We start from the raw sequence: 55,769 nt of genomic DNA, 5'->3' as shown, positions 1-55,769 counted from the left end.
GGCCTGGATGCGTTCCAGGTACGCGATGACGTCGGTGTGGTGACGGCGGCTGCGGAGATGGGCGAAGCCATAAGCGGTCACGGTCGGCTCCTTCGTTCCGTTGGTCGCGGGACGGGGCGATGACCGGAACGTAGCCGGGAGGAAGGGGGGTTGCGATTACCTGCCGGGTAATCGCCGCTGCCGGCCCGGGTGCCCGGCCTTCCGGTCCCGCGAGCGTCCGCCCGCGTCCGCGGGGCGGACGGGGCGGTCGACCCCTCCCCCTGTTCGCACGGGGAGGCAGGCGAGCCGCCCCGCGGGCAGCGACGCCGCCTGCACAATCAACTTAACTACTTACAAAGTAACTTGACGATCAGTCACCTCAGGCGGGCGCAGGAGGTCACGGCGGACGGGAGCCGGCAGGTCACCCCATGTCGGGAAAGACCCTCACCGGGACGGATAAAACCTTTTGCCGACGCTGGGGGGACGTGCGACTGTTCCGCCTGGATCGGCAGTGGACCACTGCCGACGGGTCGGCCCCTCCGGGCTCCCGCACACGACGTGAAAGAGACATGAGGTTCGGCGTCTTGAACGAACAGTACGCAGACGAGTGCCGCCGGTCGTTGGCCAGGGAGCAGGCCCGAAGCCTCTCCGAGACCAACGACTGGGAGCACGTGGACAGGGGGCAGGTCCACCAGGACTGGGACCTCCTCTACAAGGAGATCGCGGCCCGGCTGGACGACTCGCGGCCGGGAGACCCGCACATCCAGGACCTCGTCCGCAGGCACTTCGAGATCGCCTGCCGCTTCTACACCCCCACCAAGGAGGCGTACCTCGGCATGGCGCTCCTCTACGCGGAGGACGCGCCCATGAGGGAGTTCCACAATTCCTACCACCCGGGGATGGTCGAGTTCCTGGGTGAGGCGATGAAGATCCACGCCGAGCAGGGGACCGGTTTCTCCTCGTAGGCCCCGGCACGCTGCCACTGTTGCGGGCCGTCCCGCAACGGCCGGCCACGGACGGACGACCTCGGGGCATCCGGCGGGATCACCGCGCCCCTGCCGTCCTGGACGCGGCCGTTCAGCGGGCCGGCGGGTGCGGGTCCCGGGGCCCGGGACGGGGGGGGTTCGGAGAACCACGTGATCACCGCGTGGGACGAACCGCCCCCGTCCGCCGGGTTCTCCGGCGCCGCCCCACGACTTGACTGCGCGCCCGACGGTGTTCCGTTCCTTGCAGAACTCGCACCTTCTTCAGGACGGGGGTGAACTGCGGGCTGTCCGTCACCTGGCCCGCCGTCGCCCCGAACTGGACAGGCACCCTAGCCCCACCTCGAGCGGAGCTCGTCACGCAGGCACCGGGCCACCTGGCCCATGAGGGCGTCGGCGCCCGGCTGCCTGCCGGCGGCCACTCGTGACTCGGTCAGGACGGCCACGGCATAGGTTTGGCCGTCGGCGTGTTCGACGACGCCTACCTCGTGGCGCAGGTTGAGCAGCATGCCTGTCTTGGACGACCACGTAGAAGCGTCGGAATCGAAGTCCGGGGCGAGGCGGTTGCGCACGAGGTTGTTGGCCATGAAGCCGCGCACCCGTGCCGCGACGTCGGGGTGGATCGCCGAGGGCTCGGCGCCCTCGGTACCGGGCCGCGACTGCCAGAGTGCCTGCAGGAGGTCGACGAAGGCCCGCGCCGTCCCGGTGTTGGCGCGTGAGATGTCGAGTTGCGGCACCCGGTGGCCGCGCCCGGGGGTGCCGGCGCCGATGGCGAGGGCGTGCGCGAGGTGTACGTCCGCCGGGTCGAAACGCTCCACCGGGGTTTCCATCAACTCGCGCATGGTGTGCCGGACGGTGATGCCGCGCAGCCCGAACTCGTGCAGGACCGCCCCGACCCGGTCGGGCGGGGTGAGTGCGAAGAGGGCGTCGGCGGCGCTGTTGTCGCTGATGCAGGTGCTGAGGTAGAGCAGGTCCTCCACGGCGATGTGGGCGGCGTGCCGGAACCGGCTGAGGCCGGTCGGGCCGGGGGTCGTGATCCGCCCGGGCGGCACCACGATCACCGCGGCGCCGTCGAGTTCCCCGCGCCGGATGCGTTCCAATGTCACCAGGGCGAGCGGGATCTTCACGAGGGATGCGACGGGTAACTCGATGTCGGGGTCGATACCGATCTCGTCACCCGTCTCCAGGTCCCGGACAAGGAACGAGCCGTACAGCCCTCCGTCGCGCAGCGTCCGGCGAAGCTCCCCGAGCAGCCTCTCGGTACCCGTGGTCATGCGGCTGCCTCCGAGTGCTCCGTGGCGCCGAGGCACCGGGCGATGCCGTACGCGCAGGCCTGGCACAGGCGGATCGCATCGGCGTCCGACTCGTCCGCCACGGCCAGGGAGAAACCTCGTGCGAAGCCCGGGCCGAGTTCACCGACGGGCCGCCAGTGGAGGCGGAGTTCGCGGGCCTGTGCGGCCGAGCACAGCAGCGCGTCGCCCCTGCTCAGCACGTCCGCCGCAGCGGCGGCCACGGCGGGTGCGACGGCCAGTTGGGCCGGGCGCAGCCCGACGGCGTCGCGCAGGCGGACGAGACGGTCCCGGACGTGCGGCACGTCGTCCTCCGGCTGAAGCAACACGCGCCGCGGCCGCCGGTCGCGGTCGGCCCGGCCGGGGCGCAGGGTGTCCAGGTAGATCGGCCCTTGCGGATCGTCCGCGACCGCCAGTCCCAGCGGCACCGTCCAGGCCGCCTCGGTGGGAGCCACCGCGAGCAGCGCCGCACGCACATGCCGGGACGTGACGAGGTCGGACCGCTCCGCGGGCCCTGCGGGACACGGGTCGAGGAGAACTCCGTGGCCGTGCGCCTCCGCGATGAGGCGGGCGAGGGCTCCGGTGGGACAGATGGCGGGAACGGCGAGCCGCAGTGGTCGGCGCCGCGCGGCCTCCGCCTCGTTCTCGAACCGATCGGCCGACTGCACGAGTCGCCTCGCCGACGGCAGCATGTCCCGGCCGAACGGCGTCAGCGTCACCGCCCGCGACGACCGGTCCAGCAGCCGCTCGCCCAGGCGCTGCTCCAACGCGGCGATGCGGCGATGCGGCGACTCACGACGGACTGGGCCGTCCGGGTCGCTGCCGCGCCCACCGTGAAACTGCCGTGCTCGCTCACACTGACGAACGCCCGGCATGCCGCAACAAGATCCACGCGCCCTACTATGCCAAAACAGCATGGAGTTGAACCTCCGCGTCTTGGACCTCGGTGACCCATGGGCCGGAGAGTGGTCGCCGCCCAGGGCTTTTCCCGGGCTCGCACGGTCCACTTGTCCTTCGACGGCTTGGAGGTCCATTCCATGACGTACCCGCTTCGCATCCGCCGGGGCGCCGCCTGGGCGGCGGCCGGCTTACTCGCGCTCGCCGCCCTTCCGGCGTGCGGTCAGCAGACCGAGTCCGGGCCCGGCTCACCGGCCGCCTCGAAGCGGTCGACATCGTCGGCTGCGGCCACCGAACCCACCGCTCCCAAGTTCCGGGCACTGGAGCGGGAGTTCGACGCGCGGCTCGGCGTCTACGCCCTGGACACCGGCACGGGCCGGTCGGTCGGCTACCAGGCGGACGGCCGGTTCGCGTACGCCTCCACGTTCAAGGCGCTGGCGGCGGGCGCCATCCTCCGGAAGTACGGGACGGACGGCATCGACAAGGTGGTCACGTACTCGCGGGACGACGTGGTCGCGGACTCGCCGGTGTCCGAGAACTTCGTCGAGACCGGCATGAGTCTGCGGGGGCTGTGCGCCGCCACTCTCTGGTACAGCGACAACACGGCGGTCAACCTGCTCCTCGACGAGCTCGGCGGCCCCGACGGCCTGGAGGAGGTGCTGGAGGAGTTCGGCGACGACGTCACCGAGATGGACCGGTACGAGCCGGAGATGAGCGACGGCACACCGGGCGACATCCGCGACACGAGCACACCACGTGCGATGGCAGAGAGCCTGCGGGCGTTCCTGCTCGGCGACGCCCTGAAACGGGACGAACGCGAGCTTCTCCGGCAGTGGATGACGACGAACATGACCGGTCGGACGCTCATCAGGGCGGGTGTTCCCGATGGCTGGGATGTAGCCGACAAGAGCGGCTCCGCCGGATACGGGGGCCGCAACAACATCGCCGTGGTGTGGCCGGAGGACGGTGGCAACCCCATCGTCATGGCGGTCATGTCCACCCGCGGCAAGCAGGGCGCCGACCGCCGCGACGCTCTTATCGCCAAGGCCGCCACCGTGGCGGCCGACGCCTTGAGCCGTTAGGGCGCATATCGAGTCTGGTCAATCTGCGGGATGCGCCCTCTCGGCGGGGCCTGGACCGGTAGATCTTCTCACGTGACGCGAGTGCAACTGACGGACGAGTAGTGGGAGTTCATCGGGCCGTACCCGCCGATCGGCGAGTACGGCCCGTACCCCGGGCAACTGCGGCGGCAGTTCGAGGGCGTGATCTGGCGGTTCAAGACGGGCGGGCAGTGGCGGGAGATGCCGACGGATTTCGGAGGCTGGTCGACCGTCCACAACCGCTTCCGGCAGTGGCGTGATGCCGGGGTCCTCCTCTTCTCCCGCGCGGTGCGGGTGTCGCCGGCCCGCCTCCGTCGCGGTGGCTGGTCACGGGCCGGAGGGGAGCGGACGTGCCGGACCGCCCGGCGCCACGCGGGGAGGCCGGAGCCGTGGGGTCCGGAACCGTCGGGCAGCGTCGTGCCTGCTGCTCTTCGAGATCGGTCGGACTTCCGGACCATCTACCCACCAGGCTCCCACGGGGGCTTCCGCGGTGCATCCGGAGCGGTGGCCCGGCGGTCCGGGCACCGCAGGGCGGCTCCGGGCCCGCCCGGAGCCGCTTCGTACCGCGCACCGGGCTCTCCGGTGTGCCGCGCCGTGCGGGGCCGGCCCCGCGCGCGAGGTGCACCGCCGCCGAAGTGGCCCAGGCGCAAGGCGCCTTGTTGTCCTACGCGAGGGGGCCGGAACGTGCGTAGCGTCGCGGCCATGTCCTCCCTGCTCCCGCCCACCGGTCCGCAACGCACCCTCACGCTCGCGCAGTTGGGCAATTCCGTGGGCGACGGCGCGTACTACGTCACCTCGGCCCTCTACTTCACCCATGTCGTCGGCCTCGCACCCGCCCGGATCGGCCTCGGCCTCACCGTGGCCTGGGCCGTCGGCTCGGTCGTCGGGGTGCCGCTCGGGCGGGTCGCGGACCGCCGGGGTCCACGCGGCACGGCGGTGCTCCTCGCCCTGGCGACCGGTGCGGCGGTGGCGTCCTTCCTGGTCGTACGGGGCTTCCTGCCGTTCCTCGCGGCCGCCTGCCTCTACGCCACCGCCCAGTCGGGTCTCGCCGCCGCCCGGCAGGCGCTGCTCGCGGGCCTGGTGGCCGAGGAGGAGCGCACCGGTGCCCTGGCCCACCTGCAGTCGGCACTCAACGCGGGCCTCGCCGTGGGCGCCGCACTCGGTGGGCTCGCGCTGTCCGCCGGGACCAGGGCCGCGTACCTCGCGGTCTTCGCGGTCGACGCCCTGGGCTTCCTGCTCTGCGCGCTCGTCCTGCTGCGGCTGCCGGCCGTCGCGCCGGTGCGCGCCGTCCGGGACACGCGGTCCGCAGTGCTGCGGGACCGGCCGTACGCCGTCGTGACGCTCCTCAACACCGTGCTGCTGCTGCGCATGCCGCTGCTCAGTCTCGCCCTGCCCCTGTGGATCACCGAGCGCACCGACGCCCCCGAGTGGCTCGTCTCCGCGCTCTTCGTCCTCAACACCGGCGCGGTGACGCTCTTCCAGGTCCGTGCCGCCCGCTCGGTCACCGGGCTCGGCACAGCCTCCCGCGCCCTCCGCCGATCCGGCGTGCTCATGCTCCTCGCCTGCGCGGTCTTCGCCCTCTCGGCGGGGACCCCGCCCTGGTTCGCGATCACCGCCCTGGTCGGCGGATCGGTCCTCCTGGTCGCCGCCGAGATGCTCCAGTCGGCCGGGTCCTGGCAGATCGGCTTCGACCTGGCACCCGTGGGGCGCGTGGGCGAGTACCAGGGCTTCTTCGGCACCGGCGTCACCGTCGCCCGCACGCTCGGGCCGCTGGTGCTCACCGCGCTGCTGACGGGGACGGGGACGACGGGCTGGCTGCTGCTGGGGGCGCTGTTCCTCCTGGCGTCGTACGCGCTGGGACCGGTGGCCCGGTGGGCGGCGGAGACCCGCCGGGAACCGGCCTCCGCGCCCGCCGCCGCGCGGACCGCCTGAGCCCGGGGCACCGGCACGCGGGACGCGGCCGCGCGGCGGCGGGAGAGCGGCGGACCGTACGCCGGGACGGGAGAGCGGCGGTCCCGGCACCGTCCGCCGATGCGGCGTTCGGCACCTGTGGGACGCCACCCGGATCGGGAGCCGCAGCCCCCACGGCCTCAGGTGTCGAACTCGTACAGGTCGTGGGCGACCATGACCAGGCGGCCCGGCGCGTCGTTCCATCCGAGGGCGGATCCCAGCGGGCTGGTCACCTCCTGGTAGCCCAGGACGTCGATCCCGGTGTCCGCGGTGCCCATCCACAGGGCCCCCTCCTCGGTGGAGGCGAACCAGCACGGGCCGCCCGAGTAGGCCCCCCAGACGGTGTTGAAGTTGAAGACCTGCGGCCGGTCGGCGTCCGCGACGAGACGGGCCCTGTCCCGCAGGACGATCCCCCACGTGCCGCGATCGACGGTGTAGTACCAGAGGTTGTGGTCGTCGGCACCCACCGAGCAGTTGGCCACCAGGAGCGAGTCGCCCCGCACGTCGAGGTCGTTGATGCCGCGCTGCGCGTCGGGGTTGTAGACCGTCCGGGACAGGACCTCGCCCGAGGGCACCTCGACGACGCAGACGTAGCCGTCCTCCGAGCCCGTGATCACCCGGTCGGTCCCGTCCCGGCCGTCCAGTACCTCGACCGCGTGGATGTCGTGCAGCCCCCAGGGGTTCACGGGTTCGGGATTGCGCAGATCGACCGAGCGGACGAACTCGAGCCGGTTCGGTCCGGCGAGGTGGCGCCAGACGGACAGGTGGCCGCTGGTGTGGCCGATCACGACCGTCCGGTTCCCGGTGGTGACCGTACGCCCGCCGGTGGCGGCCCCGAGGGACGGGGGGTAGGCGAAGGTCCCGGTCAGTCGCAGGTCGGACCACGTGCCGCCGGGGGAGCTCCACAGCGCGAGGGACCGGTCGTCGTTGGACGTGGCGAACGACCGGTCCGACACGGGCACCACCGTGCGCACTCCCTGGAACGCGGGGCTGTTGGCGGCCTTGGTGATGAGCGATCCGGCGTACGGCTGCGAGGACGTGTACGCGAAGACGCTCAGCGAGCCGTCCCACCGGCCCACCGCGAAGTGCCGGTCGTCCAGCCAGGCCAGGGACTGCGCCATCTGGTACGTGGCGCCGCCGGGGGTGATCGGCAGCCGGGTGGGCGCGACGTCGACCGCCGGGAAGGCCACCCCCCGTTCGGCCAGCTCCCGGCGGGAACGGATCACCGGCGGGACCGGGAGTGCCCGTTCCGCCCTTCCCTCCGAACGTCCGGTCATACCGACACCTCCATGGCTCTGCGGTCGGGCGTGGTCCTCCGAAGGCGCGGGCCGACCGCCTCACGACGAACGGAGCGGCCCCGGGCCGGGGCCGCGACAGCTTATCGGCGGTCGTCCGCGCCCCTGGGGCGATTCCCCGCGGGAACGAGGCCGGGTCACCCGGACGGTGCGGAGCCGAGCGGTGCGCACGGTGTCGGGTACGGGCGGGGCCCGGACCGGGGCCGCGTCCGGCGAAGCGCCGGCGCACGGCCGGCCGCGGCGGGGCGGGGGCCGTCGGCGCCGTACGGCCACTCCCCTCGTCTTCGGGAGGGTGTGCGGGCCCTGTCCCATGGGCGGCGGCGGCGCGTGAAAGCCTGAGCCACATGATCAGTGAACCCGACGAACCACGTCGCGACCTGTTCCTCCGGGACGGGTTGGAGGCGGCGGACGTGGTGCGCGCTCACCACGAGGCGCTCCGCGTCCTGCGCGACGACATCGAGAGCGCCCACGTCGATGCCTACAGCGACGCCGCCTGGCCCCGGGAGGCGGTACCCGCGTACGAGCACGCGCTGGCGATGGCGCGGAACGGGGTGGCGGAGGGCGTGCGGTCGGAGAGGGACGACCCCGGCATGGGGATCGACGTCGACGTCCGCGACGACACGCAGTTCGACGTGCTCCTGACCCTGGCGCCCTTCACGATCCACGCCGAGGCGTGGCGGCGGGGGCGGCAGGTCTTCGGCGCCGGCGACACGGGGACGGCCCTGTGGGTCTCCGTCACCGCGCGGCAGGAGGCCGTACTCGTGTCACGGCTCGACGCGCCGGGCGCCTCGTCCACGGCGTTCACGCCTCGGCCCCGCCGGCGGAGGGGCCCGCTCTCCCGGTTCCGTGGGACCGGGCCGTGGGGATGAGCCCGGGGCTCCGCACCCCGCGTCGGGCCGATGTGGGGCTGCCGGGGGCCATGACCGCGTGAGCGGCCGCCTCCGCGCCGGGCGGGCGGCGCGACCGGGAGGCCGCCGGGGTGCCGGCGCCCGCCCGCCCCCGGGCCGGGCGGCCTGCCCGGGAGGCCGGTGGGGGCAGGGGTTGACCCCCGGGCGAAAGGTGAGGACCGCCCCAGTGCGGTCCGCCCCCGGCACCCGCGAAGATCATTTCGTCGGCTTGCGGAATCACCGGGTTGAGGAGTGATCAGGATGACCAGGCTCAGGAAGACGACCGGCCGGCGGGGGCTGCCGGTGCTGACGGCGGTGGTCGCGGCCACGGCCCTGCTGGCCCCGGTGGCCTCCGCGGCACCGGCGGCCTCCGCCGCGCCGACGGCGGCGACCGCTCCGGCGGGGTCCGCCGAGGGACGGGACGCGGCCGTCGTACGGGCGCTGGAGCGGGCCGCGCATCCGCTGCGGTCGACGGAGCCCGGTGGCCGGACCGCCGACCTGCGGGCGCTGGGCGCCATGGTCGGCGACGCGAAGGTGGTGGGCCTGGGCGAGGCCACGCACGGTTCGCACGAGTTCTTCGCCATGAAGGAGCGGGTCTTCCGGTACCTCGTCGAGGAGCGGGGCTTCACCACTTTCGCCCTGGAGATGAGCTGGTCGGCGGGGCTCAGGATCGACGAGTACCTCCAGGGCGGCGAGGGCGACGCCCGGCGGATCGCGGCGGAGACCCTGGCCGGGTCCCCGTGGGAGCGCGAGGAGTTCGTGAGCCTGATCTCCTGGATGCGCGAGCACAACCGCCGGCACCCGGACCGTCGCGTCCACTTCATGGGCGACGACCTCGGGGCCCCCGGGCTCGGCGACCACATCTTCGAGCGGGTGACCTCCTCCGTACGGAAGACCCGGCCGGAGGCGCTGCCGCGGCTCACCGGGCTGTACGCCGGGCTGCGGCCGTTCGACGACGTCTTCGCCTACCTGCGCAAGCCGGTCGCGGAGCGGAAGCAGAACGCCGCCCGGGCCCAGGAGGCCCTGGACCTGGTCGCCGCGCACCAGGACGCCGGCGGCGAGGAGTACGCGTGGACGGTGCAGCACGCCCGGAACATCGCGCAGACCTTCGCCTTCGCCGCCCTCGACCTCGCCGACCCGGCCTCGGTGACCGCCGCGGAGCGGCTGCGCGACCAGGTCATGGCCGACAACGTCCTGTGGTGGCAGCGCCGTACCGGCCACAGGATCCTGCTGTCCGCCCACAACGGCCACGTCGGGTACCTGTCCACCGACCCGGCCATGTACCCGCGGACCCAGGGCGCCGTCCTGCGCGACCTCCTCGGACGGGACTACGCGGCGATCGGCTTCGGCTTCGCCGGCGGTTCCTTCCTCACCAAGGACACCTCCCTCGACGGGGAGTGGAAGCCGGTCAGCGTGCCTCCGGCGGCCCCCGGCATGAACGAGCACACCCTCGACCGGGTCCGCCACCGGGACTTCTACCTCGACCTGCGGACCGTGCCGGCTTCGGCCCGCACCTGGCTGGACCGGGCCCGGCCGGTCTACGACGCCGGTTCGGTGTTCACGCCCGACCCCCTGCCCACCCTCGCCCTCGGTCGCGCCTACGACGTCCTGGTCCACCTGCACCGGGTGCGCGAGGCGGAGAAGCTCTGAGCCGTACCCGCCCGTGGAGGCGTACGGCCACCGGGCGGAACGGGGCGGGCGCCCGCTCCCGCGGGCACGGGGGCGCGGTGGGGCGGCGGGCAGGCCGCGTGCCGGGCGGGGCGCCCCGGTGTGCCGCCCGGCCGGTCGCGGCGGGAGGGGCCTGCCGTCCCGGGCCCCGGCTCTCAGAGCTCGAAGACCCGCAGCAGGAAGTAGCCCGCCACCATGACGCAGCCGATGAGGACGAGGGTCAGCCACACACGGGGGTGTTCCCAGATCCCGCCGTCGGGCTTCTCGACGTGGGCCTCGGCGGTGGAACCCTCGACCGGGGGTGTCTCACCGGGAGGGCGCAGGGGCTCGGTCATGGCGTCCACCTTTCACGTCCGTCTGCGGTCCGCCGGTGCCCGGCGGCGGCGCGTTCCGCCCTGGGGCTTCGGCGGTGTGCCCCGGGCCGGATGCGGGTGGGCCCGTACGCCTCCGGAGGGGCACGGCGCGGATGCGGGCCCGGGCGTCCTGCCCGAACCTGGAAGCGGGCCGGTGCACCCGTACCGGCTGCCGGGCCACGTCCGGCCGGGTACCCATCGTCCGAGGTCCATGCCCGAGGCGCGGACCGGGCCGGACGGCGGCCCGGCGGACGCCGTCCGGCCCCGTACCGAAGCAGCACGTCCCGCGGAGGGAAGCGTCGTGGCGGAGAAGGACGACTTCAGCAAGGGCGACACGGTCTCCTGGAAGAGCCGTGGACACCGCGTGACCGGAAAGGTGAAGAGGAAGATCACCGACCGTACCGAGGCCGCCGGGAGGACGGTGGACGCATCGGAGGACGATCCGCAGTACGAGGTGGAGAGCGACCGGTCCGGCCGGTCCGCCGTGCACAGGCCCGGAGCCCTGCGCAGGAAGGGCGAGGGCTCCTGATGGCCTCCGGGGACCGGGGACGGGACCGGGACGAGACGCGGAACGCGTTCGGGGAGGCGGTGAACATGACCGCCCGCGAGCTGGAGGAGTGGCTGGGCACCGAGGAGTCGCTGAGCGTCGGGCAGAGCGACGGGGGCGAGAGCGTGGGGCACTCCTCCGGGCGGCGCATCGTGGAACTGCTCCGCACGAAGAAGGACGACCTCACGGACGACGACGTCGCGCACATGCGGAAGGTCGTCGGCTACGTCCACCGCCACATCGAGCAGCGTCCGAGCGGTGACGTCACCCGTACGAGGTGGCGCTACTCCCTCATGAACTGGGGGCACGACCCGCTGAAGTGACCGGGGGCGCCGGCCGGGGCGCGGGCGGCCCTCAGAAGGCGTAGCGGACGTCCAGCCAGGGCGCCCGGGCGTCGATCAGCCCTCGCAGGGTGGCGAGGGAGGCGGACTTGACGGTGTTGCGGTAGCGGACGTTGAGGTCCCCGTTCTGGGAGCGCTTGGGCTGCTGGAGGCCGGGGCGCCACAGCAGTTCCTCGGCGCGCGGGTGCCAGTCGAGGTTCACCTCGTGGAGGCGTTCGTTGTGGGTCAGCATGATGATCTCGGCCCGCGCCTGGTCCTTGACCCGCCGCGGCAGCACGTCGTCCAGCTGCCGCAGCAGGTCGGCCCAGTCCTGTTCCCAGCCCGGCCGGACCACCACGGGCGAGAGGTTGAAGTGGACCTCGTACCCGGCGTCGAGGAAGTCCGCCGCCGCCGCGATGCGCCGCTCCACGGGGCTGGTGCGGATGTCGAGCGTCCGGGAGTCGGCGTGCGGCATCAGCGAGAACCTGATCCGGGTGCGGCCCCGGGGATCCAGCTCCAGCAGGTCCGGGTTGACGAACTTGGTCGCGAAGGACGCCTTGGCCGTGGGCCAGCGGCGGAACGCGTCGATCAGGTCCGCCGTGTTGTCGCAGATCAGGTCGTCCACCGAGCAGTCGCCGTTCTCCCCGATGTCGTAGACCCACGCCTGCGGGTCGCACTGGTTCGGCTCGGGCTTCGCGCCCTGGGCGGCGACGTGCCGGGCGAGGTGGTGGACGACCCGCTCGACGTTGGTGAAGACGGTGATGGGGTTGGCGTACCCCTTGCGGCGCGGTACGTAGCAGTACGCGCACGCCATCGCGCACCCGTTGCTGAGGCCGGGGGCGATCCAGTCCGCCGACCGGCCGTTGGGCCGCGTGGTGAGCGAGGAGCGCTCGCCGAGCACGAGCGTCTGGCGCTTGACCCGCACCCAGCGCTCCGCGTTCCCCTCGTTGCCGTGCAGGCGGGGGATGCGCCAGTGCGAGTCCGTCTCCAGCACGCGGGCCTCGGGGAAGCGGGCGATGATCTGCCGGCCCCGGTGGGAGGCGGCCGCCGCGGGCTCCGCGTGGATCTCGGTGACGTCCAGCATCCTGCGGGCCTCCGGTGAGTCCCGGAAGGCGCGGCGGCGCGCCGCCGGCGCGTCACCGGACCGGGCCGCCAGGTCGTCGACGGAGAACAGCCCCTCCTGGCCGTCGTCCGTGCCGCTGGGGCGATGCCGCATGACCACCTGGGAGCTCCGATGCCGGACGGGGAGGGACAGGACGCACGGTCGCCGCCGGAGCGGCCCGCCCGTGCTCGCGCCCCGACGGGCGCGCCTCCTCTATGGTACGAAATCGGCCACGGTGTCCGGCATGGTGCCCCGGGTGGGGCGGTCCGCCTGGGTGGGGAGGTCCGTCTGGGTGCTCCGGCGCCCCCGGCGGCCGTCCCCGCACGTGGCCCGCCGGCGGACGGCCCGCGCGGCGGTCGTCCGTCCGGCCGGTGGCCGGGCCCCGGCCGGACGGACGACCGCCGCGCGCCTCCGTCCGTCGCGCCTCGGTCCGTCGCGCTTCCGTCCGTCGCGGGTCGGCCCGCCGTAGCGCCGGGGTGGACGGACGCGGCGGGGGGAGGGAGCGCGGGAGCCGTTGCGGCCGTACCGGAGCGGCGCGGACATACGTCGCCGGTACCGGGGCACAAGGGAGCGCGCATGGCAGCCCGTTGCGACGGAACAGAGAAGAGTGTGATGGCATGTCCCTCTCCAACCAGCCTCAGACGCCGGACGATTACGCGCGACCGCACACGGACACGGAGGTGAAGCGGAGCAACGGACCGGCGATCGCCGCGCTCGTCCTCGGCATCGCGGCGCTGCTCCTCTTCTGGACCGTCTTCGGCGGCATCGCGCTGGGCCTGGCGGCCGTGGTCCTCGGCGTCGTCGGCGCGCGCAAGGCACGCGGGGGCCGGGCGCCGCACGGGAAGATGTCGGTCATCGGCGCGGTACTCGGCGCGCTGGGGCTGATCGCGTCCGTCGTGATCCTCGCGATCGGTGCGTCGCTCGTCAACTCGAGCGAGTTCAAGGACTTCAACGACTGCGTCGAGCACGCCAAGACGCAGAGCGCGCGCGAGGCGTGCGAGGACGACTTCGACAAGGAGACGAACGACTGACCCGTCGACGCCGGCACGACCGCACCACGACGGACGGGACGGTCGTCGGCAGCGTCGGAACGGCGACCACGCACGCGGGCTCCCTCCCCACGGACGGAGGGAGCCCGCGCTCGTCCGGGCCCACCGCCGCCCTGCGTGCGCCCGCCGTCCGCTTCCGCTTCGGGCCCGCTCCCTACCGCGAGCGGGCCGAGGACGGCAGGGTCCCCACCACCTCGTACGACCCGATCGGCGCGACGCGCGCGCGGCGCGACACGCACCTCGCGACGCCGGCCTTGCGGGCGGCACACCGAGTCCGTGACGGCTCGTCAAAACCCCTACGTACGACGGCAGAAGAGGCCACCCGTCACCTGCGGCGGCAGGCGGGGCTCCCGGTCGGCGGTGCGGCGGGCACCCGCGTCGTGGGCGCCCGCCGCACCGTGCGCGTCAGGCCGACGCCTTGGCGGCCGGGCCCGTCCGGGCCGCCTCCCGTACGACGCGGCGGCGCCGGGCCGGCAGGCCGAGGAGCGGGTTGGCGACGCCCCAGGCCGCGCCCTTGCAGACCAGTTCCTTGTAGGCGGCGGCGAGCCGGCCGGTCAGGGCCGCGCTGACGGCCCGGTCGTCGGCGGTGACGTACTGGATCAGGCCCTCCCGGCGGCCCAGCGAGATGCACTGGTTGAAGTAGCGGATCGGTGTGTTCGGGAGCTTCCCGCCGGTCAGGCGCGCCGCGATGGCGTCGGCGGCCTGCCATGCGGTGGGGACGCCCGAGGCGCACGACATCCGCAGCGGCTTGCCGCCGGGGCCCGTCGCCGAGGCCGCGTCCCCGACGGCGTACACGTCCGGGTGCGAGACCGAGCGCATGGTCCCGTCGACCACGATCCGGCCCGTTCCGGTGGTCTCCAGGGTGGTGTTCCGCGCGATCGGGTGGACCGCGAAGCCGGTGGTCCACACGGTGACCGCGGCCGGGAGGGTCCTGCCGTCGGCAGTGGTGACGCGGTCGGCCCCGACGCCGGTGACGGCGGTGTGCTCGTGCACGGTGACGCCGAGCTTGCCGAGGACCCTCCGCAGGTGCCCGCGGCCCCTGTCCGAGAGCCAGTCGCCGAGGCCGTCGCGGGCGGCGAGGGTGACGGCGAGGTCCGGGCGGGCCTCGGCGATCTCGGTCGCGGCCTCCAGACCGGTGAGGCCGCCGCCCACGACGACCACGGACTGTCCGGCCCCCAGCTCCGCCAGACGCCCGCGCAGCCGGAGCGCTCCGGGCCGGCTCGCGATCTCGTGGGCGTGCTCGGCGGTGCCGGGGACGCCCTGGTCGTCCCAGCCGCTGCCGAGGGCGTAGACGAGGGTGTCGTAACCGCACTCCCCGGCGTCGCCGTCCGCGTCGACGACGGTGACGGTCCTGCGGTCCGCGTCGACTCCGGTGACCTTCCCGAGCCTCAGCTCGACGCCGGTGCCCGCGAACATCTCGCCGAAGGGCCGGGGCCTCAGGTCCCGGCCGACCGCGAGTTCGTGCATCCGGACGCGCTCGACGAAGTCGGGCTCGGCGTTGACGAGGGTGACGGCGACGTCGTCGCGGTGCAGCCGCCTGGCGAGGCGGCCGGCCGCGACGGCTCCGGTGTATCCGGCGCCGAGGACGATGATGCGATGCTGCATTTCCCTGCTCCTGTCTGCGCGGTTCCACCCCTTGAACCGGGCAGCCCGCCGTTTCCTGACGGGAACACGATGTGAAGCGGCTCACAGTACGGCCGGAAGCGCTCACGCCCTGGTCAGAAGGCGTGGAACAGGGGCTCTCCGTGCTCGGTGGCCGCCCACGCCTCGGTCGCGCGTCCGAGCTTGTCGGGGTTGACCTGGCTGCGCACCGCGGCGACGCCCTCGGCGGTGATCTCCAGGCACATGACGCCGATGACCCGGCCGTCGAGGACCGCCACGACGGCGGGTCCGCCGTTGGCGGTCGTGACGTGGATGCCGGGCGAGCCGCCGGCCAGGGCACGCTTGGACCGAGCGGGTTTGAACAGACCCCGCAGGAACTTCGCGACCGCGAGGGCGCCCTCGAACGGCTTGGTGCGGGCCGGGACCTTCCCTCCGCCGTCACCGACCGAGGTGACGTCGACGGTGAGCAGCCGCACGAGCGGCTCGGTCCTCCCGCTGGTGGCGGCCGCCAGGAACTCCTCGACGATCCGCCGGGTGGCGGCCTCGTCGATCTCGGTGCGGGTCTTGCCGTCCGTGATGTGCTTCTTGGCGCGGTGGAGGATCTGCTGGCTGGCGGCCTCGGTGACGCCGAGGATCTCGGCGATCTCCCGGTGCGGGTAGTCGAACGCCTCCCGCAGCACGTACACCGCCCGCTCGTTGGGGGTCAGCCGCTCCATGAGGGTGAGGACCGCGTACGACACCGACTCGCGCTGCTCGGCGGTGTCGGCCGGGCCGAGCATGGGGTCCCCGCCGAGCAGCGGTTCGGGGAGCCACTGGCCCACGTAGGTCTCGCGCCGCGCGCGGGCCGAGGTGAGCTGGTTGAGGCACAGGTTGGTGAGCACCTTCGTCAGCCAGGCCCCGGGTACCTCGACGTGCTCGACGTCGGCGGCCTGCCAGCGCAGGAAGGTCTCCTGTACGGCGTCCTCGGCCTCGCTCGCGGAGCCGAGGAGGCGATAGGCGATGGCCTCCAGGCGGGGCCTCTCGGCCTCGAACCGGTCCACGTCCTTCATGGTCAGCGGCATGGCCAGGATCCTAGCCGGGCAGCGCGGGAGACTCGGGGCGCTCCCGTGCTTCACGGGGCGTGCGCCCGGCGGGGCCCGGACCGGTGGCGCTTCGAGCCGTACCCGAAGGCCCTCCCCCGGTGCGGGGGCTCCCGGTGACCGCCCCATGGGGCCCGTCCGGCGGCTCCGGCGCATCGGCCGCAGGCCGCGGGCGTCCTGTGGCGGCGGGTCACGGCGGCCGGCCGTTCCCGTCCGGATCCTGACATCCGGTTCCGTGGGCGGCGCCTCACCGACCATGATGACCAACCGAGCCGGGCGGGGGCGATCGCGGACCCCCGTGGCCGGCGACGACCGATGTCCTGGGGAGGACGAATGACGCGCATAGGGGTCTACCTCGCGCACCCGCGGCCCGGCAGCTTCAACCACGCGCTGTCCGATGCCGTCGTGCGGCACCTGCGCGACCTGGGGTGCGAGGTCCTCGCGCACGACCTGTGCGCCGAGGGGTTCGCGCCCGGGCTGTCCGCCGACGAGACGGGGACGGTCGGGGCCGTCGCGGGCGCCCACGACCCGCAGGTGGAACTGCACCGGGCGGAGGTGGCCTCCCTCGACGCCATGGTGTTCGTCCACCCGAACTGGTGGGGCATGCCACCGGCCGTCCTGGCGGGCTGGGTGCAGCGTGTGATGGTGCCCGGCGTCGCCTACAAGCTGGGAACCGCGGAGGGAGAGCCCGAGGGGCTGCTGAAGGCCGGCCGGGCCCTCGTCCTGAACACCTCCGACACCCCCGCCGACCGCGAGGAGGCCGAGTTCGGGGACCCCCTGCACCGCATCTGGTCGGCGTGCGTCCTGCCGTACGTGGGGGTCACCGACGTCCGCCGGGTCGTCTTCCGCACGGTCACCGACTCCTCCGACGAGACCCGCGCCTCCTGGCTGGACCAGGCACGTCAGCACGCCGCCGCGCTGCTGGCCTGACGCGGAGGGGGTACCGCGCCGGGGCGGAGGAGGCCCCCGCGCCGCGCGGCGTACCCCCTGTCCGTCCTGCGGGAAGGGGAGCGCGCAGGGGGCGGGGCTCGGCGGGCCCCGGCCACCCGTCCGGCGGGCCTCCCCTCACGCGGTGGTTCGGCGGCCGCCGCTCACGCGGGGTCCGGCAGCCGCAGCCACTCCTCCCACGTCAGGTCCCGTCCGATGAACCGGGGCCGTTCGAACGGCCAGTCCTCGGCGATCCAGCGCGGTACGAACGCGTCCAGCGCCCGTTCCAGCGCACCGCCCACCTCCTCGTCCACCACCCACCAGGAGATCTCGGCGTCGGCTCCCCGCTTCTCCGGCGGGTCGATGTAGACGCAGCCGCGCAGGGCGGTGCGGTCGGCGTTCTCGACGGTGTAGTTGAACGACTGGTGCGCCTCGATCTCCCTGGCGTGCCGTTCCAGGTCCGCACGGTTCGCCTCGTACGACATCGTGGCCGACGGCCAGCCCCAGGCGGCACCGAAGATCGACCACAGCCGCTCCCGTGAGCCCATCACCGCGGGGTAGTCGAGCGGCGCGTCCGCGCCGCTGATCGGACGCAGCCGGTGGTCCACGCCGGGTATGTCGACGTGGAGGGGGTGGACGAAGTCATGTGGCAGCCAAGTCATGGGCGCGAGCCAACCACGGCGGAGTCCGCCGCACCAAAGGGTTTGATCCCCGGCGCCCGCGCGGCCGGGGACGGTCGATCTCGCGCGTCGGCACGACGGACCGGCCCGGACCGTGCGGAGGGGGAGCCGGTGGCCCTCCCGGCCGTGGCGCGGCGTCCCGTACGCGGGACGGACGGGGTTCCGGCGCCGCGTCCGCGCCGGCCTCAGGTGCGTGGGCCCAGGCGGGCGGTCGTGCGGGTCGTCGAGTCGTAGGTGCGGGCGCCGACCCACCGGCCCACCAGGACGCCCGGTGGCGCGCCGGGCGCCGCGGGGAGCAGCCCGTCGTCCGCGACGGGCCAGACGACGTCGCGGCCACGGCCGAGGGTGATGTGCGGGCTCCACCGCGCGGGGTCGTGGAGCGGATTGAGGCCTCCGCCCGTCGGTGTGTCCCCCAGTGCCCGCCACACCGCCTCGTGCAGGCGCAGCAGGGCGTCGTCCCGCCGGACGGCCCAGGCCAGTACCCGCGTGCGGCCGGTGAACCGCACGGTTCCCCGGAGGACCAGCGGGATCGGCAGGACCGCGAGCGCCTCGTCCAGCCGTGCGCGGACCCCGGGGGTCAGCGTGTCCGACGTGGCGAGGGTGAGGTGCGGGCGGTTCGTCGGGTGCCGGTGGGTCGCCTGGCTGGGCAGGCCCGCCCGCATCAGGCGGGACCACACGTCGCGGACGGCCCGCTCGGTCGCCTCGTCGGGCAGCAGCTCCACACTGTGCACCCGGCCAGCGTACGACCGCGCGGCGGAGGCGGTCGGCCGCCGCGCTCGGCGGCCGACGCGGACCGGGCGGGCGCCGTGAGAGCGGGCGCGCCGCCGGGAGCGGTGACGGGAGCCGTGACGGCGCGCGGGGGTGGCAGGGAGCCGAACCGGTGGCGACGGCCCCGGGTCGGGCCGGAACGGCTGCGGGGTCCGGGCGTCGGCTCATCGCATCGGCCGGGGGCCGTTCCCGCCCCGCGCGGTGTACGAGGCGCGACGCGACCGGCCGCCGGAAGCCGGTGGCCGTCGCGACGACCGGTACGCGGACACCGCGCGACGGTCCCAGCCGTCCGGGACGCGGCCGAGCCGCGGTCCGGCGCCGTCCACGGGAGCAGACGCCACGGGCAGGAGCCCGTGGCGTCAGGCGCCGGACACCGCCCGAGGGGTTCGGACCGGTCCGAGGGCGTGGCCGGTGGCGGCCGACCGTCAAATGCTCACGCAGGTGCTGGGGTAGCCCACCTCGCACAGGAAGATCCGGACGTCGGCGACGTTGGATCCGTTCCCCGCAGAGGCGATCTTGTGGTACTTGCCGTCGCTGACCCAGGAGGACCCGTTCCACTTGGTGTACTTGGTGTAGAGGCTCACGGCCCGGCCGTTGGTGCTGCAGAGGTCCCTGAGGTTGAAGTCCCAGTCCGTCTTGTAAGCCTGCTTGCCGTCGTAGACACCGGTCGCGTACCAGTGGTAGGTGCCGGACGCGGAGCCGCAGCCGTTGGCGAGCTTGACGCTGTAGCTGCCGCCGGCGGCCTGCGCGGGAACGGCGAGGGAAAGGGCGAGGCCGGCCCCTGCGGCGGTGACGGCGAGCGTGCGAGCGATGTTGAAGGCCACGGCGGACTCCTTTGCCGATCGGGATGCGGGAACGAAACGAGTATGTCGAGGGAGCGCGCCGTTCCCTGGTACGGCAGCGCACGGGCCTTGGAGATCAGCGCACGGCGCGGCTCCCGAGGACTCGGCGGCGGTGCTCGGAGGGGGTGAGTCCGAACGTGGCGCGGAACGCCTTGCTCGCGTAGGTCGGATCCGTCAGGCCCCAGCGGGCAGCGACCCGGTAGACGGGACGGGCGGCCAGAGCGGGGTCGGAGAGGTCGTGACGGATCATGCGGAGCCTGAGGGTGCGGATCCGGTCGGCGACCGTGTGGTCCTCGTCCTCGAAGAGCTTGTGCAGGTAGCGGAGGGATATGTGGTGGGCCGCCGCTATGCGCGCCGGTGTCAGCTCCGGATCGCCGAGATGGTTTCCGATGAACCGTTTGACGCACTCCCGCAGCACCGACTGTCGTGCCGGCTCCGGCAGCCGCCGCGTCTCGACTCCTCGGGTCCGGGCCAGCGCGCCGGTGACGAGCGAAAGCGTCGCGTCGCCGAGGAAGGGGGATCCGGATCCGGCGAACTCCTCCGTACGGGAGGCCAGTTCTCGCACGTGCGAACCGAGGAGGGCGCCGACCCCTGTGCGACCGCAGATGCGGGTGGGACGGGCGGGGCCCAGGGCGGCGGGAGGCAGGGGGAGCTCGGCCCGGGGTACCTGGATCATCAGGGAGGCACCCGCCTGCTCGCTCGGTGTGTGTCTGCCCCGCAGGGGGCCGGAGGAGTCGTACACGACGAAGTCCCCTTCCGCGGCCGTCAGTTCCTCCCGGCCCTGGCTGATGCTCAGGCCGCCCCCGGCCGTGAGCCACAGGTGGAGGACCTCCGGATCGCTCTGCCGCACCATGGTCGCGCTCCGGTGCGCGGACAGTGCGGGGTAGCTCTGGACGAAGACCTGGAGGCGCCCCAGATCGAGGATCCTGCAGTGGGCCGTGAGGCCGTCCCCGGCCACGGGCGTGAGCCGAGCGGCCATCGCCGATCGCGCCCCGACGTCTTCCCAGTAGGCGATCTGGTCGTCACCCGTCAGGTGACCACTCGAGAACTCGGAAATGATCATCTGTCCTTCTCCGGTGTGCGATCCATGGGGCGCGGCCCGGTCGACGGGCGTCGGAGTCCGTGGCCCCGGAGGCGGCGGCGCGCGGTGTCCACGGCCCGCGGGAGGCCCACCCGCCCGACGCGTCGACGGCCCGCATCCACCGGGGACGGGAGCCGCGGCCGGGATTCACGGATGCCCCACCCGGGCCGGGCGGTCGATCGGCCGACGCGCCCGTACGGCTGCGGTGCCGACGGCCGCGGTCGCGACGGCACGACGGGTACGCGGGAACCCGCCTCCCGGCAGGAGGGTGAAGTCCCCTCCCTCGCCCCGCGTACGAGCACGCGACGGCACTCTCCCCGCTCCGACGGCCGGTCGCGACGCTCACCACCCGGCTCGCGCACGAGGTGCCCCCGGCTCCGCCCGGCGACGCCGCACCAGACCCGGGCCGGGCCGGCCGGCACCGCCGGTTCGGGGCTCGCCGACGTACGTCACCCGGAGCCGGACACCACCCGGTCCCGGCCCGGACCCCTGCCGCATCGAGCGTGCCGACATCGGTCGAGCCGGAGCAACGGTTTGCGGCTGTCCCGGACAGTGGCCGCTTGTCCGGCCTGGTCAGCGCCTTGTCCGGGACGCCGTCCGGGCCCGCCGGGGCGCGACGCGCCGGCCCTCGCGCCCCGGCGGGCCGGTCCGCCCAGTGACCGCCCGCTGCCCGGTGGCAGCGAACCCGCCCACGCCATCGCGGTCCCGGCCCTTCCGGTTCGGCCCCGTGGGCCCGGCCGGCACACGCGAGACGCGGCCTCGGACGATCGGGGCGCCGGAACCCGCCGATCCCCCTGGGCCCGTCCCCTTCCCGCTCGGTCCGATCCGGCCGGGACCGGCGCGTCCGGCCCGCCCGGGCGGCGGACCGGAAAACGCTCTTCGACCGGTGCGCCTCGCGGCAGGGCACCGGCCGCCGGAGACGGGAAGCGAGCCTCCGGATCCGACCGGACCGGAGCCCGCAAAACCGAAATAATTAGTCATCACATATCACTACCGAAGGAGCCCTTGACGCCCCACTTAGGGACTCCTAACTTCGAAATAGGGGGAATCGGCCAGCTATTCGAAAAGGGGGAATTCCGTGCCGGAATGGCCTGCCACCATCACCCGAAGAGAAGTGATCTCACTGGAGAAGGAGGATCGCCCGGACGGCTACAGCTGGACCGCCCACGTCCGTTTCACCTACAGCAACGACGTCGTCGGGAACTGGCGCATGGCGGGAGATCTGGTCCACCGCGGCCAGAGAACCGAGTACGAAATGCACTTCACCGTCGACAACGTCCCGCCGACGACGACACCGGACCGGCTGGTCACAGGGGTCAGGGTGAGCATCGACTACGGCGACGGGGAGGACGCGGCGAACCTCCGGCCGGCCCACTCGCGAACGGTGCTCCTCGACCAGGTGACGACGTTCGCCGACGGACACGCGGACAGCGTCGTGCGACAGCCGCTCCTGCTGCAGAAGCCGGTCCGCGACCTCTCCCTCGACGAGACGATGGCGCAGGTCAGCCGAATCGTCGAAAAAGCCGGGTAGGGGCCGGCCGGGAAAAAGCCACCCCTGGAACGGAACGAAAGGAGGTGACACGTGCCGAACACCCCGATCTTCTGCGCCGTACTGTGCCAGCCGCTGATCGCGACCCCCGTTCTCTACGGGGCCTGCCTGTTCGCGTGCCTCGCGGCGGATCCGTGATGTTCCACGCCGCTGCCGCCCCCCGTCGCCACGCCGAAGTGCGCCCGGTCCCCACCCCGGTGACGGCGTCGGGCGGGCGGGCCGACGGGCGGCGGAACGAAGGGGAATCCCCTTCGGCAGGTCACAGGAATGCCACACGAAATCATTGACCGGTGAGCCTTTTCCCACCTCGATCGGTGACGGTGAAGTGGGGGGCGGAAACCGCAAGGTCGGACCGGTCCGGTCCTGACAGGTGGACGACCGCGCGAAGCTCCCGGTGGGCGGGCCGATCCCGATCGGCAACCGGTCCACCGGGAGCCTTTCCCTTTTCTTCCGAGAGGGCCGCCCACCGACCCGCTTCCCACCGGCCGGGCAGGAAGAGGCACACCGAGGCGGCGTCCGCGCGCCGGTTCCCGCGGGCGGATTCCCCCTCCCGCCACCGTGACCGCACCGCGGCCCGCAAGGGCGAGCCGTCCGGTGGTTCCTCCCGGCGGCCCGGCCTCGGGTGGGCCACCGGAGGGCCGCGCGTGGGGCCGGCTCAGCGGCGGATGAGGCCCAGCTCGGTCGCGGTCGCCACGGCGGCGGTACGGGAGTCGACCCCGAGTTTGGCGTAGATCCGCGCCAGGTGGGACTTGACGGTGCCCTCGGTGAGGTGGAGCCTCCTGCCGATCGCCTGGTTGGACAGGCCCTCGGCCACCAGCGCGAGGACCTCGGTCTCGCGCCGGGTCAGAGCCGTGGCGGGGGTGCGGAGCCGGTTCACGAGGCGGTCCGCGACGGCGGGGGCCAGGGTGGTGCGTCCGGCCGCGGCGGTGCGCACGGCGGCGACCAGGTCCTCGGGCGGGGCGTCCTTGAGGAGGTAGCCGGTGGCGCCGGCCTCGATGGCGGGCAGGGTGTCGGCGTCGGAGTCGTAGGTGGTGACGACCAGGACGCGGGGGGCGCCCGGCCGGGCGGTGATCCGGGCGGTGGCCTCGGCGCCGCCCATCCCCTTGCCGAACTGCAGGTCCATCAGGACGACGTCGATGTCACCCCCGGTGGCACGGGCGACGGCGTCCTCGGCGGTGGCCGCCTCGGCCACCACGGCGAGGCCGGGCTCGGTCTCCAGCACGGCGCGGAGCCCGGCCCGTACCACCGGGTGGTCGTCGGCCAGGAGCAGTCGGATGGAGCGGTCGGTCACCGGTGGGCCTCGGATTCGCGGTCGGCGGGCGGGGTGAGGGGGAGCTGGGCGGCCAGGGCGGCGCCGTGGCCGGGGGTGGACTCGACGGTGAGGGTGCCGCCGAGGGCGTGCACACGGGCCCGCATGGCGGCCAGGCCGAAGCCGCCGCTCTCGGGGTCGGGTGCGGGCAGCCGGTCGGGGGCGAAGCCGGTGCCGTCGTCGACGACGTCGACGGCGACGTGGTCGACGAGGTAGCTGAGGGTGACGTCGGCGGTGGTGGCGCGGGCGTGGCGGACGGTGTTCGCGAGGGCGGACTGGGCGATGCGCAGCAGGGCGACCTCGTACGCGGTGGGCAGCGGGGCCGGGTCGCCGGTGAGGTGGAAGCGTGCGGTGAGCCGGTGGCGGGCGGAGGTGGTGGCGCACAGCCGTTCCAGCGCGTCGGCCAGGGTGGTGCCCTCCAGGGTGGGCGGGATGAGGGCGGCGACGAACCGGCGGGCCTCGGCGAGGTTGTCCACGGCGGCCTGCCGTGCCTGGTCGACGTAGCGGGCGGCGTTCTCCGGCGCGTGCGGCAGGGTCCGTTCGGCCGCGCGCAGCAGCAGCTGGATGCTGGAGAGCCCCTGGGCGAGGGTGTCGTGGATCTCGCGGGCCAGGCGCTCGCGCTCCGCCAGTACGCCCGCGGTGTGCTGGGCGGCGGCGAGGTCGGCGCGGGTGGCGGTGAGTTCCTCGATCAGTCTCCGGCGCTGTTCGCTCTCCCGGTACAGGGCCTGGTAGCCCCACACCACCGCGACCGCCACCGCGGCGCCGAGGGCCGGGCCGATCGCCATGGCCGTGTTGAAGGAGCCCTGGTGGGCGGCGAAGGCGGTGATCGCCGCCAGTGCGGTCGCGGCGACGGCGGGCAGGGCGGCGCGGCGCGGCAGCAGGTGGAGTTGGAGGAAGTACAGCGGGAAGGCCACCCACACCCCGTCGGCGGACAGGGCCAGCAGCGCCAGCCACACCCCGCCCACGCAGGCCAGCCACCACGCGGCGGCCCACCGGGAGAGGCGCACGCGGGACAGCAGCGGTCCGGCCGCGTACGCCAGGGCGCACACCGCGGCCACGGCGACGATCGTCCCGGCGTGCGGCCGGTCGGCGGCCACGGCCCGGGCGGCGGCCAGGGCGAGCAGACCGATGACCAGCAGGTGCAGGCACCAGGCCAGCGCCCGGGTGGTCGAGGTCAGGGTGAGGGCAGTGGTCTTCACAGTCCTTCCAGCCTAAGGAGAAGGACCCCGCCGGGGCCTCCATCGAAAGTTACAACTCGCGTGCCGCCTTTCGATCCGCGAAGTGCCCTCCCCCGCCGGATGCCCCCGCGGGGGGCCGGCGGCGAGGGTGGGGGCCTACCGCTTCGACCGATGTGAGAGGGCAGGCCAAGCCGTGTTCGTCGCCTGGAGAGACCTGAAGTTCGCCAAGGGGCGTTTCGCCCTGATGGGAACCGTCATCGTCCTGATCACCCTGCTGGTCGGTCTGCTGTCCGGGCTGACCGCCGGCCTGGGCCGGCAGAACGTCTCCGCCATCACCGGGCTGCCCGCCGACAGGATCGCCTTCGACGCCCCCGGCGGCGGGCAGGACCTGTCGTACGCCGACTCCACCGTCACCGCCGGGCAGTGGCTGCAGTGGGCCAGGACCCCCGGGGTCACCAGCGCCGAACCGCTGGGCATCACCACCACCAGGGCCACCGCCGGCGACAGGAGCACCGGGGTCTCCGTCTTCGGTGTGCGGCCCGGCTCTCCCCTGGCCCCCGGCAGCGGCGAGATCGACGACGGCTCCGTCGTGCTGTCCACCCCGGCCGCCGACGACCTGGGGCTGAAGCCCGGCGCCACCTTCGCCCTCGCCGGGCAGCGGCTGACGGTCGCCGCCGTACGGGGCGATGCCTCCTTCAGTCACACGCCCGTGATCTGGACCAGCCTCACGACCTGGCGGAAGACCGCACCGCCCGCCGCCGCGGACGGTCCGACCGCGACCGTGGTCGCCTTGAGCACCGACTCCGCCACCGACACGAGGGCCGCCGACGAGGCGGCGGGCACCAGGACGGTCTCCCGGGAGGACTCGCTGTCCGCGATCGGCTCCTACACCTCCGAGAACGGGTCCCTGCAGCTGATGCGCGGCTTCCTGTTCGCCATCTCCGCCCTGGTCATCGGTGCCTTCTTCACCGTCTGGACCATCCAGCGCAGCGCGGACGTCGCCGTCCTCAAGGCACTCGGCGCCTCCACGGCCGGTCTCCTCAAGGACGCCCTCGGCCAGGCCCTGGTCCTGCTGGCCGGCGGCACCCTGGTCGGCACCGGCATCGCCGCCGCCCTCGGCGCCCTCGTCGCCGGCAGCGCGGTGCCGTTCCTCCTGACTCCCGCCACCGTCCTGTTCCCCGCCGCCGTGATGGTCCTCCTCGGCGCGCTCGGGGCCGCCCTGTCCATCCGCCGCATCACCTCCGTCGACCCGCTGACCGCCTTGGGGAGTGCCCGATGAGCCTGCACCTGACCGACGTCACCCTCACCTACCCGGACGGCGAGAGCCGCCTGACCGCCCTCGACCGGGTCACGCTGGACGTGCCCAAGGGCAGCCTGACCGCCGTCGTCGGCCCCTCCGGCTCCGGCAAGTCCAGCCTGCTCGCGGTCGCCGCCACCCTGATCACCCCCGACCACGGCACCGTCACGATCGACGGCACCACCACCACCGGCATGACCCGCGGCGAGCTCACCGACCTGCGCCGCCACAAGATCGGCATCGTCTTCCAGCAGCCCAACCTGCTGCCCTCCCTCACCGCCGCCGAACAACTCCAGGTCATGGCCCGGATCGACGGCCGCTCACCGGCCAAGGCCCGCACCCGCGCCCTCGAACTCCTCGACGCGGTCGGCCTGGCGGACCAGGCCGGCCGGCGCCCCCACCAGCTGTCCGGCGGCCAGCGCCAACGCGTCAACATCGCCCGTGCCCTGATGAACGACCCGACCGTCCTCCTGGTCGACGAACCCACCAGCGCCCTCGACCACGAACGCGGCGCCGCCGTCATCGACCTCATCACCCGTCTCACCCACCGGCAGGCCGCCGCCACCGTCCTGGTCACCCACGACCGCACCCACCTCACCGCCGTCGACCGGATCGCCGTGGTCCGCGACGGACGCCTCCGGCTGCCCACCCCCGCCGGCTGAACGGCACGGGCCGCCGGCCGCGCGCGACGGCCGTCGCGCGCGGCTCGTCCCGTGGACGGATGGTCCCGGGGGCGTGCCCCGGGGACCGGCCGATCCTGATCGGTGACGCGGGGAACGGGTACTTCGCGGAGCCCGTCGTCCGCGGACCCGACGGTCCGGGGAGTCCGTCGGTCGTGTCGTCCCGTGCTTCGTTTCCTGCGCACTGGGCAGAACGAGACCATTGTTGCGTGAGGAGACCCGTGCTGCGCCGCAGTCCTACGGCCATCCACGCGACCGACACCACACAGGAACGGAAGGCGACACTGTGAGCTCCATGAACGGCAAGCCGGGCAGTATCGAGGCGACCATCGACCTCCTGCGGGCCGAACTCCCCCGGCTGGAGGAACGGCAGCAGGAACTCGAGAAGGAACTCGCCGCCGTCACCGACCGGTTGGAGTCCGTCCGCAGCGCGCTCACCGCCTTGCAGACACTGTCCGCCGCCGGCCCGGCGCAGCAGCCGGCCGCCGTGCCCGGCGCCGAGTCCGGTCCCTCGGTGAGCGCGGAAGCGGAACTCGCCACCGGCCCCAAGGCCGTCATGGACCCGGAGAAGCTTCCCCCCGCCGAGACGGAGCCCTCCCCCGAACCGCAGGCCGAAGCCCCTGCCGCCCCCGCACGCCGCGCCCCGCGCAAGACCGCCGCGCGCACGGAGGGGAAGCAGCCCGCGAAGAAGACCTCGCAGCAGAAGCAGCCGCGTCGTTCCGCCAAGGCCGCTCCCGCCAAGCGCGCGAAGGGCCCGTCGGCGAAGAAGACCACCGCGGCGCCCTCCGGTGAGGAGGGCACCGGACTCACCGAGCAGGTGCTGGGCGTGCTGGCGGAGTCGGGCGGCGACCCCGTCCGCGCCCGCGACGTCAACCAGGCCCTGAAGCGTGACGACTCGCCCGGCAGCATCAACGCCGTGCGCAGCACGCTCGACCGCCTCGTGGCCACCTCCCGGGCCCACCGCGCCGGTCGCGGCCTCTACCAGGCCGCTCCCGCCAGCTGACCGCAGGGGAAGCGGTCCGCTTCCCCTCCTCCCGGCAAGCGCTCCGGGAGCCTCCGGGCAGCGCGCCTGGCCGCTGGCGGGACCCCCGCACCCCGGTCGTACCGGGTGCGGGGGTTTCGTGTGTCACGGGGCGGGGTGGGGACGGCACGGGCAGGTGCCGGCGTGTGTGGGCGCGGGACGGGGTGAGGCGGTGCGGTGACCGCGTCACGCCGCGGCCTCCCGCCCACCGGTCCGCGTCCCCCGTTCCTCGACCCGGCGGACCCGGCGGACCTGCCGGAGGTGCCAGGAGGGACGGCGTCTCCACGGCAGGCCCGTGGTCCCTCCCCCTCCCCCGCTGTTGATCGCGGCGGAGGTCCCGTCCTACGTTCTGTGTCGTGACGGAGTCCGCGGTGCCCCGTGTCCCGGTCCCGGAGGTCCCCACCCGGGTCCCGGGCCTGGTCCTGCGTGAGCTGACGCTCGAAGACGCGGATGCGTACTACGCGCTGCTGGACGGAAACCGCGAGCACCTCGGCCGGTTGGGCGACTACCGGGCGGAGAGCGAGGCCACCCCGGGCTGGGCCCGCCGGCACCTGGGCGAGGACCCCGCTCCCGGCCGGCGCTACGGGATCCGGTGGAACGGCGAACTGATCGGCCGGGTCGATCTGGTCGCCGTCGCCCCACCGCGCTACGGCACGAGCTACTGGCTCGGCGAGGCCCACGTCGGCTCGGGTCACGCCACAGCCGCGTGTGCGGCCGCGTACGCGTACGCGGCACGCGAGCTCGGGGCCACCGACATCTTCGCCGGCGTCACGCACGGCAACGACAGGAGTGCCGCCCTCCTCCGGCGGCTGGGCTTCGTGCCGGTGGCCGTCTTCGAGGACTACACGCGCTTCCGCCTCCGTCCCGTGCCGTAGGCGCCGGGCTCTCCCGGGTACCGGGCCGGGCCCCGAAGGGCCCCGCAGGAGAGGCCCTCCCCTCTCACGCCGTCACCCGAACGGACGCATCGAATGGCAGCGCCATGACCGCCGCCCTACCGTGAATCGAATCGTTCATCTGCTCGAACGATCCCTTCATGGAGGTCACCATGAGCATGAACTCCCGGCCCCGCCGACTGACCGTCGTCGCCGCGGCGATGGCGGCGGCAGCGAGCGTCATGACGGCACCGCTCACCACGGAAGCCGCCACACCGCAGCAGGCCCGATGGTGCAAACAGGGATACGTGTGGCGTGAGGCCACCCCCAACGACTACGTGTGCGTGCGCCCCAGTCAGCGCACCCAGGCCAGGAACGACAACGCCCACGCCAGCGAGCGCTGGCTGCCCGGATCGTACGTCTGCCGACAGGGGTACGTCTGGCGCGAGGCCCGGCCCAACGACTACGTGTGCGTCACCCCCTCCGTCCGCGCCCAGGTCAGGTACGACAACGCCCACGCGGCGGAGCGCTGGGCCTGACGGCGCACCACCCCTCGGAACCGGGCAGGCGCCCGCTCACACCGAGCGGGCGCCTGCAGCCGCGCCCTCCGCGCCCGACGACCCCACCGAGTTGGTAATGGAATCCATTTTCATATAACTTTGGGTCCGCTCATCCAGAGAGGACCTGAACCATGGCCGTACCCAAGCGGAGGACGTCCCGCTCCCACACCCGCCACCGCCGCGCCCAGTGGAAGGCCACCGCGACGCAGCTGGTGCCCCTCACCGTGGACGGCTCCGCGTACCTGGTGCCGCAGCGCCTGGTCAAGGCGTACGAGCGCGGCCTGCTGCGTCCCGAGGGCTGACGGGCATGACCGGCCGCCTCCCCGTGACCGTCCTGTCCGGCTTCCTCGGAGCGGGCAAGACGACCCTGCTCAACCACGTCCTGAGCAACCGCGAAGGCCTGCGCGTCGCGGTCATCGTCAACGACATGAGCGAGGTCAACATCGACGCCGCGCTCGTGCGCGACGGCGGGGCCGCCCTCTCGCGCACCGAGGAGCGGCTGGTCGAGATGACCAACGGGTGCATCTGCTGCACCCTGCGCGACGACCTCCTGGAGGAGGTGGACCGGCTGGCCCGAGAGGGCCGCTTCGACTACCTCCTCATCGAGTCCAGCGGCATCAGCGAGCCGATGCCCGTCGCCGCGACCTTCGCGTTCCCGCGCGACGACGGGGCGACCCTCGGCGACCTGGCACGGCTCGACACCATGGTCACGGTCGTCGACGCCGCGAACTTCCTGCCCGAGCTCGGAGGCGGGGACGGGCTCGCCGAGCGCGGGCTCGACCAGTACGAGGAGGACGAACGCACCGTCAGCGACCTGCTGATGGACCAGGTCGAGTTCGCCGACGTCATCGTCCTCAACAAGCTCGACCTCGTCGACGACGAGAGCGCCGACCGGCTCAGGGCCGTCCTGACCCGCCTCAACCCGGTGGCCCGCCTCGTGTCCGCCACCCGCGGGCGCGTGGACCTCGGTGCCGTCCTCGGCACCGGCCTCTTCGACGTGGAGCGGGCCCAGCAGGCACCCGGCTGGGTCATGGAGCTCAACGGCGACCACGTCCCGGAGACGGAGGAGTACGGCATCTCCTCGACCGTCTTCCGCTCCGACCGATTGTTCCACCCGGAGCGGTTGTGGGCCTTCGTGACCGAGGGCCTCGACAGCGGGGAGTTCGGACAGGTCCTGCGCTCCAAGGGGTTCTTCCGGCTGGCCGGCCGCCCGAACGTGATCGGCCTGTGGTCGCAGGCCGGCTCCGTGGCCCGCTTCGAGCCCTCGGGCGCCCACGACGAGACCGCCGCCCAGGGCCAGGAACTCGTCTTCATCGGCACCGCGCTGCGGGCGGAGGCCCTCCGGGCCGCGCTAGGGGACTGCCTGATGTCCGAGGGTGAAAGCCACCCCGACGCCGACCCGTTCCCCGCCTGGGACACCTACGGGATCGACGACACCTGCGAGCACGAGCCCCAGGTCACCCACCCCGGACTCGTACCGCAGACGTGAGGCTCCGGGTCGGGCGGTGGTCGCAGCCACGGCACCGCCCGACCCGGTACACCACCCGACCGGGCACACCGGCGGACGCATCCGACGAGGACCGCCGGGACCGGGCGGGACGCCCCCCGCCCCCGGGCCGGCAGGGCCCGGTCTCCGGCCGGACGCGGACGCGGCGATGAGTTCGCCCGGTCCCAGGAGTCCTACCGGTGTTGTCGGAAACCACGGGAGGAACACATGACCCAGCTGTTGAGGGTCCAGAACTTCAACGTCTCGAGTGACGGCGTCGGCGCCGGTGAGGACCAGAGCTTCGAGAGGCCGTTCGGCCACGTCGACCCGGAGAGGCTGTTCGCCTGGGCCGGTGCCACGGCGAGCTGGCCCATGCGCACCGATCCCGGGGGCAGCCGGGGCCTCGACGACTACTTCACGCGGGACTACGCGCGCGACATCGGCGCCGAGATCATGGGCCGCAACAAGTTCGGGCCGCAGCGCGGACCCTGGCACGACCACGAGTGGCGCGGCTGGTGGGGGGACGAACCCCCGTTCCACACCCCGGTGTTCGTCATGACGCACCACGGGCGTCCTTCGTTCACGCTCTCCGACACCACCTTCCACTTCGTCGAAGGCGACCCGGCCGCGGTCCTCGACCGGGCGCGGGAGGCGGCCCGGGGCAAGGACGTCCGGCTCGGCGGCGGGGTCACCACCATCCGGCAGTTCCTCGACGCCGACCTCGTCGACACCCTGCACGTGGCGGTCTCACCGGTGCGCCTCGGGTCCGGGCTGCGGCTCTGGGAGACACCCGACGAACTGCTCGACCGGTTCCACCTGGAGGTCGTGCCCAGCCCGAGCGGGGTGACCCACCACCTGTTCTGGCGGAGGTGACCGGCCCCCGGGGCGGCCCCGGTCGGCTGTTCCGCCTTCCGGGGCCGCCCCGGTACGGGCCGCCGCGCCGCGTCCCGGGTGGGGATGGACCGGTGGGGGGCCGGTACCGGGAAACGGGACGGGCCCGGCGGGGTCCTACCGGAGCGCCGGGAGCTGCCGGGACAGTTGCCTGTCGCCGCGCTCGGCCAGGTACCGCTCGGCGTCCAGGGCGGCCGCGCACCCGGTGCCGGCCGCCGTCACGGCCTGGCGGTAGACCCGGTCGACGACGTCGCCCGCCGCGAACACGCCCGGCACGCTGGTACGGGTCGACGGGGCGTCCACCCGCACGTACCCGGCCTCGTCCAGGGCGAGCCGTGCCGCGAACAGCCCGCTGCGCGGATCGTGGCCGATGGCGACGAACAGCCCCGTCACCGCCCGTTCCTCGGTCGCCCCGGTGGCCGTGTCCCGGAGCGTGAGGCCGGTCAGGCCCGTACCGGTGTCGCCGTGCAGGGCCGCCACCTCGCGGTCGAGGGCGAAGGAGACCTTCGGGTCGGCGAGGGCCCGCCGCTGCATCGCCTTGGAGGCCCGCAGGGCGCCCCGCCGGTGGACCACCGTGACCGAACGGGCGTACCGGCTCAGGAAGGTGGCCTCCTCCAGGGCCGTGTCGCCGCCGCCGACCACGGCGATGTCGTGGTCGCGGAAGAAGAACCCGTCGCAGGTGGCGCACCAGGACACGCCCCGCCCGGACAGCTCGTCCTCCTTCTCCAGGCCGAGCTTGCGGTGGCTCGTCCCGGTGGCGACGATGACGGCCCGGGCCCGGTGCTCCCGCCCCGCGTCGTCGGTGATCCTCTTGACGTCCCCGGCCAGTTCGACGGCGACCGCCTCCGTGTCGACCAGTTCGGCGCCGAACCGCTCCGCCTGCGCGGCCATGGCGTCCATCAGGTCGGGCCCCTGTACGCCGTCGGGGAACCCCGGGTAGTTCTCCACCGCGGTGGTGGTGGCCAGGGCGCCGCCGACGAAGGTGCTGCCGCGCAGGACCACCGGGCGGAGGTCGGCCCGGGCGGTGTAGAGGGCGGCGGTGTAGCCGGCGGGACCCGATCCGATGACGACGACGTCCCGGACGTCGCCGCTCACCGCCGGTCGCCTTCCGCCGTGGCGTCGGACGGGCCGGTGTACAGCAGCAGGTTGCGGGACTCCGGGCCCGCGTCCCGCACACGGCCCTCGGTGGCGGCGTCCGCGAGCGCCCGGTCCAGTTCGACCGGTGTCGTGTCGGGGTGGCGGGCCAGGTACACGGCCGCCGCCCCGGTGACCTCGGCGGTGGCCGCGGAGGTGCCGGTCAGCCTGACGTAGGAGCCGTCGCTCCGCGCGCCGGCGGTGGTGATGTCGGTGCCGGGGGCGAACAGGTGCACGCAGTAGCCGTAGTTGGACCAGGTCGGGCGCCTGTCGTCGCGGTCGGTGGCGGCGACGGTGATGGCGGTGGTCTGCCGGGCGGGGGTCGTCTCGCAGGACTCGACGCCGTTGCCCGAGCCGTCGCCGTTGCCCGCCGCCGCGGTGTACGCGATGCCCTTGCCGGTCATCTGGTAGAGCTGGAGGTCGAGAACCGAACCCGGTTCGCCGGAGAAGCCCAGGTTGACCACGGAGGGGCCGTCGGCGTGGGCGGTGATCCAGTCGATCGCGGACATGATGTGCTCCAGCGTGCCGGTGCCGTCGCAGCCGAAGGCGCGCACCGACTGCACGGTGGCGCCCTTGGCGACGCCGGTCCACAGCCCGGCGGCGGTGGCGGCGGAGGCGGTGCCGTGGCCGTTGCAGTCGCTGTCGCCGCCGGGGCCCTGGCGGATGGCGTCGTAGGCGCCGCGGGCCCGGCCGCCCAGGAACTCCCGGTGCCCGACGCGCACTCCGGTGTCGACGATGTAGGTGTCCACTCCCGCGCCGGTGCCGTGGGGGAAGCGGTGGACGCCGTCCAGCGGCAGGTCGCGCTGGTCGATGCGGTCCAGGCCCCACGAGGGCGGTGATATCTGGATGCCGCCGGACGCCACCCGCGTGACGCCCGGCCCCCGGACGGCCTGCTGCTTCCCGGCGACCCGGTAGACGCGGTCACCGGTGATCGAGTCGACGCGGGGGTCCTTGTAGTAGGAGGTCTTCTGCTCCTCGGTGAGCGAGACGGAGAACGCCTGGGAGGCGGCGTGGTACACCCTCCGCAGTTCGCCGCCGTGGACGGCGATCATCTCCTGCGCCCGCCGGGTGATCGCCTCCTTGGTGGCCTCGGTGCCGTTGACCTCGACGATGTGGACGGTGGCGGCGGAGGAGGCGGACTGCGGGCGGTCCACCGGGGCCGCCGACGAGGCCGGGCCGGCGGACAGGGCCGCGCCGGCCGCGACGGCCGTCGCCGTCAGGACCCGCACCAGGGAGTTGTTCATGGGGGTGAGCCTTTCGAAGAGGGGTGCGCGCAGGCGTGTCGCCGCCGCGGACGCGGCGGCGACACGGGTTCTCACAGGTTGTTCAGCCAGGTGCGCAGCGAGGTCGGACCGTCGTAGCCGACGAGGCGGCTACCGGCCTCCGTGCCGTTCTGGATGTTGAGCAGCGCCGGGATGCCCCGCACCCCGTACTTCCTGGACAGGGTGGGGTTGTCGTCGACGTCGACCTTCGCCCACACCCAGGCGCCCTTGTCCTCGGTGTTGTACTTCTGGAGGTACGGCTTCTGCTTCTGGCACCAGTAACACCAGTCGGCGGTGAAGTCGAGCACCACCGGCTTGGTGTGGGACCACTGCATGACCTGCTCGTAGTTGGCCGGGGTCACCTCGACGACGGAGGGGATCTCGGCGGCGGCGGGCGCCTCGGCCACGGGCGCCGCCGGGGCGGCGACGGCCGGGGCGGCGGTGCCGCCGAAGAGCATCGCTGCTACCGCGGTGGCGACAGCGAGTCGGCGATACGTCATCTGCTTTCCTTTCGGTGGGTGGGGGTGCGGGATGGGATGGCCGCACGCGGGTGCGGAGGGGGGAGGGGGTCCCGGGGGCTCGTTCAGCCCGCGGCGGTCTGCGTCGGCAGACCGTGGGCGACCCAGTCCTCGATCCCCTCGCGGTACTTGCGTACGTCCGTGTAACCGAGCGACACCAGCCGCGCGCCGACGAGTTCACTGTTGCGGCACGGGACGTTCGCGCAGTACACGACTATGGGGGCGGTGCGGTCGGGCAGTACGGTGGGCGCGAGTTCGTCGGTGAAGCGCGCCGCCTCCTCGTACGGGAAACCCGGGATGTTCACCGCGCCGGGCAGGTGCTCGCGTTCGTAGTAGGCCACCGGCATCGTGTCGACCACGACGACTTCTCCGGCGTCCATCCGGGCTTTCAGTTCGTCCCTCTTCACCAGGGGCAGCACGTCGGCCTCCGATCCTCGTCATGCCGTTCGGTCGGGCAGGGGGTTCTGGCGGGCGGGGCCGCAGCGCCGGGCCTCCAGCGCCCGGCCGGCCACCGCGTACAGGGCGAAGGCGGCCACGACGGCGTTGATGGCGGGGATGCCGACGCCCAGGTACTCGCCGGTCAGGGTTCCGGCGGCCCAGCAGACCAGGGACAGGGGCAGCCAGTCGGCGATCCCCTCGGGCGGGTGGCCGGTGCGGCGGGCCCGGTCCAGGGCGGGGCGGTAGCGCCGCACCACGTAGTACTCGGCGATGATGATCCCGGCCACGGGCGGGGCGAGCACCCCGATGGCCTCCAGGAAGCCGGTGAAGCCGTCCACGATGCCCACGGCGGACAGGGCGGTGCCCGCCACGCCGATGACCAGGGTCACGGCCCGCCGGCCGACGCGGCGGCCCAGGAGCACGTCGACGCTGTTCACCGCGGCCAGCGCGGACGAGTAGAGGTTCCAGTCGTTGATCTTCAGGATCGCCGTCGTCAGGATCAGCGTGCCCAGCAGGCCGGACGAGGTGGTGATGATGCCGACGACGTCGGCGGTGCGGGCGGCGTGCCCGAGCAGCACGGCGGTGAGCCCGATCACGTACTCACCCAGCGTCACCCCCAGCAGCGTCTGCTTGACGACGTCGGAGGGACGGCGGTTGAAGCGCGTCATGTCCGGGGTCATCAGGGCGCCGAGGATGAACGCGCCCGCCACCAGCGTCGTGCCCTCGGCCAGTGACATCACCGGCCCCGGCGGGGCCCCGGTCAGCAGGTCGTGCAGCGAGTGGCCGGCCAGCGTGTCCACCACCGACCAGCCGGCGAGGAGGAGGAACGCCGGCACGGTCAGGTAGGCCGTCCACGCCATGATGGTGAAGCCGCACACCGAGATGGCCGTCACCAGGGCGCCGCCCACCAGGGCCCAGACCCACTCCGGGGCCCATCCGGCGAGGTCGTGCATGCCCTGCGCGAACACGCCGTTCTGGACGCCGAACCAGCCGGCGAGGCTGAGCGCCACCAGCATGCCGACGGCGGCGGAGCCCTTGCGGCCGAAGCCCGACCAGCGGGCCAGGACCGAGGTGGACACGCCCTCCCGCACTCCGGCGACGCCGAGCAGGATCGTGATGATCTCCAGCATCACCGAGCCGACGGTGATGGCGATCACCGCGTCGGTGAACGTCATCCCGTAGCCCAGGACGGCGCCCACCATGAACTGCTGGAAGGAGGAGACCTGCCCGAAGCGCTGCACCGCCACGGAGAACCAGGAGCGGCGCGCCTCCTCGGGTACCGGGGTGAGCGAGTAGTCGTCCGCCGCCTCGTCGTGGAGGGGCCGCCCGGTCGTCCCGGTCGCCTCGGGGGGCAGGGGGTTTCCCCGTCCGCTCTCAGCCGATGCCACGGGCCACCTCCCCCGCGAGGGCGGCCCCGGCCGGCTGCTGCTCCTCGGGAGCGTCCGGCGTCCGGTCGCGGACGACCAGGAAGCCCTGCCCGTCCACCGGTCGCCAGCCCAGCTCGTGGCGGAAGAAGCGCTCCAGGAAGGCGACCCGGTGGTGGTAGACGAAGAACGACGGGCGGTGGCCGGCGATGCCCCCGGCGTCGGCGAAGAGCGGCAGTTCCGCGAGGAAGTAACGGACGGCGCCGCGCAGTTGCTCCTCGGTCGGGGCGGTGCCCGGCGGGAGCTTCTGGTCCAGCACCCAGTGGGAGGCGTCCAGGCACGCGGCGCGGAAGTCCTCGTCCCGGCGGAAGCGCAGGTGCGCCTCGTCCAGCAGCCTCGTGTAGCGGGGCGTGTCGTGTAGCCGGTCCATGCCGAGGACCAGGCTCTCGGGCTCCCGCACACCCAGTTCCCGCAACGCGGTGCAGATCTTGTTGTGGACGTACCGCCCCTGCCTCTGGGCCTTGTGGCGTGCGCGGCTCGGCGCGTACCCCAGCGCCTCCAAGGTGTACGCGGCCGCGGTGTCGGGCACGAAGAAGTGGACGTGCGGGAAACGCCGCAGGGCCCACTCGGCCAGCCGCAGCAGTCGCGGCCCGTTGAAGTAGCTGTTGAAAGGGCTCACTCCGACGCATACGTGAACGGCTGTGGGCAATAAGCCGCGACATCGCTCCGTGAGTGGTTCAATCTCAAACATATGCACCTTCAGGCAGTGGTACGGACGGTCCCCCCTGACGCATCCAGGCCATCGGCCCGAGAAGCGATGAGTGGAATGGTGACGGTCCGCCGGGGGGTTGAGTACTGCCGTCCGGTTATGCCACCGCCGCAAATCCGATTCGAATAGCGCAGAGTGTTCGCGGCTCAACGATCGGTGATTTATCCGAGCGAGAAATCCCGCGAACGGGACGCGTTGCGCCATAGACCTGGCAAAGGCTCCGACGAGCGGCTTAACTGATGACATGGACCTGCAATTTCGCCACTTACGGCAGCTGTGTGTCGTCTCCGAGACGGGTAGCCTGAACAAGGCCGCGACGGTCCTGGGCCTCCCCCAGCCCGCTTTGAGCCGCCAGATACGGAGGCTGGAGGAGCTGTTCGGCGGGACGCTCTTCGAGCGCGACCAGCACGGCACCCGTCCGACCCCCCTGGGCAGCACCGTCCTGGAGCACGCCGAGTCGATCCTCCGCTCCTTCGACGACTTCGGGGAGCGCGTGCGCGACTACCGCATGGTGCGCCGGCGGACCCTGCGCATCGGCGGGGCGGCGTGCGGCGTGTTCTACGAACCCCTCCTCAGCTCCCTGCGGCGGCTGCCGTCCGAGGAGCACGTGCAGATCGTGACGCCCCACTCCACCCGGGAGCTGATGGACCTGCTGCGGGAGGGGGAGATCGACATCGCCCTGCGGGACCACCAGTCGGTGGAGGGTCCGCCCGCGTCCGGCGAGGGCCCGATCGCACACGTCTCCTGGGCGGAGAGCCCGGTGCTGCTCGCGGTGGCCGCCGACCGGCCGCCGGCCGTCGCGGAACGGCTCACCATGGCGGACCTGGCGTGCGAGGACTGGATCTCGTGCACCGGTCCGGACGCCTGCGACGAGGGGCTCCGCCGGCTCTGCGCCGCCTACGGGTTCGCTCCGCGCATCACGCACGACATCGTCGTCTCCGGCCCCCGCTGCCAGGTGATCCGCCACCAGGGCTGCGTGGCCCTGACCCAGGCGTACCGGCCCCTGCAACCGGGCGTGGTGCGCCGCCCCGTGGTCGACCTGGACATGCGCGTGCACCACCTCGTGGCCTACCGCAAGGAGAGCTGGATCGCCGCACGGGTGCCCCAGCTGATCTCCCTGCTCTCCGCCGCGCACCGCGAACTGGCGCGCGGCGAGGCGCCATGAACGTGGAGGTCCAGGACCTTCGGGTGCTGCGGGCCGTCGCCGACGCCGGGAGCCTGGCCGGTGCCGCGCGGGCACTGGGCGTCAGCCAGGCCGGCGTCACCCGCCGCGTCCAGCACCTCGAACGGGCGACCGGGCTCGTCGTGCTGCGCCGCGACCACCGGGGGGCCCGCCTCACCGCGGCGGGCCGGCTGCTGCTGCTGTGCGCCGACGACCTGCTGCCGAGGATCGACCGCCTCCTGGCCGCCGGCCGGCACGGCGACCCCGCCGACCCGTCGGCGCGGCGCCTGCGCATCGGCACGGTCCCCACGCCCGTCCTCCCCCTGGTGGCCGCCCACGCCCGGGCGCTGCTGCCCCGGGCGGACGTGGAACTGTGCCCCCTCCTGGACGCGCACCGCGAGCCGGCCGCCGACCTGCGGGACGCCGACCCGGGCACCGCCCTGCCGGGCCTCTTCCGCGTCCACCGCCTCGACCTGGCCGTGGTGCGGCACTCCGCGCCGGACGGGCCGCTCCCGGATCTGTTCGCGTCCGCCGTGCTCGCCGAGGAGGACATGCTGATCGGCACCGCGGCCGGCCACCGGCTGGCCGGGCAGCCCGCGCTGACGCTCCATGACCTCGACGGCGAGGTGTGCGTACTCCCCGCAGGGCGCCGGCACGCCGACCTGCGCCGCCACTTCACGGCGGCCGTACGGGACGCCGGCGTGCACGTCGAGGTGCGCCGGGCGTCCGACGAGACCGAGGCGGCGGCGCTGGCCTGCGCGGTGCGGGGGGTCCTGCCCGCCTACCCGCTCCCCGCGCCGGCGGCCGGGGTGGCCTACACCCCGCTGACCGACGCCGGCACCCGCCACCGCCTGTTGCTGGTCTGGCCGCCGTACAGCCGGGCCGCCGACTGGGCGCCCGCGCTGGCGGACCGGGTCCGTGAGGCGTACCGGGGCGGAAGGGCGGACTGAGCGCCGGGCGGCTGCGCGAGAGCCGCCCGGCAACACCGACGCCCGCCGCACACGGGCGGCGGGCGGGGCAGAGGTGGAGACAGGATTCGAACCTGTGTGAACGGCTTTGCAGGCCGTCGCCTCGCCTCTCGGCCACTCCACCGGAGAAGAACCTCCAGAAACCGCCGGAGAGGATGCGCTCCCCATTGTCGGAGCGCCGTCCTTTTCCGCCGGCATCGAAACCGTAGCAGCTTCCCCGCGCCGCGGGAACACCTTTCGCAACCCTGCCCGGGAGGCGCGCAATCGCGCCCGACCGGAATTCGTCATGCCTTTCCGACAAGGGACCATGCCTTCTCGGTATACCCGTCGACACATACGGGGAGGGGAGGTTGACTGCCCGGAAAAGGAGATGGGATGAAATCGAGGGAAGCGTGAGCGACGACGGGTCCGAAAAGGTACGGAAATGGTGGGCTTTCGCGGGTCTGGGGACACTGAGTTTCCTTGGATGCATCGACCTGACCATCGTGAGTACGGCGGCGCCGGTCATCCAGGACGACCTCGGCGCGACCGTCACCGAACTCCAGCTGATCGTGAACGTCTTCGTCGTCGCCCTGTCCACCGGCATGGTGACGATGGGCCGGCTCGCCGACAGCCACGGCCGGCGGAAGGTGCTGTACACGGGGGCCGCCGTCTTCTGCGCGGCCTCCCTGGGGGCCGGTTTCGCCACCGTCCCGGAGTGGCTGATCGCCTTCCGCTTCCTGCAGGGGGCGGCCTGCGCGGTCCTCTACACCGCGACCGGGGCCCTGGTCACGGCGATCTTCCCGCCGCACGAGCGGGGGAAGGCCATCGGATGCCTGTACGGGGTCAACGGGCTCGGCCTCGCGTCGGGTCCGGTCCTGGGCGGCTTCCTCGTCGGCTCGGCGAGCTGGTCTTGGGTCTTCTGGATGAACGTCCCGCTCGTCGCGGTCGCGCTGGCCGTGTGCCTCCCCACCGTGCCGGAGTCGTACGGCGAGAAGATGACCGGCGGGATGGACTGGCCCGGTCTGGCGCTGCTGTCCCTCTCCGTTCCCGCCCTCGTCCTGGCGCTGACCCTGGGTCACGTCTGGGGGTGGTCCTCGCCGGGCACCGTCGCCCTCCTCCTGTGCGGCGGCGCGGCACTCGTCGCCTTCCGGGCGGTGGAACTGCGGGCACAGAACCCGCTGATCCGGTTCCAGCTGTTCGCCGGACGGGACTTCCTGGGGGCCGTGACGGCGGATTTCGCGCTGGCCTTCTTCTACTGCGTCGTCCTCTTCCTGATGCCGCTGTACCTGCACGCGGTGCGGGGCCTCGACGGGCACACGACCGGCCTGCTGCTGCTCCCCTGCACGGCGGCCGTGGCGGTGCTGTCCCCCTTCGTCGGCCGGCTCGTCGACCGCCACGGGCCCCGCCGCATGCTGTGCCTCGGTTTCCTGGCCCTCGCCCTGTCGGCGCTGGCCCAGGCCCGCCTGACCCCGGCCACCGGCATGCCCTTCCTCGTGTCGGCGCTCGTGGCGATGGGGGTGGGCTGGGCCCTCGTGCTGGGACCCGCCACCGTCGCCGCCCTGTCCGCCGTGCCCGGCCACCTGGCCGGGACGGCCGTCGGCGCCTCGTGGACCTGCCACAACCTGGGGGGCGCGCTGGGCCTGGCCGTCGGCATGGAGGTCTACCGGCTCTCGGCGCGGGACGCCCTCGACGACCGTCTGGCCGGGCACGGTCTCGCCTCCGGCCCCTGGGCGGGGCGGGTGGTGGAGAACCCGCAGGACGGCCCGGCCCTGCTCCGGCACCACACGGGCCTCACCGCGGAACAGGCCGGTGACCTCTTCGGGGTCGTGTTCACCAGCGGCGCCCGGGCCGCCATGTGGCTGCTGCTCGGGGTCGCCCTGGCCGCCCTGGCCGTCATCGCCCTCGGGCTCCGCCCGGTCCCGGCCGACTCGGCGGTCCGCCGCGGCGAGCCGGCCGCCACGCGGTCGCCGTAGCGGCGGGCGGCGCCGGAGGGCCCCACCGCGCCGCGCCGGCGCACGCCACGGGCCCGGGGGGGGCGGCGGGCGGCTCAGGCCGGGGCGCGCAGGGCGCGGCGGCGGTCGTGGAGGGTCAGCAGGAGGGTCAGGCCCATCGCCACGCCGAGGACCGCGCCGCCCTCCCTGGTCAGGGCCGCCGCGAGGGGGAGTTCCGGGGAGGGCTGCTGCAGGTCGGTGAGGGTGAGGAGACCGTAGGCGCTGTACGAGAACAGCATCCCCGACGACACCCAGGCCGCGGCCATCGGCGGCAGGAACCCGCGGGAGCCGCGACGGGCCGTCAGGACCAGGATCCCCCAGGCCCCGGCGAACGCCCACACGGCCGTGCTCGCCGACAGCAGGTGCCACCACAGGTCGCGGCGGTCCAGGGCGTCCGCGTCCAGGGCGGTGACGCCGCCCGCGGCCCAGAACGCCTTCACGCAGCCGAGCAGGACGCAGCCGACCGCGACCATCCGGGCCAGCGTCACCTGCAACCGCCGGGTGCCGCCGACCGGTTCGGGATACGCGAGGGGGCCGCCCAGCGCCTCCGGCCACCGCGCCCTGGCGTACCCCGCCAGGGCGAGCGGCAGGCCCACTCCGACGCCGAGCAGCGAGACCATCACGAGGGTCTGCTCGTAGACCCAGAAGTCCGGGGCGCCCGCCTCCTGATCGCGGTTCACGGCGGCCGGGCCGAGCACCGGCGCCAGCGGCAGCATGGGGACGAGGAGGCCGGTGCCCACCCACACGGGCAGGGCCACCAGCCATGCGGGCAGCCGTTCGCCCCAGGGCCTGGAGAACGCCGCGGCCAGCGCGACGCCGACGGCGGCGAGGCACGCCGTCGCCGCGTTGACCGCCCGCCAGTCGGCACCGGCCATCTCCTCGGTGGGCACGAGGAGGCCGAAGGACCAGACGACCTTGATCAGGAGGTACGGCGTCACCGCCACCGCGGCGCCGAGGCCGCCGATCCTGCGCAGCCTCGTCCACCGGTCGGCCGGGGCCGGCGGGGCGTGGAGCGGTCCGGGGCGGACGGCCCCGGGTTCGTCGGCGTACGAGGGCCGCTGCATGTGCGTTCTCCGCTTCGGTGGGACGGGGGTGGTTCTCCGGCTCGGTACCGACCGTCGCAGGTGGCGGGGAGGCCGGGCATCGCCCTGTGGCCGGACCCTCCTCCGCCGCACGGCCGAGGGGCGGCGCTCCCCGGGGAGGAAGCCGGCACGATGGCGTCCGGACGCCACGGGGTCCCGCCGCCTCCCGGTGGGGCCGCGGGCCCGCCCGGCCCCCGTGCGGCGTCAACCCACCGCCACCCACCTTCACTCGTTCGGGTTGCCGTCACGCCCGGCCACGGCGAGCGTTCCGGCCAACCGGGGGGTGGCGGTTGGTTTCCCTGGGTCACGCGCGCTCCCGGTGCCCCGGTCGCCGCGGCTCATCAGGGCGACACGCCGTCCGCTTGTCAGTAAATATGCTGTTCAAACCTGCCGAACGACGTTGTCCAAGGCCGAAGGCCGGTCACTTTCCGTCACTCCTTGCGGGCGCTGTACTGCGCGTGCCGGAGCGTCCGCCCCGCGCCCGTCCGGTTCGGGGGCGGTAGGCGCGGGCGACGCCGAACGAAGGGGAAGACAGTGACCACACCCGTTCCACTGCGTGTCTCTCTGGTCAACGGCAGCTTCGAGCAGCCGTCCGTCACCGCCGTCGAGTTCCTGCCGGACGCCTCGCAGACGCAGGAGCCCCGCCGGGTCCCGGGCTGGCTCACCACCGCGACCGACCACCGGATCGAACTGTGGCGCTCCGGTTTCAACGGCGTACCGGCGGCCCACGGGGCCCAGTTCGCCGAGCTCAACGCCCACCAGGTCTCCACGCTCCACCAGGACCTGCCGACCACGCCCGGCACGAGGCTGTACTGGCGGCTGTACCACCGCGGGCGCCTCGGCCAGGACACGATGGCCCTGGACATCGGCGCGCCCGGAGCGGTCGTGGAGCAGCGGCGGTTCACCGACGGCAACACCGCCTGGGGCTACTACACCGGCACCTACACCGTGCCGGCCGGCCAGACCACGACCCGGTTCGCCTTCCGCTCCGTCTCCGCCGCCGGGGGCAACCAGGGGGTCGGGAACTTCCTGGACGGGGTGTTCTTCGGCACCGCGCCGCTGGTCGTGCTCACCAAGGACGCCATCCCCGAAGGGCCGTTGGAGGTGGGCGACACCCTCACCTACCGCATCACCGCCCGCAACGAGGGCGGGGGCGCGGCCGAGGCCCTCACCCTGACCGACGCCGTCCCGGCCGGCACGACCTACCTGCCCGGGTCGCTGCGGATCGTGGAGGGCCCCAACACCGGTCCGAAGACCGACCGGAGAGACGACGACCAGGCGTACTTCGACGAGCAGGGCAACCGGGTCGTGTTCCACCTCGGCGACGGCGCCACCGGCGGGCAGCCCGGCAGCCTCCCCAACACCGAGGTCCTGCCCGCGGGCACCACCGTGGAGTACCGCGTCACCATCGACGAGGCCAGCGGCGGCGGGCGGATCGCCAACACCGCCACCGCCACCTACGAGAACCGCCTCGGCCCCACCCCCGAGCCGCTGACCGCCACCTCCGACGAGGCGGTCACCGAGGTGCGGCCGGCCTCCGACCTGGCCGTGGTGAAGGCGGCGGACGCCACCACCGTCACCGTCGGCCAGGTCGTGACCTACCGCGTCTCCGTCCGCAACACCGGCCCCAACCAGGCCACCGGCGTCACCGTCACCGACCGGCTCCCGGACCGCCTCGCCTTCCTGTCCGCCACCGGCTCCCCCGGCTCCTACGACCCGGCCACCGGCCTGTGGACCGTCGGTGACCTCGCGAACGGCGCCACCGCCACCCTCACCCTCCGCGCGAAGGCCACCGCGGCGGGACCGCTCACCAACACCGCCACCGCCACCGCCCACGAGAAGGACCCCGACCCCTCCGACAACACCGACGCCGTCACCGTCTGCGTCGAGCGCGCCCCCTCCTGCGACCCCTGCCCCCCGCCCCGGCCCTCCCCCTGCGTCCCGTGCGACGGCGTGGACCTCGACCCGTCCCCCTGCAACGCGCTGACGTCCACCCCGTCGGGCCTGCTCGTCCCGCAGACCCGCGTCACCGGGACCTCGGGCCCGGCGCCGCGCCGCATCGCCGGCGACCTCCAGTCGATCGACGTCGTCGTGAACCCCCCGGCCCCGGGCGACTGCCCGCGGACCTACACCATCGAGGCGTACCTGACGCCCCGGCGCGGCGAGGCGGGCCCGGTCGCCGACGTCGACCTGCTGCCGACCCGCACCAGCGACACCTGGGCGGACACCGCCCTGCAGGTCACCCTCCCCGAACCCGGCACGTACCTGGTGACCGGCGACATCGACACGCAGATCTGCGCGACCGTCGACGACGCCGGCTCCACCAACCTGTGGACCACGGTGCGCCTGGTCCACGTGGAGTCCGGGGGCGTCGAACTCGGCCCCCGCCAGTCCGCCCAGCACCAGTTCTCGACGTCGCCCACCACCCGGTTCCAGCACTGCACCAGCGGCCCGACGCCCCTGTCCGGGCTCGTCACCGTGACGCCGGCGCAGGGGTCGAAGACGGTCCGCGTGCAGGCGATCCTGCGGGGCGGCGGCCCCGGCGACGGGCTGACCGGCGGGTCCACGATCCAGTTGTCGGATTTCCGGGGCAGCCGCTCGTACCTGACGTACGTGAAGGTGGGCGACTGAGGCCCCGGGCGGCACCCGCGCCACGCGCGCCCGGCCGGTACCGCCGAGGTGGCGGTACCGGCCGGGCGCCCGCCGCGGGAGACCCGTCAACCCGCGGCGCCGAACACCTGCGTCCACCAGGGGCCGCCCGACGCGTCGTGCCGGCCCACGCCGATCTCCTTGAACGAGCAGTTGAGGATGTTGGCGCGGTGACCGGGGCTGTTCATCCAGGACTCCATCACGGCCTCGGGCGTCTGCTGGCCGCGCGCGATGTTCTCGCCGTACGTGCTCCACCGGTACCCGGCCGCGGTGATGCGGTCGCCGGGGTCGGTGCCGTCCGGTGACCGGTGGTCGAAGTAGTCGCGGGCGTCCATGTCCTCGGAGTGCCGCAGCGCGGCCGTGTCGAGCAGGCCGTTGCGCGACACCGGACCGCAGCCGTTGCGCGCGCGCTCGGTGTTGACCAGCTCGGTGACCCGGTCGCCGAAGGACCCGCCGCCGGCCGCGGGCCGGGAGGCGCTGTACCGCCGGGCCGTGCCGCCCGACCGGACGGTGTCGTCGCGCTCGGGGGCGGGGGCGGTCGCCCGCCGGGAGGGGGCGGTCGTGCGACCGGGGGTCGCGGACGGGGCGGCCGTCGCCGAGGGCCCGGCCGAGGCGGACGCCGACGCGGACGGGGAGGCCGACGCGGACGGTGACGGCGAGGACGCCGAGGGGCTCGGCGCGGTCGAGGCGGTGGGCGGGAGGGAGTCCACCGCGACGGGCCGCGGGGCGCCGTCCCCCGGAAGCGCCGACTGGACGCGCACCGCGTCGGTGTCGCCGTCGCCCGGCAGCAGTACCGCCACCCCGGCCACCGCGCCCGCGCCGACCAGCAGCGACACCGCGGCGGTACGGCGGCGGCGCGCCCGGGCGGCACCGCGCTGCGCCGCCCGGCGGCCGACGACGACCTCCGGGGCGCCCGCGGCCGCGGCGGGGGTGGCGGCGGTGGTCTCCACGAGGGACGGCCCGTCCCCACCGGGCAGGGCCGCCGACAGTCCGGCCGCCACCGGTACGAGGCCGAGCCCGGCGAGCAGGCCCTCCGCGGGGACGAGCCCGGACTCGTACCCGGAGCAGACCGTGCAGTCGCGCACGTGCCGGGCGAGCCGCTTGCGCCACAGCGCCGACGGCACGCCGTCCCAGGGGCCGAGCGCGTCGTCCAGGAGCACGCAGCGGGGCGTCGCCGACAGGGCCCGCACCACCAGCCGCGCCGTCTCCAGCCGGTCCTTGGTGCGCTGCACCCGTACGGCGGTGTGCTGCGGCGACAGTTCCAGCGCGGTGGCCACCTCGGCGCGGGTGAGGCGGCCCGCCGCCTCCAGCCACCACAGCGACAGCAGTTCCCGGTCGTCGGGGTCGAGCCAGCGCGTCGCCTCGGCGACCTCGCGGCGCTGCCCCGACAGGCCCAACCGGACGATGGTCAGGTCAACGAAGTCGGCACCGGGGTCCGCGACCTGCCCCACCCGGTCGGGCTCGACCGCGACCGCACCGGTCCGCCGCGCCGCGTGGTGGGCGCGTATGCCGTTCATGGTGATGGCCACCAGCCACGACCGGAAGCTGTCGGGGTCCCGCAGGGCGTCGAGTCCCCGCAGGGCCCGGATCAGCGACTCCTGGACGACGTCGTCCACGTCGGCGTGGCCGTTCAGGGCCCTCCCCACGATGTTGTAGACGAGGGGGAGGTGGGTGGCGATCAACCGGTCCTGCGCCCACGCCTCCCCCCGCTGCGCCGCCCTGACCACCGCGGCTTCCCGTTCCCTCTGCACGTCGCGCCCCTCACTGTCCCCGGGCTGTACCCGGTCTGCACGTTCTCTGGCAGGAGGGGAGACCCGACGGCGGGGCGCGGATAACGGAAAACACGAAAACCCGTCCCGGGAACCGGAGGACGGGCGGGCCGGCCCGTCCCGCGGGCGAGGAGGCCGGGGGACGGGGTGAGGCCCCGCCACGACGGGGGAACCATGGCGGGGCCTTGCCCTTCGTCTGCCCGGGCACCGCGAGGGCACACCTCTCTTTTTTCCCGCAGCTCGCAGCCCGCGGTCCGCGACGCCCGGCAGGCGGGTCGGTCGCCGACGCCCCCGGCCCGCCCACCGCTCCGGCTGCGGGTCGTGCCCCTGTCGACCGGTGCCGGGTGCCGGCCGTGCCCGTCGCCGTGTCGAGCGGTCCCGAGCGATGTGCCCGTCGTCCGCCCCGGGCCGGAACGCAGGGCCCGTGCGGGAGATCGCGACGGCCCTCAGGCGGAGGCTTCGGTGAGTTCGGCGAGCTCGGCGTCCGTCAGCCGCAGCTCCGCCACCTCCAGTAGGGCCGGCAGCTGGTCGACCGTCCTGGCCGAGGCGATCGGCGCGACGACCGTCGGCTGGGCCGCGAGCCAGGCGAGGGCCACGGAGGCGACCTCGACGTCGTGCGCCCGGGCGACCGCGTCGAGGGCGGCGAGGACCTTCCGGCCGCGCTCGGTCCGCAGGTGCTTGGCGGCGCCCTGCGCCCGCGCGCTGTCGACCGCGGCGCCCGGCCGGTACTTGCCGGTCAGGAAGCCGGAGGCCAGCGCGTAGTACGGGACGGCGGCGAGGCCGGACCGCTCGGCGAGGTGCTGCAGCTCACCCTCGTAGGTGTCGCGCGAGACCAGGTTGTAGTGGGGCTGGAGGGCGACGTAGCGGGCCAGCCCCTCGCGCTCGGAGAAGTCCAGGGAGGCCCGCAGGCGCTCGGCGGAGATGTTGGAGGCGGCGATGTGGCGGACCTTGCCGGCCTTCACCAGCTCGTCCAGCGCGCCGATGATCTCCTCGACCGGCACCTCCGGCTTGTCGAAGTGGGTGTAGTACAGGTCGATGTGGTCGGTGCCCAGGCGGCGCAGGGAGGCGTCGGCCGCGGCCTTGATGGTGGCGGCCGACAGGCCCTGGAACTCGGGGTGCTGGCTCACCTTGGTGGCGATGACCACGTCGGAGCGGTTGCCGCGCTCCCTGACCCACTTGCCGACGATCGTCTCGGACTCGCCGCCCCGGTTGCCCTCGGCCCATGCGGAGTAGGAGTCCGCGGTGTCGATGAAGTTGCCGCCGGCGGCCGCGTACGCGTCCAGGACGGCGAAGGACCGCTCCTCGTCGGCGGTCCAGCCGAAGACGTTGCCGCCGAGGGCGAGCGGGAAGACTTCGAGGTCGGACGTGCCCAGCTTGTGTACGGAAGTCATGTCCGGCATCAACGATCACACGGGTGCGCCTCATTCCGCGGCGGTCGTGGAGGCGGGGCCCACGAGGACCACCGGACCCGGCGCCGGGACCGCTCCCGGGGCCGCCGGGGTCCGGAGGCGGGAGGCCCGGGCGGGGCGGGCCCGGCAGCCGCGGGTCCACGCGGCTGCCGGGCCGGGGCGCCGGGCCGTGGGTGCCGGCCCGGACGGGGCGGAGGACCCGCCCGTCCGCTACGGCTGTCTGCGCGGGCGCCGGCGTTCCCCGGCCCGGTCGCGCTTCCCGGTGGGGTTCGCCGGCGGGCCGCCGCTCAGTGCCCCCGCCTGATCCACTCGTCGAGCTGGGGGGCCTCGGCGCCGATCGTGGTGGTGTCGCCGTGCCCCGTACGGACGACGGTCTCCGGGGGCAGGGTGAGCAGCCGGTCACGGATCGAGTCGATGATCGTCGGGAAGTGGGAGAAGGACCGCCCGGTGGCGCCGGGGCCGCCGGCGAAGAGCGTGTCGCCGGTGAAGACGGTCCCCAGGTCCGGCGCGTACAGGCTGACCGCGCCGGGGGCGTGGCCCGGGGTGTGCAGGACGGTGAGGTCGGTCCCCGCGACGGTGAGGGTCTGCCCGTCGGCGAGCTCGCCGTCCGGGTGGCGGTCGGGGTGGGTCAGCTTCCACAGCGGCAGGTCGTCGGGGTGGAGCAGGATCCGGGCGCCGGTCGCGGCGGCGAGGGCGGGGGCGGCACCGATGTGGTCGTCGTGGGCGTGGGTGCAGACGACGGCGCGCAGCGTACGGCCGCCGAGGGCGGCCAGGATGGCGTCGGCGTCGTGGGCGGCGTCGATGACCACCGCCTCCGCGTCGTCCCCGACGATCCACACGTTGTTGTCGACCTCCCAGGTGCCGCCGTCCAGCGAGAAGGTGCCGGAGGTGACGAGGTGCTCGACGCGGGCGGCCATCAGAGGACCACCACCGAGCGCAGGACGTCGCCCTCGTGCATCCGGGCGAAGGCCTTCTCCACGTCGTCGAGGCCGATCGTCTCGGTGACGAACGCGCCGAGGTCGATGCGGCCCTGCTGGTGCAGGTCGATGAGCATCGGGAAGTCGCGGGAGGGCAGGCAGTCGCCGTACCAGGACGACTTGAGGGCGCCGCCGCGTCCGAAGACGTCGAGGAGGGGGAGCTCCAGCTTCATCTCGGGGGTGGGGACGCCGACGAGGACGACCGTGCCGGCGAGGTCGCGCGCGTAGAACGCCTGCCGGTACGTCTCGGGGCGGCCGACCGCCTCGATGACGACGTCGGCGCCGAATCCGCCGGTCAGCTCGCGGATCGCCTCGACGGGGTCGGTGGTGCGGCTGTTCACGGTGTGGGTGGCGCCCATCGAGCGGGCGGTCTCCAGCTTCCGGTCGTCGATGTCGACGGCGATGACGCGGGCGGCGCCGGCGAGGCGGGAGCCGACGACCGCCGCGTCGCCGACACCGCCGCAGCCGATGACGGCGACCGTGTCGCCCCGGCCGACCTGGCCGGTGTTGATCGCCGCGCCGATGCCGGCCATCACGCCGCAGCCGAGCAGTCCGGCGACGGCGGGGGCGACGGACGGGTCGACCTTGGTGCACTGGCCGGCGGCGACCAGGGTCTTCTCGGCGAAGGCCCCGATGCCGAGCGCAGCCGACAGTTCGGTGCCGTCCTCCAGCGTCATCTTCTGCGTGGCGTTGTGGGTGTCGAAGCAGTACCAGGGCCTGCCGCGCCGGCAGGCCCGGCACTTGCCGCAGACGGCCCGCCAGTTGAGGATCACGAAGTCGCCGGGGGCGACGTCGGTGACGTCCGGGCCGACGGACTCCACCACGCCCGCCGCCTCGTGGCCGAGGAGGAAGGGGAAGTCGTCGTTGATGCCGCCCTGCTTGTAGTGCAGGTCGGTGTGGCAGACCCCGCACGCCTGCACCCGCACCACCGCCTCGCCGGGGCCGGGGTCCGGGACGATGACCGTCTCGACCCGGACGGGCTCGTTCTTCCCCGGGGCCACGACCCCTCGGACCTGCTGTGCCATCGCGGCGTGTCCCTTCCTCGGTGTGGGTGTACGGCACCACTATCACGGTCGGAGGACGCACCGGGGGGCCGTTTTCGGCCAGTGGATCACCTGAATGCGCGAGGTTCCCACCGGGTGGCCGTCCGCCGGGGGCGCGCGGGCACGCGCGGGCCGGTCCCGTGGCTGCCCGGACCACGCGCGACCTGCCGTTCGGCCGTCGTGGGGAAGGCCCTCGCCGCCCGGTGCGCACGGCGCCGCGCCGCCGGAACGGCGCGGCCCCGGGGCGTGGGAAACCCCGCGGGGCTGTGGGGCCGGGAACACCCACCGGTCCGGCTCCCGCGTCCTTCGGCGGTGCGGGGCGACGGGTGCCTTCCCGCGGTGTTTCCCCGGCTGCCGCGAACGCCCTCGGCGGACAACGCCGTTCGCCCTCCGGCAAGGGCCGGACGTCGGCTCGCCGGGGACCCGGGCGGTGGGCGCGGTTCGGCCACGGCCCGGTTCGCCGGCCGGTTCGAAGGGGCCCCGCACCACCGGCGGAGGACGCGGCCGCCGTCTGTCAACAGGTGCCGTCCGGACACGCATGGTCTCGTTCAAGGCATCTGCGGGGAAAGGCCGTCGGCTCCCCGAGATCGTTCCTACGATGGGCGGCCGGCGACGAACAAGGCGAGCGTGAACCTTTCGGTTCCCCGGAAAGGGAAGGCGGTGCGCCCCTGTGAACGAGGGTGCACCCCTCGACGGCGGCCCGTGGAACGGGAGGCCCCCGTTCCGCTCGGACGCGACGTGCGGCGGCACCGCTCGCCGAGCCCGCCGACGGTACTCACGGTAGGGCCTCCCCAGGACACCGCCATGACTTCCCGCCATGATCCCGATGACCGGATAGAACCCCTGCAACGGTCAGGCAGCCGGTGCTCCACCAGCCGCTCCTGACCCCGGAGGGGGAAGGGCAGCGCCGCCCGTCCCGCATCGGGATCGTTCACCTGTCCATCCTCCCCCCGCCGCGCCGGCACACGAGGCCGCGGGTCGGGGCGCAGCAGAAGAGACGGACCACATGACCACGCAACAGACCATCTCACTCCTCACGGGCCTCGCCGCCATGGTGCTCCTGGCGCGGCTGCTCGGCGCACTGGCCCGACGCCTGGGCCAACCGGCGGTGATCGGTGAGGTCCTCGCCGGCATCGCGCTGGGACCGACCCTCTTCCACGGGGCCATCTCCGACGCCCTCTTACCCACCGACATACGTCCCCTGCTCGGCGCCCTGGCCGCGATCGGTGTCGCCGTCTTCATGTTCATCGTCGGGCTGGAGTGGGACGCGGCCCTGATCAGAGGAAGCGGGGCCATCGCCCCCAGTGTGTCGTTCAGCTCCATCCTGCTGCCCTTCGGCCTCGGCGCGGCCCTGGCCCTCTACCTGATGCAGGACCACGGCACCGGCAACAAGACGGCGTTCGTCCTCTTCATGGGCATCGCCATGTCGATCACCGCGTTCCCGGTGCTGGCCAGGATCCTCACCGACCGGGGCATGGCCCGCACCCCCCTGGGGGTGGTGGCCCTGGCCTGCGCCTCCATCGACGACGTCCTCGCCTGGTTCCTGCTCGCCGGCGTGGTCGCCGTCAGTGGTTCGGCGGGTCCCGACGAGTGGCGGATCCTGCTGGCCGTCCCGTACCTGCTGGGCATGCTGTTCCTGCTGCGCCCCGCACTGCGCCGGCTGGCGGACCGCCGGGGCTCGCTCCGGCTCACCCCGACCGTCTTCGCCTGCATCCTCGCCGGTCTGCTGCTGTCCTCCGCCGCCACCGAGTGGCTGGGCCTGCACTACATCTTCGGCGCGTTCCTCTTCGGCGTCGTCCTCCCCCGTACCGGCACCGAGCGGCTCCGCCACGAAGTGCACGACCGTCTCGGCCAGATGAGCGGCACCCTGCTCCTGCCGGTGTTCTTCCTGGTGGCCGGCCTGAAGGTCGACCTCTCCGGGCTCGACACGAGCGGGCTCGGGGACCTCGGGCTCATCCTGCTGGTGGCCGTGGGCGGAAAGTTCATCGGCGCGTTCGCCGCCGCCCGTCTGAACCGGATGCCGGTCCGGCAGTCGGCCGCGCTGGCCACGCTGATGAACACCCGCGGCCTCACCGAACTCATCGTCCTGAACGTGGGTCTGCAACTGGGCTTCCTCGACCAGGAGCTCTACTCGCTCATGGTCGTCATGGCCGTGGTGACGACCGCGATGGCGGGCCCCCTGCTGACCTGGCTCCTGGGACGTCCCACCAACGACGACCTCACCGGCCCCGACACGTCCCCCGAGGTCGCCGAGCCCGCCCACTCGGCCGAACCCGCGAAGGGCTCCGCCCCGTAGGCGTACCGGCCAGGAGCGTCGCCGCGGCCGGTACGCCGGCCGCGGCGACGACACCGGGACGGCGGAGCCGCGGCCCTCCGCGAGCCGCCGGCCGTCGTGGCCCCGGGCGCGGACCGTACCGGCGAGGGCGGGTGCCCGGGGCGGGGCTCCCCGCGGTCGCCGCCGGCCATGGGGTCGTCGGTGTGCCTCAACCGGCGGACGTGAGCCGGTCCAAGCGGCTTCGCTTCTCGCGGAGTTCGGCCTGCCGGGCGTCGAGCCGCCTGGCCAGGGAGTCCAGTTCGGCCCGCAGGTCCGGGCACATCTCGAGGAACGTGCCGTGATCGCCGGTGCGGACGCAGTCGAGGTACCGCCGGATGGCCGAGGTTCCCAGACCGGCGGAGATCATCGTCCGAATCTGTGCCACGCGCGTGACGTCGGACTCGGTGTAGACCCGGTACCCGCTGCCGCTGCGGGCCGGGGTCAGCAGGCCGCAGTCCTCGTAGTGGCGTAGCGCACGCGCGCTCACACCGGTCAACTCGGCGAGCTCGCTGATCAGCACTTGGTTCCCTCCTCATCGGCTTGACCTTCACGCCGGCGTGAACCCTTACCGTCCCGTGGCATGACGACTGGAACAACCCGGCGGCGCGCCTCGATCATCCACGGCTACGGCGCGTCCCCCGAAGACCACTGGTTCGGCTGGCTTGCCGAGCGGTTCGAAGCGGAGGGCATCCCGACCACGGTCCCCGCCCTCCCCGACCCACTGGACCCCGACCCCGCGCGGTGGGCGGAGGCCGTACGCGCCGACGTGGGCACCGTCGACGAGGGCTCGGTCATCGTCGCGCACAGCCTGGGCTGCCTCACCGTGCTGCGCCACCTGCGCTCCCTTCCCGGCTCCTGGCGCCTCGGCGCGCTCGTGCTGGTCTCCGGGTTCGTCGACCCCCTCCCCGCGCTCCCGGCACTGGACCCCTACATCGGTGACGGCTGCGAGGTGACGGGGCTCGGTGACCGCATCGGTCGGCTCACGGTCATCCGGTCGGACGCGGACCCGTACGTTCCCCCCGGTCACACCGACCGCCTCGCCGGGCTGCTCGGAGTCTTCGCGGAAGTGGTCCCCGGAGCCGGTCACTTCCTCGCCTCCGACGGCGTCACCTCGCTGCGCGAGGCCCTCACCGCCGTCAGGTCGTAGAGGTGGGCCTCCGGTGCCGTGCCCGTGCGGGCGGACCTGCCGGTACATGATCGGGGTCCGGCGCCCGGAGGGGCGCCGGACCTCGCCGCCGGGTCGTCCGAGGGAGGCGGCTCGTCCTGGGGGCGAGGATCCGGCACGGGCGAGTCATCCGAAATGTCTAGTTTCTTCTTGTTCTGCTGGGTGATGTAGCGATTCGTCCTGCATGAGACGTTGAACGTGCAGCAGGTCGGAAGCCCTTCCGGACCGGGGCCGTCCCCCCGTCGATGCGGGCGCCCGGCCCGACACCCCCACGGCAAGGAGGCGCACGATCATGACCGCACTCGACCCGACCGGCCGAACCGACCGGATCAACGTCACGCACGAATGGGGAGTCCTGAAGGAGGCGGTGGTGGGCCGCGTCATCGACTTCTCCGTCCCGCAGCGACTCGGCGGGGGGCTGCCGGGCTCGCTGCGCTTCCTTCCCGAACGGACCCGGGAGGACCTGCCGCGCTGGGCGGGGAGGCTCTGGTCCGACGCGGACCCCGAGGGGTACGCGAGAAGCGTCGAGCAGATCGAGGGGCTGGCCCGTTTCCTGACCGGCCGCGGGGTGGTCGTCCACCGCCCGCGGGAGCTGACCGGCTCCGAGCTGGCCGCGTACGAGCGCGACGGCGACCGGTTCAGCATGCAGACGTTCGTACGCGATCCGATGATCGTCGTCGGCGACCACGTCATCGAGTCCGCCCTGCGGTTGCCGGCCCGCTTCAAGGAGCGCTTCGGCCTGCGTCCCGTCTTCGCGGAGGCGGTCTCCCGCGGGGCGCGCTACTCGGTGATGCCCCCGCCGTCACCGGTGCCGGTGCCCGCGCTCGCGTCGGCGACCGGGCCGTTCCTCGAAGGTGGTGACGTCATGGTCCTGGGCCGGGACGTCCTCGTCGGCCACGGGCGGGGCGGAGCGGCGTCCGACGCGGAGGGCGCGCGATGGCTGGCGCGGCTGCTCGGGGACGAGTACCGCGTCCACGAGGTGCCGATCAGCGAGCAGGTGATCCACCTGGACGACGGCCTCACCGCCGTCCGCGAGGGCCTGGCGGTCGTCTGCCGGGAGCAGTTCCCCGACGGCGTGCCGGCGCAGGTCGCCGACTGGGACCTCATCGACGTCAGTCTGCGGGACGCCGTGAACCTCCTCGCGGGGAACAGCCTCGTCCTGGGGCCCGGCGAGGTGCTCGTCGACGAACGTCTGACGGGGCTCGCCGAAGCGCTGACCGCGCGGGACGTCACCGTGCACACGCTCCCCTTCGAGGCGGTGACCGCGTTCGCCGGAGGCCTGCGCTGCGCGCACCACCCTCTGGTACGCGAACTGGACACGTGACCCGGCGGCCGGACCACCCCCGCCTCGGCCTCGGCCGACCGGTGCGTCCGGCGGACCGGGCCGGCCGGCCGTCGGGCGCCCTACGCCGGGTTCAGCCGCCACTGCTGGCAGGCGTTGCCCAGCCACGACCACTGCCGTACGTCGGCGGAGTCGGCGGTGGAGCAGTTCGCGACGTCGGCGACCTTGCCGGTGGCCTGGTTGACGATCCGGACGTGTCCGCTGTCGGTGGCCAGGAAGCGGAACCGCTGGCAGGTGTTGTCCAGCCAGGACCACTGACGCAGGTCGGCGCCGTCGGCGGCCGAGCAGTCGGCGGTGTCGAGCACCTTGCCGGTGGCCGCGTTGACCAGGCGGTGGGTGTCGTCCCCGAGGTCCTCGACGCGCCACCGCTGGTTGGCTCCGCCGGTGCAGGCGTACTGCGCCACGTCGGCCCCGTCGGCGGCCGAACCGCCCGCGACGTCCAGGCACTTGCCGCTGTTGCGGTTGGTGACCGTGTAGGTCGTCGACGCGGACGCGGGCTCACCCGACGGCCCGGCCGTGCCCGCCCCCAGCCGGAGGGGGGTACCGAGGTTCGGTGTGCCGTCGGCGTTCCAGGTGAACTTCTGCGCCCGTGTCGTCCGTCCGTTGTCGCAGCCGTCCGAGGCCGAGTCGTTCGCGTGGTGGACGATCCAGCTCTCGGTGCCGTCCGGTGAGGTGAAGAAGCCGTTGTGGCCCGGCCCGTACACGCCGTTCGCGTCACTGCGCTGGAAGACGGGGGTGGACCGCTTGGTCCAGGAGGACGCGGACGTCGGGTCGGAGCCGGTCAGCTCCAGCCGGCCGAGCTTGTAGTCGGGCGTCCAGCAGCCGCTCGCCGAGTAGACCAGGAAGGTCCTTCCGCCCCTCTGGAGGATCTCCGGCCCCTCGTTGACGGGGGCGCCGGAGCGTTCCCAGTCGTACGTCGGCGTGGAGACGGTGGAGAAGGCGGAGCTCACCGTGTACGGGTTGGACATCCGTGCGGCGACGATGTTCTGCGTCCCGTCGTGCACGCTGCCGAAGAGGTACAGGCGCCCGTCGACGGTGGCCACCGTCGGGTCGAGCATCCAGGCGGGGTTCAGCTGTCCGCGGTAGGTGTACGGCCCCATGGGGTCCGAGCCGGCGCTCTCCAGGACGTGGCTGCGCTGCGTCGGGTTGTAGTCGGCGACGTTCTGCCGGCGACGTAGTACAGGTACCAG

51 protein-coding genes, 1 tRNA gene and 3 pseudogenes (2 of these 55 cut by a window edge) are annotated in these 55,769 nt (G+C 73.7%); 26 read left to right on the top strand and 29 right to left on the bottom strand.

Features of this window, described 5'->3' with window-relative positions:
* A protein-coding gene (locus IE106_RS15105) for a DUF1330 domain-containing protein (protein ID WP_189534050.1) crosses the window boundary here: on the bottom strand, window positions 1-81 show its 5' portion. It extends 297 nt beyond the left edge of the window; 81 of the gene's 378 nt are visible here — the first part of the coding sequence; the start codon lies at window positions 79-81; its stop codon lies off the left edge, out of view.
* A gap of 482 nt (window positions 82-563) precedes the next feature.
* On the opposite strand from IE106_RS15105, the gene IE106_RS15100 reads away from it, so the two are divergent.
* Window positions 564-944: a TipAS antibiotic-recognition domain-containing protein gene (locus IE106_RS15100; protein WP_229840446.1), complete on the top strand. Its 381-nt coding sequence runs from the start codon at window positions 564-566 to the stop codon at window positions 942-944.
* Between the two features lie 350 nt (window positions 945-1,294).
* Here IE106_RS15100 and IE106_RS15095 read toward each other — a convergent pair whose 3' ends face one another.
* Together IE106_RS15095 and IE106_RS15090 are read right to left on the bottom strand one after the other, a co-directional pair.
* Window positions 1,295-2,236, bottom strand: coding sequence for a serine hydrolase (locus IE106_RS15095; protein ID WP_189534047.1), 942 nt, complete (start codon window positions 2,234-2,236; stop codon window positions 1,295-1,297).
* A pseudogene (locus IE106_RS15090) lies at window positions 2,233-3,143 on the bottom strand (LysR family transcriptional regulator). Before IE106_RS15090 ends, IE106_RS15095 begins: the two are co-directional and overlap by 4 nt.
* A gap of 145 nt (window positions 3,144-3,288) precedes the next feature.
* Between IE106_RS15090 and bla the strand changes: the two are divergent.
* The 3 genes and pseudogenes from bla to IE106_RS15080 all read left to right on the top strand — a co-directional run bounded on the left by bla (window position 3,289) and on the right by IE106_RS15080 (window position 6,180).
* Complete coding sequence (bla, locus tag IE106_RS15085) at window positions 3,289-4,230, top strand: class A beta-lactamase (RefSeq protein ID WP_189534045.1); 942 nt, start codon at window positions 3,289-3,291, stop codon at window positions 4,228-4,230.
* A 111-nt stretch (window positions 4,231-4,341) separates the two neighbouring features.
* Window positions 4,342-4,518, top strand: a pseudogene (locus IE106_RS30360) (transposase); the annotation flags it as partial.
* A 432-nt stretch (window positions 4,519-4,950) separates the two neighbouring features.
* Window positions 4,951-6,180, top strand: coding sequence for an MFS transporter (locus IE106_RS15080; RefSeq protein WP_229840444.1), 1,230 nt, complete (start codon window positions 4,951-4,953; stop codon window positions 6,178-6,180).
* 158 nt (window positions 6,181-6,338) lie between these two features.
* Here the strand turns inward: IE106_RS15080 and IE106_RS15075 are convergent, their stop codons facing one another.
* Window positions 6,339-7,475, bottom strand: a complete 1,137-nt coding sequence (locus IE106_RS15075; RefSeq protein ID WP_189534041.1) for a hypothetical protein — start codon at window positions 7,473-7,475, stop codon at window positions 6,339-6,341.
* Window positions 7,476-7,837: 362 nt separating this feature from the next.
* On the opposite strand from IE106_RS15075, the gene IE106_RS15070 reads away from it, so the two are divergent.
* Both IE106_RS15070 and IE106_RS15065 read left to right on the top strand, forming a co-directional pair.
* Window positions 7,838-8,362, top strand: coding sequence for a hypothetical protein (locus IE106_RS15070; protein ID WP_189534039.1), 525 nt, complete (start codon window positions 7,838-7,840; stop codon window positions 8,360-8,362).
* A gap of 279 nt (window positions 8,363-8,641) precedes the next feature.
* A complete protein-coding gene (locus tag IE106_RS15065; RefSeq protein ID WP_189534037.1) occupies window positions 8,642-10,030 on the top strand; it encodes an erythromycin esterase family protein in 1,389 nt (462 codons plus the stop codon).
* 173 nt (window positions 10,031-10,203) lie between these two features.
* On the opposite strand, the gene IE106_RS15060 is transcribed toward IE106_RS15065, so the two are convergent.
* Complete coding sequence (locus IE106_RS15060; RefSeq protein ID WP_189534035.1) at window positions 10,204-10,383, bottom strand: DUF6480 family protein; 180 nt, start codon at window positions 10,381-10,383, stop codon at window positions 10,204-10,206.
* 319 nt (window positions 10,384-10,702) lie between these two features.
* On the opposite strand from IE106_RS15060, the gene IE106_RS15055 reads away from it, so the two are divergent.
* Both IE106_RS15055 and IE106_RS15050 read left to right on the top strand, forming a co-directional pair.
* On the top strand, window positions 10,703-10,930 hold the full coding sequence (locus IE106_RS15055; RefSeq protein ID WP_229840442.1) for a hypervirulence associated TUDOR domain-containing protein: 228 nt from the start codon (window positions 10,703-10,705) through the stop codon (window positions 10,928-10,930).
* Window positions 10,930-11,271 (top strand): DUF3140 domain-containing protein, encoded by a 342-nt coding sequence (locus tag IE106_RS15050; protein ID WP_189534031.1) that lies wholly within the window; start codon window positions 10,930-10,932, stop codon window positions 11,269-11,271. Before IE106_RS15055 ends, IE106_RS15050 begins: the two co-directional genes overlap by 1 nt.
* A gap of 31 nt (window positions 11,272-11,302) precedes the next feature.
* Here IE106_RS15050 and IE106_RS15045 read toward each other — a convergent pair whose 3' ends face one another.
* Complete coding sequence (locus IE106_RS15045; protein ID WP_189534028.1) at window positions 11,303-12,484, bottom strand: spore photoproduct lyase family protein; 1,182 nt, start codon at window positions 12,482-12,484, stop codon at window positions 11,303-11,305.
* Between the two features lie 566 nt (window positions 12,485-13,050).
* On the opposite strand from IE106_RS15045, the gene IE106_RS15040 reads away from it, so the two are divergent.
* The gene (locus IE106_RS15040; RefSeq protein WP_229840440.1) at window positions 13,051-13,401 is read left to right on the top strand and encodes a DUF4190 domain-containing protein; all 351 of its coding nucleotides are present in this window, start codon (window positions 13,051-13,053) and stop codon (window positions 13,399-13,401) included.
* 423 nt (window positions 13,402-13,824) lie between these two features.
* Here IE106_RS15040 and IE106_RS15035 read toward each other — a convergent pair whose 3' ends face one another.
* The gene (locus tag IE106_RS15035) at window positions 13,825-15,024 is read right to left on the bottom strand and encodes an NAD(P)/FAD-dependent oxidoreductase (protein WP_189534024.1); all 1,200 of its coding nucleotides are present in this window, start codon (window positions 15,022-15,024) and stop codon (window positions 13,825-13,827) included.
* A gap of 113 nt (window positions 15,025-15,137) precedes the next feature.
* On the bottom strand, window positions 15,138-16,082 hold the full coding sequence (locus IE106_RS15030) for an RNA polymerase sigma-70 factor (protein ID WP_189534023.1): 945 nt from the start codon (window positions 16,080-16,082) through the stop codon (window positions 15,138-15,140).
* A 351-nt stretch (window positions 16,083-16,433) separates the two neighbouring features.
* Here IE106_RS15030 and IE106_RS15025 point away from each other — a divergent pair, with 351 nt between their 5' ends.
* Window positions 16,434-17,030 (top strand): NAD(P)H-dependent oxidoreductase, encoded by a 597-nt coding sequence (locus IE106_RS15025; protein ID WP_189534021.1) that lies wholly within the window; start codon window positions 16,434-16,436, stop codon window positions 17,028-17,030.
* Between the two features lie 161 nt (window positions 17,031-17,191).
* Here the strand turns inward: IE106_RS15025 and IE106_RS15020 are convergent, their stop codons facing one another.
* From IE106_RS15020 to IE106_RS15005, 4 genes are all read right to left on the bottom strand, one after another.
* Window positions 17,192-17,689: an N-acetyltransferase gene (locus IE106_RS15020; protein ID WP_189534019.1), complete on the bottom strand. Its 498-nt coding sequence runs from the start codon at window positions 17,687-17,689 to the stop codon at window positions 17,192-17,194.
* A 203-nt stretch (window positions 17,690-17,892) separates the two neighbouring features.
* Window positions 17,893-18,438 (bottom strand): 2'-5' RNA ligase family protein, encoded by a 546-nt coding sequence (locus IE106_RS15015; RefSeq protein WP_189534017.1) that lies wholly within the window; start codon window positions 18,436-18,438, stop codon window positions 17,893-17,895.
* A 462-nt stretch (window positions 18,439-18,900) separates the two neighbouring features.
* Complete coding sequence (locus IE106_RS15010) at window positions 18,901-19,299, bottom strand: hypothetical protein (protein WP_189534014.1); 399 nt, start codon at window positions 19,297-19,299, stop codon at window positions 18,901-18,903.
* 94 nt (window positions 19,300-19,393) lie between these two features.
* Window positions 19,394-20,380 carry an AraC-like ligand-binding domain-containing protein gene (locus tag IE106_RS15005; protein WP_189534012.1) on the bottom strand — a complete coding sequence of 329 codons (987 nt, stop codon included), beginning with the start codon at window positions 20,378-20,380 and terminating at the stop codon, window positions 19,394-19,396.
* A gap of 1,132 nt (window positions 20,381-21,512) precedes the next feature.
* Here IE106_RS15005 and IE106_RS15000 point away from each other — a divergent pair.
* On the top strand, window positions 21,513-21,929 hold the full coding sequence (locus IE106_RS15000) for a hypothetical protein (RefSeq protein ID WP_189534010.1): 417 nt from the start codon (window positions 21,513-21,515) through the stop codon (window positions 21,927-21,929).
* 673 nt (window positions 21,930-22,602) lie between these two features.
* Here the strand turns inward: IE106_RS15000 and IE106_RS14995 are convergent.
* Both IE106_RS14995 and IE106_RS14990 read right to left on the bottom strand, forming a co-directional pair.
* Entirely contained in the window at window positions 22,603-23,238 is a 636-nt protein-coding gene (locus tag IE106_RS14995) for a response regulator (protein ID WP_189534008.1), read from the bottom strand.
* Window positions 23,235-24,455, bottom strand: a complete 1,221-nt coding sequence (locus tag IE106_RS14990) for a sensor histidine kinase (RefSeq protein WP_189534007.1) — start codon at window positions 24,453-24,455, stop codon at window positions 23,235-23,237. The genes IE106_RS14995 and IE106_RS14990 overlap by 4 nt, the downstream gene beginning before the upstream one ends.
* A 172-nt stretch (window positions 24,456-24,627) precedes the next feature.
* On the opposite strand from IE106_RS14990, the gene IE106_RS14985 reads away from it, so the two are divergent.
* The 8 genes from IE106_RS14985 (at window position 24,628) to IE106_RS14950 (ending at window position 31,223) form a co-directional block, all read left to right on the top strand.
* A complete protein-coding gene (locus IE106_RS14985) occupies window positions 24,628-25,713 on the top strand; it encodes an ABC transporter permease (RefSeq protein WP_189534005.1) in 1,086 nt (361 codons plus the stop codon).
* Window positions 25,710-26,393 carry an ABC transporter ATP-binding protein gene (locus tag IE106_RS14980; RefSeq protein ID WP_189534003.1) on the top strand — a complete coding sequence of 228 codons (684 nt, stop codon included), beginning with the start codon at window positions 25,710-25,712 and terminating at the stop codon, window positions 26,391-26,393. Before IE106_RS14985 ends, IE106_RS14980 begins: the two co-directional genes overlap by 4 nt.
* Before the next feature lie 313 nt (window positions 26,394-26,706).
* A complete protein-coding gene (locus IE106_RS14975) occupies window positions 26,707-27,414 on the top strand; it encodes a hypothetical protein (protein ID WP_189534000.1) in 708 nt (235 codons plus the stop codon).
* Between the two features lie 374 nt (window positions 27,415-27,788).
* Complete coding sequence (locus tag IE106_RS14970; RefSeq protein ID WP_189533999.1) at window positions 27,789-28,307, top strand: GNAT family N-acetyltransferase; 519 nt, start codon at window positions 27,789-27,791, stop codon at window positions 28,305-28,307.
* A 170-nt stretch (window positions 28,308-28,477) separates the two neighbouring features.
* Window positions 28,478-28,843 carry a hypothetical protein gene (locus IE106_RS14965; protein WP_189533997.1) on the top strand — a complete coding sequence of 122 codons (366 nt, stop codon included), beginning with the start codon at window positions 28,478-28,480 and terminating at the stop codon, window positions 28,841-28,843.
* Between the two features lie 152 nt (window positions 28,844-28,995).
* Entirely contained in the window at window positions 28,996-29,166 is a 171-nt protein-coding gene (gene rpmF, locus IE106_RS14960; RefSeq protein ID WP_189533995.1) for a 50S ribosomal protein L32, read from the top strand.
* A gap of 5 nt (window positions 29,167-29,171) precedes the next feature.
* Window positions 29,172-30,353, top strand: a complete 1,182-nt coding sequence (locus IE106_RS14955) for a GTP-binding protein (RefSeq protein WP_189533993.1) — start codon at window positions 29,172-29,174, stop codon at window positions 30,351-30,353.
* Between the two features lie 225 nt (window positions 30,354-30,578).
* Complete coding sequence (locus IE106_RS14950) at window positions 30,579-31,223, top strand: dihydrofolate reductase family protein (protein WP_189533992.1); 645 nt, start codon at window positions 30,579-30,581, stop codon at window positions 31,221-31,223.
* A 135-nt stretch (window positions 31,224-31,358) separates the two neighbouring features.
* On the opposite strand, the gene trxB is transcribed toward IE106_RS14950, so the two are convergent.
* From trxB to IE106_RS14920, 6 genes are all read right to left on the bottom strand, one after another.
* Entirely contained in the window at window positions 31,359-32,336 is a 978-nt protein-coding gene (trxB, locus tag IE106_RS14945) for a thioredoxin-disulfide reductase (RefSeq protein ID WP_189533990.1), read from the bottom strand.
* Window positions 32,333-33,619, bottom strand: a complete 1,287-nt coding sequence (locus IE106_RS14940) for a S8 family peptidase (protein ID WP_189533988.1) — start codon at window positions 33,617-33,619, stop codon at window positions 32,333-32,335. Before IE106_RS14940 ends, trxB begins: the two co-directional genes overlap by 4 nt.
* Before the next feature lie 71 nt (window positions 33,620-33,690).
* Complete coding sequence (locus IE106_RS14935) at window positions 33,691-34,137, bottom strand: thioredoxin family protein (RefSeq protein WP_189533986.1); 447 nt, start codon at window positions 34,135-34,137, stop codon at window positions 33,691-33,693.
* Window positions 34,138-34,220: 83 nt separating this feature from the next.
* Window positions 34,221-34,574: a rhodanese-like domain-containing protein gene (locus tag IE106_RS14930; protein ID WP_189533984.1), complete on the bottom strand. Its 354-nt coding sequence runs from the start codon at window positions 34,572-34,574 to the stop codon at window positions 34,221-34,223.
* An 18-nt stretch (window positions 34,575-34,592) separates the two neighbouring features.
* Window positions 34,593-35,981: a purine-cytosine permease family protein gene (locus IE106_RS14925; protein WP_229840438.1), complete on the bottom strand. Its 1,389-nt coding sequence runs from the start codon at window positions 35,979-35,981 to the stop codon at window positions 34,593-34,595.
* Window positions 35,968-36,708 carry a tRNA-dependent cyclodipeptide synthase gene (locus IE106_RS14920; RefSeq protein WP_189533982.1) on the bottom strand — a complete coding sequence of 247 codons (741 nt, stop codon included), beginning with the start codon at window positions 36,706-36,708 and terminating at the stop codon, window positions 35,968-35,970. The genes IE106_RS14925 and IE106_RS14920 overlap by 14 nt, the downstream gene beginning before the upstream one ends.
* A gap of 262 nt (window positions 36,709-36,970) precedes the next feature.
* On the opposite strand from IE106_RS14920, the gene IE106_RS14915 reads away from it, so the two are divergent.
* Window positions 36,971-37,891, top strand: coding sequence for a LysR family transcriptional regulator (locus tag IE106_RS14915; RefSeq protein WP_189533980.1), 921 nt, complete (start codon window positions 36,971-36,973; stop codon window positions 37,889-37,891).
* Window positions 37,888-38,838 (top strand): LysR family transcriptional regulator, encoded by a 951-nt coding sequence (locus IE106_RS14910; RefSeq protein ID WP_189533978.1) that lies wholly within the window; start codon window positions 37,888-37,890, stop codon window positions 38,836-38,838. Before IE106_RS14915 ends, IE106_RS14910 begins: the two co-directional genes overlap by 4 nt.
* Before the next feature lie 71 nt (window positions 38,839-38,909).
* Here the strand turns inward: IE106_RS14910 and IE106_RS14905 are convergent.
* Window positions 38,910-38,980, bottom strand: a tRNA-Cys gene (locus IE106_RS14905).
* A gap of 268 nt (window positions 38,981-39,248) precedes the next feature.
* On the opposite strand from IE106_RS14905, the gene IE106_RS14900 reads away from it, so the two are divergent.
* A complete protein-coding gene (locus tag IE106_RS14900; protein ID WP_268255300.1) occupies window positions 39,249-40,811 on the top strand; it encodes an MFS transporter in 1,563 nt (520 codons plus the stop codon).
* A gap of 74 nt (window positions 40,812-40,885) precedes the next feature.
* Here IE106_RS14900 and IE106_RS14895 read toward each other — a convergent pair whose 3' ends face one another.
* Window positions 40,886-41,893 carry a hypothetical protein gene (locus IE106_RS14895; protein ID WP_229840436.1) on the bottom strand — a complete coding sequence of 336 codons (1,008 nt, stop codon included), beginning with the start codon at window positions 41,891-41,893 and terminating at the stop codon, window positions 40,886-40,888.
* Between the two features lie 552 nt (window positions 41,894-42,445).
* Between IE106_RS14895 and IE106_RS30355 the strand changes: the two are divergent.
* Window positions 42,446-43,825: pseudogene (locus tag IE106_RS30355) on the top strand (CLIPPER-2 domain-containing protein); the annotation flags it as partial.
* 803 nt (window positions 43,826-44,628) lie between these two features.
* On the opposite strand, the gene IE106_RS14885 reads toward IE106_RS30355, so the two are convergent.
* From IE106_RS14885 to IE106_RS14870, 4 genes are all read right to left on the bottom strand, one after another.
* Window positions 44,629-46,311, bottom strand: coding sequence for a sigma-70 family RNA polymerase sigma factor (locus IE106_RS14885; RefSeq protein ID WP_189533973.1), 1,683 nt, complete (start codon window positions 46,309-46,311; stop codon window positions 44,629-44,631).
* Window positions 46,312-46,775: 464 nt separating this feature from the next.
* Window positions 46,776-47,720, bottom strand: a complete 945-nt coding sequence (locus tag IE106_RS14880; protein WP_189533971.1) for an aldo/keto reductase — start codon at window positions 47,718-47,720, stop codon at window positions 46,776-46,778.
* 305 nt (window positions 47,721-48,025) lie between these two features.
* Window positions 48,026-48,655 carry an MBL fold metallo-hydrolase gene (locus IE106_RS14875; RefSeq protein WP_189533969.1) on the bottom strand — a complete coding sequence of 210 codons (630 nt, stop codon included), beginning with the start codon at window positions 48,653-48,655 and terminating at the stop codon, window positions 48,026-48,028.
* Window positions 48,655-49,740: an S-(hydroxymethyl)mycothiol dehydrogenase gene (locus tag IE106_RS14870; RefSeq protein WP_189533967.1), complete on the bottom strand. Its 1,086-nt coding sequence runs from the start codon at window positions 49,738-49,740 to the stop codon at window positions 48,655-48,657. The genes IE106_RS14875 and IE106_RS14870 overlap by 1 nt, the downstream gene beginning before the upstream one ends.
* Window positions 49,741-50,764: 1,024 nt before the next feature.
* Here IE106_RS14870 and IE106_RS14865 point away from each other — a divergent pair.
* A complete protein-coding gene (locus IE106_RS14865; RefSeq protein WP_189533965.1) occupies window positions 50,765-52,054 on the top strand; it encodes a cation:proton antiporter in 1,290 nt (429 codons plus the stop codon).
* A gap of 187 nt (window positions 52,055-52,241) precedes the next feature.
* On the opposite strand, the gene IE106_RS14860 is transcribed toward IE106_RS14865, so the two are convergent.
* Complete coding sequence (locus tag IE106_RS14860; protein ID WP_189533962.1) at window positions 52,242-52,592, bottom strand: MerR family transcriptional regulator; 351 nt, start codon at window positions 52,590-52,592, stop codon at window positions 52,242-52,244.
* A gap of 60 nt (window positions 52,593-52,652) precedes the next feature.
* Between IE106_RS14860 and IE106_RS14855 the strand changes: the two genes are divergently transcribed.
* Both IE106_RS14855 and IE106_RS14850 read left to right on the top strand, forming a co-directional pair.
* Window positions 52,653-53,219, top strand: a complete 567-nt coding sequence (locus tag IE106_RS14855; protein WP_189533959.1) for an RBBP9/YdeN family alpha/beta hydrolase — start codon at window positions 52,653-52,655, stop codon at window positions 53,217-53,219.
* Window positions 53,220-53,529: 310 nt separating this feature from the next.
* Window positions 53,530-54,561: an amidinotransferase gene (locus IE106_RS14850; RefSeq protein WP_189533957.1), complete on the top strand. Its 1,032-nt coding sequence runs from the start codon at window positions 53,530-53,532 to the stop codon at window positions 54,559-54,561.
* Between the two features lie 80 nt (window positions 54,562-54,641).
* On the opposite strand, the gene IE106_RS30710 is transcribed toward IE106_RS14850, so the two are convergent.
* Window positions 54,642-55,679, bottom strand: coding sequence for a family 43 glycosylhydrolase (locus IE106_RS30710; protein ID WP_268255299.1), 1,038 nt, complete (start codon window positions 55,677-55,679; stop codon window positions 54,642-54,644).
* Window positions 55,649-55,769: the end of a family 43 glycosylhydrolase gene (locus IE106_RS30705; RefSeq protein WP_268255298.1), read on the bottom strand. It continues 305 nt past the right edge of the window; only the last 121 of its 426 coding nucleotides appear in the window; the start codon falls outside the window, past its right edge; its stop codon occupies window positions 55,649-55,651. The genes IE106_RS30710 and IE106_RS30705 overlap by 31 nt, the downstream gene beginning before the upstream one ends.

The organism is Streptomyces roseolilacinus (assembly GCF_014649335.1).
Lineage (GTDB): Bacteria > Actinomycetota > Actinomycetes > Streptomycetales > Streptomycetaceae > Streptomyces > Streptomyces roseolilacinus.
Note: the sequence above shows the minus strand (reverse complement) of the source record. Positions and strands in the feature narration are given on the sequence as shown.

Excerpts from the sequence above, each read along its gene's own strand:
- IE106_RS15095 (WP_189534047.1), bottom strand. The coding sequence starts at position 2,236 with ATGACCACGGGTACCGAGAGGCTGCTCGGGGAGCTTCGCCGGACGCTG.
- bla (WP_189534045.1), top strand. The coding sequence starts at position 3,289 with ATGACGTACCCGCTTCGCATCCGCCGGGGCGCCGCCTGGGCGGCGGCC.
- IE106_RS15080 (WP_229840444.1), top strand. The coding sequence starts at position 4,951 with ATGTCCTCCCTGCTCCCGCCCACCGGTCCGCAACGCACCCTCACGCTC.
- IE106_RS15075 (WP_189534041.1), bottom strand. The coding sequence starts at position 7,475 with ATGACCGGACGTTCGGAGGGAAGGGCGGAACGGGCACTCCCGGTCCCG.
- IE106_RS15070 (WP_189534039.1), top strand. The coding sequence starts at position 7,838 with ATGATCAGTGAACCCGACGAACCACGTCGCGACCTGTTCCTCCGGGAC.
- IE106_RS15065 (WP_189534037.1), top strand. The coding sequence starts at position 8,642 with ATGACCAGGCTCAGGAAGACGACCGGCCGGCGGGGGCTGCCGGTGCTG.
- IE106_RS15060 (WP_189534035.1), bottom strand. The coding sequence starts at position 10,383 with ATGACCGAGCCCCTGCGCCCTCCCGGTGAGACACCCCCGGTCGAGGGT.
- IE106_RS15050 (WP_189534031.1), top strand. The coding sequence starts at position 10,930 with ATGGCCTCCGGGGACCGGGGACGGGACCGGGACGAGACGCGGAACGCG.
- IE106_RS15045 (WP_189534028.1), bottom strand. The coding sequence starts at position 12,484 with ATGCGGCATCGCCCCAGCGGCACGGACGACGGCCAGGAGGGGCTGTTC.
- IE106_RS15035 (WP_189534024.1), bottom strand. The coding sequence starts at position 15,024 with ATGCAGCATCGCATCATCGTCCTCGGCGCCGGATACACCGGAGCCGTC.
- IE106_RS15030 (WP_189534023.1), bottom strand. The coding sequence starts at position 16,082 with ATGCCGCTGACCATGAAGGACGTGGACCGGTTCGAGGCCGAGAGGCCC.
- IE106_RS15025 (WP_189534021.1), top strand. The coding sequence starts at position 16,434 with ATGACGCGCATAGGGGTCTACCTCGCGCACCCGCGGCCCGGCAGCTTC.
- IE106_RS15020 (WP_189534019.1), bottom strand. The coding sequence starts at position 17,689 with ATGACTTGGCTGCCACATGACTTCGTCCACCCCCTCCACGTCGACATA.
- IE106_RS15005 (WP_189534012.1), bottom strand. The coding sequence starts at position 20,380 with ATGATCATTTCCGAGTTCTCGAGTGGTCACCTGACGGGTGACGACCAG.
- IE106_RS14980 (WP_189534003.1), top strand. The coding sequence starts at position 25,710 with ATGAGCCTGCACCTGACCGACGTCACCCTCACCTACCCGGACGGCGAG.
- IE106_RS14975 (WP_189534000.1), top strand. The coding sequence starts at position 26,707 with ATGAACGGCAAGCCGGGCAGTATCGAGGCGACCATCGACCTCCTGCGG.
- IE106_RS14965 (WP_189533997.1), top strand. The coding sequence starts at position 28,478 with ATGAGCATGAACTCCCGGCCCCGCCGACTGACCGTCGTCGCCGCGGCG.
- rpmF (WP_189533995.1), top strand. The coding sequence starts at position 28,996 with ATGGCCGTACCCAAGCGGAGGACGTCCCGCTCCCACACCCGCCACCGC.
- IE106_RS14955 (WP_189533993.1), top strand. The coding sequence starts at position 29,172 with ATGACCGGCCGCCTCCCCGTGACCGTCCTGTCCGGCTTCCTCGGAGCG.
- IE106_RS14950 (WP_189533992.1), top strand. The coding sequence starts at position 30,579 with ATGACCCAGCTGTTGAGGGTCCAGAACTTCAACGTCTCGAGTGACGGC.
- IE106_RS14940 (WP_189533988.1), bottom strand. The coding sequence starts at position 33,619 with ATGAACAACTCCCTGGTGCGGGTCCTGACGGCGACGGCCGTCGCGGCC.
- IE106_RS14935 (WP_189533986.1), bottom strand. The coding sequence starts at position 34,137 with ATGACGTATCGCCGACTCGCTGTCGCCACCGCGGTAGCAGCGATGCTC.
- IE106_RS14920 (WP_189533982.1), bottom strand. The coding sequence starts at position 36,708 with ATGTTTGAGATTGAACCACTCACGGAGCGATGTCGCGGCTTATTGCCC.
- IE106_RS14915 (WP_189533980.1), top strand. The coding sequence starts at position 36,971 with ATGGACCTGCAATTTCGCCACTTACGGCAGCTGTGTGTCGTCTCCGAG.
- IE106_RS14910 (WP_189533978.1), top strand. The coding sequence starts at position 37,888 with ATGAACGTGGAGGTCCAGGACCTTCGGGTGCTGCGGGCCGTCGCCGAC.
- IE106_RS14895 (WP_229840436.1), bottom strand. The coding sequence starts at position 41,893 with ATGCAGCGGCCCTCGTACGCCGACGAACCCGGGGCCGTCCGCCCCGGA.
- IE106_RS14880 (WP_189533971.1), bottom strand. The coding sequence starts at position 47,720 with ATGACTTCCGTACACAAGCTGGGCACGTCCGACCTCGAAGTCTTCCCG.
- IE106_RS14875 (WP_189533969.1), bottom strand. The coding sequence starts at position 48,655 with ATGGCCGCCCGCGTCGAGCACCTCGTCACCTCCGGCACCTTCTCGCTG.
- IE106_RS14870 (WP_189533967.1), bottom strand. The coding sequence starts at position 49,740 with ATGGCACAGCAGGTCCGAGGGGTCGTGGCCCCGGGGAAGAACGAGCCC.
- IE106_RS14865 (WP_189533965.1), top strand. The coding sequence starts at position 50,765 with ATGACCACGCAACAGACCATCTCACTCCTCACGGGCCTCGCCGCCATG.
- IE106_RS14855 (WP_189533959.1), top strand. The coding sequence starts at position 52,653 with ATGACGACTGGAACAACCCGGCGGCGCGCCTCGATCATCCACGGCTAC.
- IE106_RS14850 (WP_189533957.1), top strand. The coding sequence starts at position 53,530 with ATGACCGCACTCGACCCGACCGGCCGAACCGACCGGATCAACGTCACG.
- IE106_RS30710 (WP_268255299.1), bottom strand. The coding sequence starts at position 55,679 with ATGGGGCCGTACACCTACCGCGGACAGCTGAACCCCGCCTGGATGCTC.